The following is a 42,437-nucleotide window of genomic DNA, read 5'->3' as shown; positions in this document are numbered from 1 at the left end:
CCGCACACACGAGATCAATGAACTCAGTGCGAGTATTCGGCGGAAACAACTTGACCATAAAACGCTCCAATCACTAGAGCGTTGCTACGACCATATGACTTTGCCGCGGCCAATCCCCCCGATAAAGCCGTAACCGAGGTACACGAGCCACAATTGGTGGCTGAAAATGCCCACAGATCCGATCATGAACCCGCCAGACCAGAACAATGCCGCCACGAACATTGCCTTGCGCGGACCGTTCGTGTCGACCCAGGTGCCCATGAAGGCGGCCGACAATCCGAGCATAACTATGGCGATGGAGAAAATCACGCCGATTTGGGTCAGGCTGGCGTCAAAATGCTCCACTAAAGCGGTCTTGTATACGCTGGATGCATACACTTGGCCAATGCATAGGTGCACAGCGAGGGCCGCTGGCGGGATCAACCACCGGTTGAATCCAGGACGAGCAATGGTACGTTCTCGATCGAGCCAGCTCATTGATAACTTCCTTGTTATAGTTGCGACGTTGCGACGTTGCGACGTTGGGGCAGCCGGGGCTGCCTGGTGCGGCTGGGTGACGTGGCGCGGCGTGATGCTGCGGACGTAAGAAGGCCGCCAGCGACAGGGCAGTCACCGCGGCCTTCCCCAGGACTACATCGGTGCTCTCGCTGTCTTACTTACCGCCACTGCCGGGGCTCGACTCACCGCCGGCCGTGTAGGAGGCAGCACCAACGCCAGCAAGTTGACCGCCGTTGACGATGAGATATTCCTCCCGAATAGGTCGATCGGCGAACCAGTCTTCGAGAATCTCCCGGGTACCTGCGGCGTAGCGAGCCTGAGCGGACAGAGTCGACCCGGACACGTGGGGGGTCATGCCGTTGTGCGGCATCGTGCGCCAGGGGTGGTCGGCCGCTGGCGGCTGCGGATACCAGACGTCGCCGGCATATCCAGCGAGTTGCCCGGACTCCAACGCGCGAACGATCGCGTCACGGTCGGTGATCTCGGCTCGGGCCGTGTTCACGATGTAGGAGCCTCGTTTCATTGACGAGATCAGGGCATCGTTGAAGAGGTGATACGTCTCCGGATGCAGCGGTGCATGGATCGATACAACGTCGACGGCCCTCACGAGCGAGGCCGCATCCGGGTGGAAGGTCAGCCCAAGTTCGCGCTCGATTTCGGGGGACAGCCTGTTCTTGTCGGTGTAGTGCAGGCGAACATCAAAGGGTGCGAGTCGGCGCAGAACGGCACGACCGATGCGGCCGGCCGCGATGACACCGACGTTCATTCCTTCGAGGTCATAGGCGCGCTCGACGCTGTCGGATATGTTCCAGCCACCATTGACGACCCACTCGTGCGAGGGAAGGTAGTTGCGAACGAGAGCGAGGACTTGCATGACAGCGTGCTCGGCGACACTGATGCTGTTGCTATAGGTCTCCTCGACCACGGTGATACCGTGGCTGATTGCTGCGTCGAGATCAACGTGATCCGAACCGATGCCGGCCGTGATCGCGAGCTTCAATTTTGGCGCCTTCGCGATCCTTTCTGCGGTCAAATAGGCGGGCCAGAATGGTTGGGAAATCACGATGTCAGCGCTCACGAGCTCGCGTTCGAATACCGAATTCGGACCGTCCTTGTCCGAGGTGACCACCAATTCGTGTCCGGCAGCTTCCAGGAACCTGCGCAGACCGAGTTCGCCGGAAACCGATCCCAGGAGTGCACCGGGGGTGAAGTCGATGGCGGAAGGGCTCGGCAGTGTCTGACCATCTGGGTAGCCATCAAGTACAGGGATGCTGTCGCGTGCGTACTGCGGCGGGTACCCGGTGACGGAATCTGGGTAGAGGACGAGAAGAATCTTGGCCATGTGGACTCTTTCTGTGACGCCGGTTTGGCAGGTGCCCGCCCGGCTGATGCGCTGTACCCAGTGTCTGCCTCACTTTGCTGGCCTGTCCAAGACCAGAAATCGACCGGCCGATAACTGGCGGCTATCGAAGCGTCGGCGCCGTCGGCGCGGTCGTAGCGGAAAAGCCAGCTGAGAGCTCCTGGTTGAAGAGCTCGCCCAGCCTCTGGTCGAACAATTCGCCGAGCGAGAGTTTGGCGGCGACTGCCGCGAAGGCACGGGCAATAACCGAACCGGGCGAGGCCGCACTGATCGCCACGACAACGCGAGCCGTTGCGACGGGATCGACCAGCGGTACGATCCGTGTCCGCGCCGGAGGGGTGATGGTTTGCACCCAGGTGTGCGGGACAATGCTGGCCCACCGGCCTGTCCTCATATGGGCGTGGAGGGACGCGATCGAGTCCGTCTCTACCTGAGGCACCAGCTGCACATGGTTCCGTTCGAACGCTGCGTCGATCACTTGTCTACTGCGCATTTTCGTCGTTAACACGGCAAGTGGTAATCGGGATGCCTGCACCCACGACATGGAGGTGGAAATGTCCGGTATGAGCATTTCAGAGGCAATCAGCACGTAGCGCTCCTCGTAGAGGGGCACGACATCGAGCCCCGGGTCGTCGCTAGCGTCGACGTACGTCACGCCAGCATCCAACTCGAAGTCATGCAATCGGTGTGCGATTTCGGTTGACGACAGGCCCGACTTGATCTGTACCTTGACCAGCGGATGCGCGGCACAGAACGCCGCAACCGGTAGCGCGACCGTTGTCGATGCGCTGGGCACGACGCCAAGACGCAGTACACCGGTCACGCCGGATTTGAGAGCGTGAACCTCCGCCTTGAGCGCGTCACGCTCCGCCACAATCCGTTTGGCCCACATCACCAACAGTTCGCCCTCCGGGGTCAACCCCTCAAAAGCATGACCACGGTTGATCAGTGAGACATTGAGCTCCTGCTCCAGCTTGCTGATTCCCGCGGAAAGGGCGGGCTGGGAAACGTGACAGGCCGCAGCGGCGTGCGCGAAGTGTCGTTCCCGTGCGACAGCGACAAAATATTCCAGTTGGCGAAAAAGCACGCGTTCTCCTTTGATTCGAGGGTAATGACCCAACCGCCTGCTCGACTCTAGTTGCTGCCAGACAGTGGACCGGCGCGTTGACTTGCCAGCCGAGCTGAATTAGGACATGCTTATGTCATGTTAATAGCTCACCGCCGCGGAAGCGCGGGCACAGAAGGGTCGCACCCTGGAGCGAATGGTCTGGAGGAACGCACCTGGGACCGCGTGCGGCAGATGCTCGCGGAGGATGGCCCACTGTCCGCAGCCGATCTGGCCGCGCGCTTGGGACTTACGCCCGCTGCCGTGCGCCGTCACCTCGACCAGCTGGCCGAGGAAGGGGCCGTCGAAGAACACGTGCCCGCTACATCAGGTGGCCGCGGCCGGCCGGCCCGCGCCTATGTCCTCTCCGTGTCCGGTCATGCCGGTCTGGGGGCTGACTACGTTGATGTGGCGACCTCGGCGTTACGCTTTCTCGCCGAACGCGCCGGAGCGGATGCCGTTGGCGAGTTTGCCCGTGAACGCAGCGCACGACTCGAGCGGGGGTATGCCGCACAACTGCCCTCGACCGGCGGAGATGTCCGCGCCCGTGCAGAGGCACTGGCGTCGGTACTGAACGACGAAGGTTTCGCGGCGTCGATCCGGCCGGTCGGAGCTGACCTGCCAGCGAATGGTGTGCAGCTGTGTCAGGGGCACTGCCCTGTTCTGCATGTCGCGGCCGAGTTTCCGGAGTTCTGCGACGCCGAGACCGAGGCATTCTCTCGGCTGCTCGGAGTTCCGGTTCAACGACGCACGACTCTGGCGGGGGGCGCGCACAGCTGCGCGACGTTCATCCCCCTTGACGCTCTGGCCACGACGACCACCTCCGACACGAACAATCGCAACGATGGGACAAATGCATGAGTACCAGTGCAGGACTAATCACGGGAGTGCGTCCGATCACCGGCTCCGAGGCCATCAGTTCTGACGTCGGCGCGAACGCGGCATTCAGTATCGAGGAGTCGGCCGCCATCCGTAGCGACTTCCCGATTCTCTCGCGTCTCGTGCGCGGCGGAAAACCATTGGTGTACCTCGACTCCGGGGCCACGTCACACAAACCGCGCCAGGTACTCGATGCCGAACGCACCTTCTATGAGCAGCACAACTCCGCGGTTCACCGTGGTGCTCATCAGCTGGCCGAGGAAGCCACCGAAGCATTTGAATCGGCGCGCGCGACCGTTGCACGGTTCATCGGCGCACAAACTAAGGAGGTGGTGTTCACCAAGAACGCCACCGAAGCCCTAAATCTCGTGGCGTATTCGTTCAGCAACGCGGCCGCTACCGGGGCCATGGGCGGCGTCGAAGCGGATGTTGCGGCGCGCTTCAAGCTCGGCGTGGGCGACGAGATCGTGATCACCGAGATGGAGCATCATGCCAATCTCATTCCCTGGCAGGAACTTGCCCGGCGCAGCGGCGCTACCCTGCGGTGGATCGGTGTCACCGATGACGGTCGCTTAAACCTGAACGACCTGGAGACGGTCATCACCGACCGTACCAAGGTGGTCGCCTTCACGCATGTGTCCAATGTTTTGGGTACCATCAATCCGGTTTCGGCCATTGTGGCTCGGGCCCGGAAGGTCGGGGCTCTGACCGTGCTCGACGCCAGCCAGTCGGTGCCGCACCTGGGGATCGACGTCGTCGATCTCGACGTCGACTTTCTGGCCTTCAGTGGCCACAAGATGTTCGGCCCCCTCGGGGTCGGCGTGCTCTGGGGCCGCTCTGGCCTCCTGGAAGCCATGCCCCCCTTTCTCACCGGAGGCTCGATGATCCACACCGTGCACATGGAGGGCTCAACCTACGCCGCACCGCCGCAACGTTTCGAGGCGGGTGTCCCGGTGGCCGCGCAGGCCGTCGGCCTGGCTGCGGCCTGTGATTACCTGACCCGGTTGGGGATGCCGCGGGTGAGCGCCCATGAGCAGGCCCTCACCGAAGTCCTGCTGGCCGGCCTGGCCCAACGCCCGTGGATCCGTGTCATCGGACCGGCCGATGGTGCGGACCGTACCGGTGTGGTGTCTTTCGTGGTCGACGGCGTGCACGCGCACGACGTTGGCCAAATCCTCGACGATGCCGGAGTCGCGGTGCGAGTCGGCCACCACTGCGCCTGGCCATTGCACCAGCGTCTGGACGTGGCCGCGACCACGCGAGTGACCTTCGCGGCCTACAACACGGCGGCCGAGATCACCGTGTTGCTCAACGCTCTCGACCAGGTCCCCGCGGTGTTCGGGGTGGAGACACTGTGACCTACGTCATCGCCTTGCCCTGCGTGGACGTCAAGGACAGGGCGTGTATTGATGAATGCCCGGTCGATTGCATTTATGAGGGTGACCGGGCGCTCTACATCCACCCCGATGAGTGCATCGACTGCGGAGCCTGTGAGCCAGTCTGCCCGGTCGAGGCGATCTTCTACGAAGATGACGTGCCGGAGCAGTGGGCCGACTACTACAAGGCCAACGTTGAGTTCTTCGACGACATCGGCTCCCCGGGTGGAGCGGCCAAGGTCGGCCCATACGCCAAGGATCACCCGCTGATCGCGGCACTTCCCTCACAGCGTCGCTGACCGAAACGATCGGGCTGCTCGCAGCCAACAACAACTGACATGGAGACGAAATGAGTGCACCCACAACCTCGACTGGTATCTCTGACGAGGTCCGCGAATTAGCGAACCAGGAATATCAGTATGGATTTGTGACCGATCTGGAAACTGACGTCGCACCCCGCGGGCTGAACGAAGACATCATCCGGCTGATTTCGAGCAAGAAAAATGAGCCGGATTGGCTGTTGGAATGGCGGCTCCGTGCCTACCGGCACTGGACCACGCTCACGGCACCGACCTGGCAGCACGTCACCTATGGGCCGGTCGACTACCAGGACATCATTTACTACGCCGCTCCCAAGCCGAAAAAACGCGTGGAGAGCATGGACGAGGTCGACCCGGAGCTGCGGGAGATGTTTGACAAGCTCGGCATTTCGCTCGGTGAGCAGGAGCGTCTCAGTGGCGTGGCGGTCGACGCGATCGTCGATTCGGTCTCGGTTGCGACGACGTTCAAAGACAAGTTGGCCGAGGTTGGAGTGATCTTCTGCTCCTTCTCGGAAGCCGTTCAGGAGCATCCGGATCTGGTGCGTCAGTACCTCGGCTCCGTGGTTCCGTACAACGACAACTTCTTCGCCTGCCTGAACGCGGCGGTGTTCACCGACGGTTCGTTCTGTTACATCCCCAAGGGCGTGCGCTGCCCGATGGAGCTGTCCACCTACTTCCGCATCAACGCCGCCGACACCGGCCAGTTCGAGCGAACCCTGATCATTGCCGAAGAGGGCGCTTATGTCAGCTACCTCGAGGGCTGCACGGCGCCTGTTCGTGATACGAACCAGCTGCACGCCGCCGTGGTTGAGCTGGTGGCACTGGACGATGCCCAGATCAAGTACTCGACGGTGCAGAACTGGTATCCCGGAGATGCCGACGGCAAGGGCGGCGTGTACAACTTCGTCACCAAACGGGGCATGGCTTCCGGCCGCAACGCAAAGATTTCCTGGACCCAGGTGGAAACCGGCTCCTCGATCACCTGGAAGTACCCCGGTGTGGTTCTTAAGGGTGACAACTCGGTCGGCGAGTTCTACTCGGTGGCATTGACGGCCAGACGTCAGCAAGCGGATACCGGCAGCAAGATGGTGCACATCGGCAAGAACACCAAGAGCACCATCATCTCGAAGGCTATTTCAGCCGGTCACGGGCAGAACACCTACCGCGGTCTGGTGGACATGCGACATTCGGCCGTCGGAGCCCGCAACTTCACCCAGTGCGATTCGCTGTTGATCGGCAAAGACAGCGGTGCCCACACGCTTCCATACATCGAGGTGAAGAACCAGACCGGGCAGGTTGAGCACGAGGCATCGACCTCCAAAATCGGCGAGGAACAACTCCTGTACTGCCGGCAGAGGGGTATCCCGGAAGAAGAGGCGGTGTCGATGATTGTGAACGGTTTCTGCCGTGAAGTCTTCAAGATGCTGCCCATGGAATTCGCCGTTGAGGCGCAAAAACTGTTAACCGTAAGCCTGGAAGGAAGCGTTGGCTAATGCTGAAAATCGAAGAACTGCACGCCAGTATCGAGGACAAAGAAATATTGCGAGGGGTGAACCTGCAACTGAAGCCGGGTGAGGTGCACGCGATCATGGGCCCGAACGGTTCGGGAAAAAGCACCTTGGCCAGTGTATTGATCGGCCGCGAGGGGTACCAGGTCTCTGGCAGCGTCACGTATGAGGGTCAGGACCTGCTGACCTTGTCACCGGAAGAGCGCGCTGCCGCCGGTGTATTCCTGGCCTTCCAACATCCGGTTGAGATTCCCGGCGTCGGAAACATGTACTTCATGCGCACCGCCTTGAACTCCCTGCGCCGCCAGCGTGGAGAAGAAGAACTGGATCCGGTGGACTTTCTGGCGCTGGCTCAGGAGAAGATGAAGCTCGTTGAGATGGACCAGACCTTCATGAATCGCTCGGTCAACGAAGGATTCTCCGGCGGTGAAAAGAAACGCAACGAGATCCTGCAAATGGCGATCCTGGAACCCAAACTCGCGATTTTGGATGAGACCGACTCCGGTTTGGACATCGACGCTCTGAGGGTGGTCGCCAGCGGGGTGAACGCACTCCGGAGCGAAGGCCGCAGCATGCTCGTCATCACGCACCACCAGCGCCTTTTGGACTACATCGTGCCCGACCAGGTGCACGTGATGACCGCCGGCCGGATCGTGCGTTCCGGGGGCAAGGACCTGGCCGTCGAGCTCGAAGCGCATGGCTACACCGGTACGCAGGAAGCTGACGCAGATCGATTGAGCACGGCCGGGATATTGCGATGACCGTTCTGAGCGCGGCCAGCGGAGTGCTCGCTGGCTTCGAACCTCGGCTCGGCGCGCGTGATCCCGCCTGGCTCGCCGAGGCGCGGGTAGCCGCCCTCCAGTGGGTGGGTGAGCACGGCTTCCCGACCCACAAGGATGAGGACTGGAAATACACCGGGTTGGCCCCGATCCTCGCCGTACCGTTCGATGCCGCCACCGTGGCATCCGGCAGCCGGGTGACGGCAGAAATGATCGACGAGGCAGCGGTCGATCTCGGTGGTCCACGGTTGGTCTTCGTCAACGGCCATTTCTCGTCCGAATTCTCGCGAGTGACCGGGGTGCCGGCCGGTGCAGTCGTCACGACCCTGGCCGCGGTGCTGGCAGCCGGGCCTGATCGCCTCGAACCCTTTTTTGCGCATGCACCGGGAGTGCGTCACGCCTTCGCAGCGTTCAATGACGCTCTGGCCGAGGATGGCGCATTCATTCATCTTCCCAGCGGCACCATCGTGGACGAGCCGATTCAGCTGGTCTACTTCTCCGACACCGGTGGAGTCCCGCTGATATCCAGTCCACGTTCGGTGATAATCGCCGATTCTGACTCTCGTGCCACGATCGTCGAGACCTACGCCGGGATCGATTCCGACGTGTATTGCACCAACGCCGTCACCGAACTCCTCCTCGCCGAAGACGCCCACATTGAGCACTACAAGGTGCAAAACGAGCCGACGAGTGCTTTCCATGTGGCGCTGCTGTCCGTGCGGCAAGGGCGGGGCAGCCGATTCTCTTCCCGTTCCATCATGCTCGGCGCCAGCATCGCCCGGCACGAGGTGCGAGTTCAACTGGATGGCGTCGGCGCCGAGGTCAGCCTCGACGGCGTCTACCTGCCCCAGGGCGATCAACTCCACGACAACACGATCTTCGTCGATCACGCCGCGACCGACTGCACCAGCCACCAGCTGTATAAGGGAGTGTTGGACGGCCGGGCACACGGTGTGTTCAACGGTCACATTATGGTTCGTCATGGCGCTGACGGTACCGATGCGAACCAGAAGAACAAGAACTTACTGCTCTCCGACCGCGCCGAAGTCGACACCAGGCCCCGGCTGGAAATCTATACCGATGATGTGAAGTGCACGCACGGTGCTGCGGTGGGCCAAATGGATGAGGAGGCTCTGCTCTATCTTCAGACGCGTGCCATCCCGCTGGAAGCGGCCAGGGGCCTGCTCATCTACGCGTTTGTACACGAAATGGTGGACCGGATTGAGTTGGATCTACTGCGCGCCCAGTTGGAACGCGTGGTCGCCACCCGGTTCGGGAGTGACGCCACTGTGGTCGCTCCATGACGGCCGGCCCAGGGATCGCTTCGTTCAGTGCGGGAATCGAGGGTCTTTACCAGGAAATGGTCATCGACCATGGCCGCCGGCCACGGAATTTTCGTACAATCGACCGCGCGACGTGCTCGATCGAGGCCGTTAACCCGCTATGCGGCGATCAGTTAACTCTCGCCATTCAACTCACCGACGGCGTCATCGCCGACGTTGCCTTCACGGGGAGCGGATGCACCATTTCCCAGGCATCCGCTTCGCTGATGACCATGGCCGTCAAGGGTATGGCAGAGGAGGAAGCCCTGACGCTGTTCGCTCGCGTGCACACCATGCTCACCAGCGAATCCGAGGGGGAAGCGGCATTGGCCGAGGTGGGCAAGCTCGCGGTGCTCTCTGGCGTATGGGAGTACCCGACCCGGGTCAAGTGCGCCTCCCTGGCCTGGCAGGCGTTGCGCAGCGCGCTGGAAGGTGACGACCGCGCCGATGGCAGCCGTGTCGTCGGAACGGAGAAGTAGCCGATGGACTCAGGCCAATACAAGATCGTTGAACTCGAACACAGCTGCCAGGCGACGGTAATCCCGGGCGGGCAGCCGATGCTGCTTCAGGCCGGCGAGCAGGTTGTCATAACGCAAACCCTCGGTGCGAGCGTCACCGTCCAAACCTCAATGGGCTACCTCGTTCGGATCAGTGCCGAAGACTCGGCCGCGCTCGGCCTGAGCCGGCTGGTCGCCGAAACCGTGACCATGAATGACGGTCCGTTCGACCTGGACCAGGTGCTCGATGCGCTCAAGAACGTGTTCGACCCGGAAATCCCGATCAATGTTGTCGATCTGGGGCTGATCTACCTGTGCGAGGCGGAGCCGCTGCCCGATGGCACCCACCGGGTCGAAGTCAACATGTCAATGACCGCTCCGGGCTGCGGCATGGGCGATGTGCTCAAAGAGGATGCCCGCACCGCAATTCAGGCGGTTCCGGGCGTCGGCGAGATCGATATCGAACTGGTCTGGGACCCACCGTGGGGCCAGGACCGGATGTCGGAAGCAGCTCGGCTCCAACTCGGAATGTACTAACCAGGCACGACAATATCGGGCAGTTGATGGCGCCCAATGGAGACAGATGAATTCAACGCAGGGAATGCTCGCTCCGCAGATCTCCGTCGGGAACGCGCCGGTCGCGTTCAACGAATTTCTGAACCGGCCCGGCGCTGTCGGTGCCGACCAGGCGGTCGATGCCGGAGTGGCTGCCCACTATGGGGACCCCCTCGACGAGCAGCGCGCACTGGCTGCAGGAACCGCGATCGTGGACCTCTCACACCGGGCTGTGATTACCATCAGCGGTCCCGATCGCCTCAGCTGGATAAATTCATTGACCAGCCAGAGTGTCGCCGGTTTGGCGCCGGGCGAATCCTCGGAGACCCTTCTACTCAATATGACCGGGCGGATCGACTATGCCGTGCGCCTGTTTGATGACGGAACCGATCTGTGGCTGCTGATGGAGCGAAACGAAGTAGCAGGGCTGCTCACATGGTTGGGCAGCATGCAATTCGCGCTGCGGGTAGAACTGATGGATCGTTCCATCGAATTCGCGACCATCGGAACCCTCGGCCAGCCGACGCTTCCGGTTACGGCCCCTCATGGGCTTCCCGTGGTCTGGCGGGACCGGTGGATGAGCGTTGGCCCGGGTGGATTTCAGTACGCGAAGGCTACCAGGCATCCGGCGGCGGGCTGGACCTACAGCGAGGTATTGGTGCCGCGAAGCGCCCTGGCAGGGATCGTCGCCTCCGATATTCCTGTCGCTGGACTTGACGCCCTCGAGGCCTTGCGCATAGCAGCCTGGCGGCCACATTTTTCCTCGGAGGTTGACGAAAAGACGATTCCCCATGAACTTGATTGGTTGCGCACAGCCGTGCACCTGAACAAGGGCGGTTATCGCGGCCAGCAGACGGTGGCCAAGGTGCACAACATCGGGCATCCCCCGCGCCGGCTCGTGATGCTCTACCCGGAAGATGCGCACAGTGCTGATAAACACAGTGTGCGGCCCGCGCGCGGCGACGAAGTTGTGGCACCGAACAAAGACGGTGCGGACCAGATCGTCGGGCGGGTGACTTCGGTTGCCCGGCATTTCGAATTGGGTACGGTCGCGCTCGCGGTCATCAAACGCGGCACCGATCCAACGGCCGAACTTTTGGTGCGAACGGCCGGCTGCGATATTCCGGCCAGGCAGGTCGTGATCGTCCCGCCGGACGCGGGCGCCGCAGCCACCGTAACCGTTTCTCGGCTGCCGCGCCGGGGGTAACGAACCTGAAGATGGTGCAGCCGAGTTCGGGCGGGAGTGATCTAGCCCTGGGGGAAGAGGAGGGGGAGTTGCAGCGTCAGCCAGGGGCTGAACGCCCACGGGGTGATGCGTACCGCCGTCACGAGGTCGTCGCGCGGCACCCACCGCCATTCCATTACTTCGTCGGCACGTGGCACGACCGTCGAGTGCGTGATCGCCGTGAAGACCGGGCATATTTCGTTCTCCACGATTCCGGAGGCGTCGATCGCCCGGTAGCGAAAATCGGGCAGCACCAGGGTGAGTTCGGTCAGGGCGATACCGAGTTCATGGCCCGCTCGGCGCCTGGCCGCATCAGCCAGGGTTTCGCTCGGTGCGGGGTGACCACAGAAGGAGTTGGTCCACACGCCGGGCCAGGCCTTTTTGGTCAGCGCCCGCCGGGTGACCAGGATACGCCCGTTCTCATCGAAGACGTGGCACGAAAAAGCCAGGTGCAGGGCGGTGTTATCGTCGTGCACGAGTGCCTTGTCGGCCGTGCCGATCGGTGTTCCATCGTCGGCCACCAGCACCACGGTCTCGATCTCAAGAATGTCGAGGTCTTTGGTCAAGCTGTTCTGCCCCACGTTTGTCCATCCTCTCAAGGTCTGTCCTTCAAATCTACGCCAGTGACGCGCGTAAAATTGGGGTTGATCGTTCAGTGTCGAATTGAAATGGAAAGTCTGTGGCCAAAGTTCCGCCCGCAACCCGCACCGCCCGATTGGATGCCCTGCCGTTTACCTGGGAGCATCGACGCCTTCTGGTCGGGTCCGGCCTGGGCTGGGCGTTGGACGCCATGGATGTGGGGCTCATCTCCTTCGTGCTGGCCCAATTGGCGGTGCAGTGGAACACGAACGGCATGGAATTGTCCTGGATCGCTTCCGCCGGTTTCGTCGGCATGGCCGTTGGCGCTGTTCTCGGTGGACTCTTGGCCGATCGCATCGGACGCCGCCAGGTATTTGCGCTGACCCTCCTCGTTTACGGCGTGGCGACGGGGGCATCCGCTCTTTCCGGATCGGTGGCCGTGCTGATCGCCTGGCGCTTCGTTGTGGGGCTCGGTCTCGGCGCTGAGCTTCCGGTCGCCTCGACCCTCGTTAGCGAGTTTGCGCCGCCGCGAATTCGCGGTCGGATCATCGTGTTGCTGGAATCGTTCTGGGCGATTGGCTGGACCCTCGCGGCAGTGATCGGATATCTCGTGGTGCCGTCGTCGGAGAACGGATGGCGCTGGGCCCTGGCCGTCGGCGCGGCCCCGGCCCTCTACGCCATGTTCGTGCGGTTGCGGCTTCCGGAATCGGTCCGTTTTCTTGAATCGCGTGGGAGGTTTGTACAGGCAGAGTCGACCGTTCGCCGCTTCGAACTCTCGGCCGGAGTCACGGTCCCACCCCCAGCATTGGACCCGGCCGATCGGGCCGGAGCCGAACGAAAGGTTTCCGCAGGAGGCTTCACCGCGCTGTGGTCGCCGGGACTGCGTGGCCGCACGGCCGCCCTCTGGTTGGTCTGGTTCTGCGTCAATTTTTCCTATTACGGTGCCTTCATCTGGTTGCCTACCGTGCTGGTCGCCTCAGGCTTCTCACTCGTGCGTTCCTTCGCGTATACGCTGATCATCACCGTGGCGCAGCTTCCGGGCTATGCCGCTTCGGCGTATCTAATCGAACGGTGGGGCCGACGTAGCACCCTCGCTGTGTTCCTGGTCGGTTCGGCCAGTTCGGCTGCTCTGTTTGGCCTCGCAACGAATGCCAGCCAGGTGATTGCAGCGGGCATGCTGCTCTCGTTCTTCAACCTGGGAGCGTGGGGTGCGCTCTACGCGGTGACGCCGGAGGTCTATCCCACTCGCATTCGGGCCACTGGCTCCGGGTGGGCGGCAGGCAGTGGTCGCATTGCCGCGATCGTCGCACCGCTGGCGGTGCCCCTCCTGCGCGATACCGGCGGAACCGGGCTGCTCTTCGCGGTTTTCGCGGGGTTCTTCGTGGTCGCCGCGCTCGGCACCATAGGACTCCCGGAGAAACGGGGCCTGGCTTTGGATGATTGATATCTTTCGGCCAGTGATGGTTCTGGTGTTGTGCGTGTTTCGGTTTGTCCTCCTGCCGTGCAGCATCAGAGTGAATCCCGTTTGGGGGGTGGTGATGGGGGTAGCGGTCGCCAGAGCGATGGGAACAAACTAAGCCCAACGGTCCCGTAAAATGTTGCAAACTTCAGATTCGGCGGGGCAGGGCCGGACGAAGGAGTTCATTCCATGAGAATAACGTGCCCGTATTGCCATTCTGAGGCCAGACTGAGACCGAATCCGGCTCCAGCTAACGGGGTCACTTCACCCCGATACGAACTCGAGTGCAGCGGTTGTAACGCCACTTCAGTCCGGCCCAACCCGGAACGGCGGCAACCTCGCTGCTCAGCGGACGGGACCTTTATCCCGGAATCGCTGGCTCGTGCTTCGGCGGGATAATTTACTTCAGGCCCAGGCGCCACACGGGGCATTCTCTCTGGTCAGGACTCGCGCCGTGCCTTCCATGAGCGTTGGCCTGCCGTGGATCTGTGGCCTAATCCCAATGCTGTGCACTTAGTATCAAAATTTTAACTTTCTGGCATGGCATGGCGCGAATTGGATGGGTAACTCCGGTAGGTCCGGAGCGGTTGAGTGATCATGTTTCTTTGGGCGTGTTGACGCGGGTCTTCCCGCCCGATGTGGTTGATGCCGTGATCGAGCGGACGGGTGCTTTCTAGCAGCGGAATCGGCTGTTGCCGTCCCGACTGATGGTCTACTACGTGATGGCCTTGGCCCTGTTTTCCGCTCGCTCGTATGAGGAAGTCATGCGGTCGTTGTTGGCTGGGATGGAATGGGTCACGGGGCGATTTCGCGAATGGACTTTGCCGTCCAGAGCAGCGATTTTTCAAGCACGGACTCGGTTGGGCTCGACGATGATGGTCGAGTTGTTCGCCCAGGTCGCTAAACCCTTCGGAGTTTCGGGCGGTGGCGGATTTTCCCGAAAGTGGCCGTTAGTTAGTGTCGACGGGACGACCCTGGATTTGGCGGATGTCCCAGCTATTGAGCGTGCCTATGGCCGTCCGGGGACAAAGACGGAATTCAAGAGCGCATTCCCGCAGACACGGGTGCTGGGCCTGGTCGAAGGCGGCACCCATGCGGTAATTTCTGCGGTGGTCTCCGGGTATCACACCGCTGAACATGACCTGTATCCGGCGCTGCTGGCAGATCTGAAAAAGGACATGCTGCTGTCGGCCGACCGCGGGTTCTATTCGTACTCGGCCTGGAAGGACAGCGTCGCCACGGGCGCTGACCTGCTTTGGCTGATGAAAGCCAACAACCTGCTGCCCGTGCTGAAGGAACTCGCGGACGGGTCCTACCTCTCGACCCTGTACCCCAGCAGCAAGGACCGGCGCAACAACACCGCGGGGATCCCGGTGCGTGTCATCGAATATGACGTCACCACCGGCGAGGATGTCAGCACGTTTCGCCTGATCACCAACATATTGGACCCGGTGGCCGCCGATGCGGACGACCTGGCCAGCGCCTACGCCAAGCGGTGGGAAATCGAGTCCTGTTTCGACGAACTCAAAACCCACCAACTCGGACCCGGACTCGTTCTGCGATCCAAAACACCCGACGGGGTACTGCAGGAAATCTATGGATTCCTGTGCGTGCACTACGCGATCAGATCCCTCATTGGCACCGTTGCTCAACACTTCGAGGAAGACCCGTTGCGCTTCTCCTTCACAGGCACCCTCCGGGCCGCGCGGCGATCCCTTGCCGCGCGCCCGGCTTTTTCCCCCTCAGCGATTGGCTGGAGCCTTCACCAACTTCTGCCAGGAAATCATCCACGAGCTCCTGCCCTTACGACGTCACCGCGTCGTCCCACGTGCCGTCAAACGCAAAATGTCCAAATGGCCAGTCAGGAAAATACTCAAACCAAGAACTTAAGTGAACAGCATTGGGCCTAAATCCCCCGATTGATGAATCTTGGCCGGCGCGCACGCTCCGGCCACCCGCCTCAGGTCGCGGTTTCGTTCGCCTCAACTGAGGCGCAGCGACTCGCGTTGCGGCACGACGGAAAAACCCAGCGCCTCGGCATGGGGTTTTTCCGTCGTGCCGTTCGGTGTCGGTTAGACGAACAAGTTCGCGCGCTCGAGGTCTTCGGCGAAATCCACCTCGACGGCGTAGAAGTCGGAGATGTTCACCGGCTCCACCAGCATGCGGTTCTGCTCGATCGCAAGCTCAATGCCGCGCTCGAAGTAGTCCTGGTCGGCTACCTTGCTCAGTTGGCGGATCAGCGTCGCCTTGTCGGCACTCGACACGTAGTTGATGCCGACGGCTTCGCCGAGTCCGCCCTTGACGGTCTTGGACAACTCCTTGATATAGCCCTCGGCGCTCGTCGTGTACTTGACCTCTTCATCGGACACCTTGTCGGTGTTCACGGTGACGAAGGACTGGTCGCGGGCCATCATGGCGGCCGCGCGGTCGAGAATGGCCGGGTCGAAGACGACATCACCGTTCATCCAGAGCACGCCGCCCGACTTCGACGCCTGCAGGGCACGCAGCAGGCTTTTCGACGTGTTGGTCTGGTCGTATTCTTCGTTGTAAACGAAGGATGCCTGTGGGAACGCTTCGATGATGTGCTCGAGCTTGTAGCCGACGACGATGGTGACCTTGGCGGCATTGCCGAAGGCGTGGGCGATGTTGTCGAACTGCTGCTGCATGATGGTGCGGCCATCGTTAAGTTCGGTGAGCGGCTTCGGCAGAGAGCGTCCGAGGCGGCTGCCCATGCCGGCGGCCAGAATAACGACCTGCGTCTTGACCGACTGCGTCTTACCTGCCTGTGTCGTCACGATTATCTCCTCAAGAATGGTTGGGGCTACGCCTGAAACCCCACTCGCTTGCGAAGAGTTTGCTTAGGATTCACCTACATGTTCACGTAAAGACACACCGTTATGTCAACCTCACCATAACCCGTCGGGTCGTTCCGCGGGCAGAAACGGCGCAGCACGTGTCCATTTCGTGACCCGGCATGGAGCGTACTCACAGGTTGAAATGGCTGTCAAGCGGCCTTCCGCGCCCTCAGGTCGGTGGTCCTTGGTAGGTTAGCTGAGTGACTTTTGTGCCGCTTAACTCCGAACCTGACGACGAATCTGTCACTTCCGCTGAATCGAAAGCGCCTAACGCCGTGGAACAAAAGATCGTGGAACTCAACGCCGCGGGTCCGGCGGCAATTGAGTCAGCTCTCGTTGAACCAGCCACGCTGGAACCTCCCGTTCTGAAGCCCGCTGCGCGTAAACCTGCCGTGCGTAAACCTGCTGCGCGTAAACCAGCTGTACGCAAGCCAGCCGCTGGGGCATCGGCTGCGGCCACGGCTAAGAAATCGACCGCGCCTGAACCGAACGCATCAACCTCCTCTGACACAACGGCCACACCGGCCAAGCCGGCCGCACGCAAGCCGGCTGCACGCAAACCGACCGTGCGCAAGCCGGCGGTTCGAAAGGCATCCATCCCCGCGTCAACGACCGCTCCGGCACCATCCGCGGCCACGACGTCGTCGCTCGCCAACAGAGCGACCGACGAAACGACTCGTCCCTATGCGACGCGTGATGCGCTCCAGGACCGGCTCCGCACCGCTGCGCCCACAGACCCGGCCGCGCCGGATCCCCAGACCGAGGTTCTAGCCGAGCTGGAGCCACAGACCGAGGTTCCGGCCGAGCTAGAGCTACCTACCGAGGTTCCAGCCGAGCTAGAGCCACAGACCGAGGCTCAATCCGAGATTCAAACGGCGCCCCAGTCAGCGCCCAAAACGGCACCCAGAACGGCCCCGAAGGCCGGACCGAAGGCGAGCCTGAAGGCACAACCGAAGTCCGTGCTCGCATCCGTGGCCAAGCCGGCCCCGATTGTGATCGAGGCCCGTGGCCTGATCAAACGCTTCGGACAGACCATCGCGGTTTCCGACCTCAACCTGACTGTTCGTGCCGGGTCATTCTATGGCATCGTCGGACCGAACGGTGCCGGCAAGACCACGACACTGTCCATGATCACCGGGCTGCTTCGGCCGGCAGCCGGAACCGTCACCGTGCACGGAATCGACGTCTGGAAGCGACCCAACGACGCCAAGCGCGTCATCGGGGTGCTGCCCGATCGGCTTCGGCTGTTCGATCGGCTGACCGGGGCGCAGCTGCTTTATTACGCTGGCACGCTCCGCGGGCTCGACAACGACACTGTGCGTACCCGGTCGGCGGATTTGGCCGCGGCGTTCGGCCTCGAGGACGCACTCAACCGGCTGGTCGCCGACTACTCCGCCGGCATGACCAAGAAGATCGCCCTGGCCTGTGCCATGATCCATTCCCCCCGCGTACTCGTGCTCGATGAACCCTTCGAGTCGGTCGACCCGGTTTCCGCGGTCAACGTCACCGAAATTCTGCAGAAGTATGTTGCTGCCGGCGGCACCGTCGTGCTGTCCAGCCACGGTATGGATCTGATTCAGCGGGTCTGCGATCACGTCGCGATCATCGTGCAGGGGCGGGTCCTGGCTGCCGGCACCGTTGACGAGGTGCGTGGTCAGAAGACGCTCGAAGACCGGTTCGTTGAACTCGCCGGTGGGCGCAAGGTGGCGGAGGGCATGGAATGGTTGCACAATTTTTCGGATTGAAACTCCGGCTGCTCGCTAACCTATTTCGCCGGAGTCCCTGGCAGGTCGTCGGCCTGCTCGTCGGCCTGCTCTACGGGCTCGGCGTTGCCATCACTTTTCTCGTCGCCCTGATCTCCCTGCGATTCGTCGGTGACCCGGTTCTGATTCGTGATTCGCTCATCGTGGCCGGATCGGTGGTGGTGCTGGGCTTTCTGCTCATCCCGATCGTCGCCGGAATCGACGACAGCATGGACCCACGCAAGTTCGCCTTCCTGGGCATTCCGAATCGTTCCCTGTCGCTGGGCCTGGCAGGGTCGGCTCTCATCGGTGTTCCGGCCGTCACGCTGAGCATTGTTCTGCTCGGCACAGTGTTTACCTGGTCGCGTGGCGTGGGCCAGACGCTGCTCGCGCTCGTCTCAGCCGGACTCATCCTGGCCACCTGCATTCTGTTGTCGCGAGTGAGCGCATCCCTTGCAGCATTTCTGCTCTCCACCCGGCGTTCGCGAGAATTCACCGGCCTCATCGGAGTCGTCGTGCTGGTCATGATTTCCCCGGTGGTCGTGGTGCTGATCAGCACGGACTGGGCCCGGCACGGCCGTACCCTGCTCGGCACGCTCGCCTCAATTCTGGGCTGGACGCCGCTCGGTGCAGCCTGGGCAGTGCCCGGGGACGCCTCCACCGGTGCCTGGGGCCCGGCCATTCTCAAGCTCGTGATCGCTGCAGCGTCGGTCTACACCCTGTGGTTGATCTGGCAGCTGGTCGTGGCGCGTATGCTCGTGTCGCCTGGTCGCGAAGCGGCAGCGAAGCAGTATTCTGGGCTGGGCTGGTTCGACCGCATGCCGCACAACGCCGTCGGCGCCATCGCGGCGCGCACCTTCACTTACTGGGCCCGTGACTCGCGCTACTGGGTATCGCTCATCATGATCCCGATCGTTCCGATTATCGCGGTCCTGCCACTCATTATCGCCGGTGTGCCCTTGCACTACCTCGCCTTGGTCCCGGTTCCGCTCATGTGCGTCTTCCTCGGCTGGACTATGCACAACGACGTCGCCTACGACAGCACGGCCATCTGGCTGCACGTTGCCTCCGGTACGCGCGGGGTAGCCGACCGCATCGGTCGGCTCGTTCCCGCATTGGTCATGGCCATCCCCGTTATCGGCATGGGGTCGGCCATCAGTATCTGGTTCTACGGAGACTGGACGGTGCTGCCATCCATGCTGGGAGTGAGCACCTGCATCCTTCTGGCCGGTCTGGGTTTTTCGAGCTACACCTCGACGAGGTTTCCGTACCCGGTCACGAAACCCGGCGACAGCCCGTTTGCGCAGCCGCAGGCCTCCGACACGGCAGCGGCTCTGGTGCAATCGTTGACCTTCACCGGCTCGATCGTTCTCGCGCTGCCCGCGCTCCTGTTCGCGTACCTGGGAATTACCGAGGATCCGGTCTGGCATCTGCGTAGCCTGGGAGCTGGAATCGGGCTCGGTCTGCTCGCCGTGATCGTCGGAATCTGGCTCGGCTCGCGCACCTTCGAACGACGTGGACCCGAGATGCTCGCCTCCGCGCAGCGCGCCTGATCACCACCTACCTGATCACCCCGTGCCAGCCCAGCCGGCCCGAGATTGCTTAGACTGGTGCCATGACTGAATTTCGCGCGAGCATTGCAGAACCCGGCCAGCCCGGCGGCGGAACGTCCACCCTCGACCGTGAGCTTGAAGAACTCATCAAGCAGGAGCAGCTTGAACCGGGCGACCACGAACGGTTTTCGCACTACGTCCCGAAAGACAAAATCATGGAGTCGGCCATTTCCGGCAAGCCGGTCAAGGCGCTGTGCGGCAAGAAGTGGTTGCCGGGGCGCGACCCGGAGAAGTTTCCGGTCTGCCCGACCTGCAAGGCCATCTACGAAAAGATGAAGGCCAAGTAGCAGGTAGTCCGGCCGCAGCTAGCGGTACGAGGTCGGAATAACAGCCTCGCCGCGCCCGAGCCGAAACGCTTCAATCGGCAATTCCTGCATAACGGATGCATTATGCGCGCGAGCGCGCAGGGTCCCGGCAGATCCCAGGTAGCGATTGTCGACAGTGCCGCCTTCGATGAGGGGCACGAGGAGTGTTCGTTCCAGTCCGCTGCGGGAATCGAACTGGGCAGCGGGCCCATGGTCGAGCACGACGATTTCTTCCTGCGCGATACCGGCGCCATCCACTCGGCGCAGTGCGCTCTTGCGTCCACCGATGGAGAGTTTCGCGGTTGAGGTCTTGGCAACGGAAATCCAGTCATCGCCGTGTCCCTTGTGTGCGACGAGCTTGTAGACCAGGCCGGCGGCCGGCTCGCCAGAACCGGTGACCACCGAGGTACCGACGCCAAAGGCGTCGACCGGGCTGGCCGACAAGGCAGCGATGGCGAACTCGTCGAGATCGCTCGTGACCGTGATCTTCGTGTTGACCGCGCCGAGCGCGTCAAGCTGGGCGCGCGCGGCGGCCACGACGGTGGGTAGATCCCCGGAGTCGATGCGGATTGAACCGAGGTCGGGGCCAGCGACCTTGACCGCCCGGGCGATGCCGGCGGGCACGTCGTAGGTGTCCACGAGCAGCGTCGTAGCCGCACCGAAGGCATCCACTTGCGCCTGGAATGCTTCTTCTTCGCTGTCGTGCAGCAAAATAAATGAGTGCGCGGCGGTGCCCATCGTTGGCAGGCCCCACTGGCGGCCGGCTTCGAGGTTGCTGGTCGAGGCGAAGCCGGCGATGAATGCGGCGCGGGCGGCAGCGACCGCCGAATGCTCATTGGTGCGGCGTGAGCCCATTTCGGCGATCGGGCGGCCGAGGCTGACCGAGACCATGCGCGCGGCCGCGCTCGCGACCGCGATGTCGTAGTTGAGCACGCTCAAAATGAGTGTCTCCAGAATGACGCCCTCGGCGAAGGTGCTTTCCACCAGCAGAAGCGGCGACCCGGGAAAGTAGGCTTCCCCTTCCTGATAGCCCCAGATGTTGCCGCTGAAGGAGTAATTGGCGAGATAGTCGAGGGTGGGCGTGCGCACGACCCCGTTCTGCTCCAGCCAGGTCAGTTCTTCGGTTTCGAAGCGAAACTGCCGAATCAGGTCCAGCAGTCGGCCGGTGCCGGCGACGATGCCATAGCGGCGGCCCGCCGGCAGGCGCCGGGCGAAGGCCTCGAACATGCACTCGCGATCGGCGGTCCCACTTTGGATTGCGGCGTCGACCATCGTGAGTTCGTAGCGGTCGGTTCGCAGTGCCGGTGAGTGCAGTGCCGGCGTGCGGGCGGCCGGGTCGCCATCTGCGGGAACGGGGAAAGTGGGGGACGGGGTCACCCGGCACAGCTTATCCGCTCGGTCGGGCTAGGCTTGATCTTCGTGACGGATGCGCCGATTGGTATTTTCGATTCCGGAGTGGGCGGCCTGACCGTCGCCCGGGCGATCAAGGACCAGTTACCGAACGAATCCATCCTTTATATCGGCGATACGGCGCACTCGCCCTACGGCTCGAAGAAGATCGCCGATGTGCGCGGTTTCGCACTCGACGTGCTCGATGACCTCGTCGCCCAGGACGTGAAACTGCTCGTCATTGCCTGCAACACGGCGTCGGCGGCCATGCTGCGCGATGCCCGCGAACGCTACAGCGTTCCGGTGATTGAAGTCATCCAGCCCGCAGTTCGGCGTGCGGTCGTGACCACGCGTAACCAGCGGGTCGGGGTGATCGGAACGGTCGGCACCGTCAACTCCCGCGCCTACAACGATGCCTTTGCTGCGGCGCCCCAAATCTCCCTGTTCAGCCAGGCTTGTCCCCGTTTTGTGGAGTTCGTCGAGGCCGGTGTCACGACCGGCGCCGAGCTGCTCGCCGTCGCCGAGGAATACCTCGCACCGCTGCGCGCGGCCGAGGTCGACACCCTGGTGCTCGGCTGTACCCACTATCCGTTCCTGCGCGGCGCGATCTCATATGTCATGGGGGAGGGCGTGACTCTGGTCTCCAGCGACACCGAAACCGCCAACGACGTCTACCGGGTGCTGGTCAGCCAGGGGCTCGAACGTGGCCGCAAGAGTCCGCCGACCTATCGCTACGAGGCCACCGGTGACAGCGCCGAGGATTTTCTGGCCCTCGCTCATCGCCTGATCGGCCCCGAAATCAACCGGGTCGAACTGATCGAAACCGGCGCGATCAATCTGAGCGCACTCGCATCGCCACCCTTTTCCGTCTTGAACCCGAACCACTAGGAGTACACCGTGACCGAAACCCTGCGCGCCGACGGGCGCACCAACGACGAACTGCGCCAGATCACGATCGAGCGCGGCTGGAGCGACCAGGCCGAAGGATCGGCACTGATCTCCTACGGGCGCACCAAGGTGCTCTGCACGGCATCGTTCACCAATGGCGTTCCGCGCTGGATGAGCGGCAAGGGCAAGGGCTGGGTCACTGCCGAATACTCGATGCTGCCCCGCTCGACCAACAGCCGCATGGACCGCGAATCGGTTAAGGGCAAGATCGGCGGCCGCACCCACGAGATCAGCCGCTTGATCGGCCGCAGCCTGCGCGCTGTCGTCGATATGAAGGCGCTGGGCGAGAACACCCTGGTGCTCGACTGTGACGTGCTGCAGGCCGACGGCGGCACCCGCACCGCGGCCATCACGGGCGCCTACGTGGCCCTCGCTGACGCGCTTGAGTGGGGTCGCAGCAAGAAGTTCATCTCGCAGAAGGCGCAGCCGCTCATCGACAGCGTCTCGGCCGTGTCAGTTGGCATCATCGGCGGTGTCCCCATGCTCGATCTGGCCTACACCGAAGACGTGCGAGCCGACACCGACATGAACGTGGTCGTGACCGGTCGGGGCAAATTCGTCGAGGTGCAGGGCACCGCCGAGGCGGCACCGTTTGACCGCAGTGAACTGGACACGTTGCTCGATCTGGCGCTGAAGGGCGCCGTCACCCTGACCGAGTTTCAGACCAGCGCGCTGGGGAACTGACACGTGCAGATCGTTCTCGCCACGCACAACGCCCACAAGGTTGAAGAGCTGCGGCGCATCCTGGCCCCACAGCTTCCGGGCGTTGAGGTGCTCGCCTACGACGGCCCCGAGCCGGTCGAAGACGGCGTCAGTTTCACCGAGAACGCCCTGATCAAGGCCCGTGCTGCCGCGGCGCACACCGGGCTGCCGGCCATTGCCGACGATTCCGGCATCTGTGTCGACATTCTCGGCGGAGCGCCCGGCATCTTTTCTGCGCGCTGGTCTGGCCCGGCCAAAGATGCTGGCGAGAATCTGCGCCTGTTGCTCTGGCAGCTCAGCGACGTTCCCGAGCAGCACCGCGACGCGCACTTCACCTGCGTGGCAGCCCTCGCGCTGCCCGACGGCACCGAACGTGCCGTGACCGGCGAATGGCCGGGGCAGCTTCTGTTCGAACCGGCCGGCGAGAATGGATTCGGGTACGACCCGATCTTTCTGCCGGAGGGCTATGCCATCTCGGCCGCCGAACTCTCGGGGCACGTGAAAAACCAGGTTAGCCATCGGGCGATCGCCTTCGAGGGTCTCGTTCCGGTACTGCGCGAGGTGCTCGGCAGCTGATTCACTGCCAACTCGCCGGGCGGCTGGCGAGCAGCCCACCACGGCCCTAACCTTGTGCCATGGGCCACGATCACGCGCACGGCACCGGATCGAATCGGAGGCGTTTGTCGATCGCCATCGGCATCGTGGGTTCCGTTCTGGTGCTCGAGGTACTGGGAGCCTGGCTGACCGGCTCGCTCGCCCTGTTGGCCGACGCCGGGCACATGCTCTCCGACCTGTTCGGGCTCATCGTCGCGTTGACCGCCACCCTGGTCGCGGCAAGGCCAGCCACGGACCGGGCCACCTTCGGCTTTCAGCGCGCTGAGGTATTCGGCGCGCTCATCAATGGTCTGATCCTGCTCGTGGTGGCCGGTATCGTCTCCGTCGCGGCGGTGCTGCGGCTGGTGCGCCCGAGCGACACGGAGGTGCTCGGCACTCCGATGCTCGTCGTTGCGATCATCGGTCTCGCCGCGAACGTGGCGGCTATGGTGCTGCTGCGTCCGGCCGCCGCCGGGTCGATCAACATGCGTGGCGCCTACCTCGAGGTGCTCGGTGACGCTCTCGGGTCGGTAGCTGTGATCGTCGCGGCCATCGTCATCCTCTTGACCGGTTTTGCGGGGGCGGATGCTGTCGCTTCGCTGGTCATCGCCGGAATGATCGTGCCGCGCGCTTACTTCTTGCTGCGGGACGTCGTGCGGGTGTTCAGTCAGTCAACACCGGCCGACACGGACGTGTCCGAGATTCGGCGCCACCTGCTCGGTACCACTGGTGTCGTCGCCGTGCACGACGTGCACGTTTGGGCCATTACGAGCGGCGCGCACGTGTTCACCGCCCACGTCGTCGTCGAACCGACGGTGCTCGCTGCCGGCACGGGCACCCTGCTCGACGAGCTGTCGGGGTGCCTGGCGAAGCATTTCGACGTCGCCCACTCCACCTTTCAGCTGGAACCGTCCGAGCACGCCGAGCACGAAGACCAGCAGCACCGCTGAGCTGATCAGAACCAGTTGATCAGAAGCAGCTGATCAGACCTCGTGCCGGCCGGAGTGGTTCGTCTTGAACGTGTCGGGGTCGAGCAGGTGGCTGCCGGTGGCTTCGCTGGGCCGATCGCGCAGGCGACGGGCCTTCACGACCGACTGCACGTAGTGGTACACCGTCGGGATCAGGGTGATCACGACGGCACCGATTAGGATCAGGTCGATGTAGGCCGTCACGAAGTCAGCGACCGGCGGAATGTAGCCGAGAAAATAGCCTGCAAGGGTCAGCCCGGTTCCCCAGAGCAGGGCACCGATCAGGTTGTACAGGGTGTACTTGCGGTAGTCCATGTGGCCGACACCGGCGGCGACCGGGGCAAAGGTACGCACGATCGGCACAAACCGGGCCACGATGACGGCGACGCCGCCGAAACGCACGAAGAATGCATTGGTGCGGTCGACGTTTTTAATGCTGAACAGGCCGGATTCCTTGCGTTCGAAGACGCGCGGGCCGAACTTATGACCGATGAGGTAGCCGACCTCGCCGCCGAGAAATGCCGCAAAGCCAATGGCCAGTGCGACCCACCAGATGTCGATCTGAATCACGCCGGCTGCGGGGAACGCGAGTAGGCCGGTGATGATCAACAGCGTGTCCCCGGGGAGGAGAAATCCGACGAGCAATCCGGTCTCGGCGAAGACGATGGCACAGACGACGAGCAGCGCCCACGGACCGGCCGATTCGATGATCTGGGTCGGGTCGAGCCAGGGAATCAGTGCGGTGGGATTCATGCAGGGAACTCCAGTTGGCGGCGGGCATTTATCGGGTGAGTGCAGCGGATAACGAGCCCAGAGTATCGCGCAATCGTGGGAAATTGCCCGGCCGCTCCGCCCCGGCATTAGGGGGAGGTGACGCCCGATGACCGTGTGCGGGAGAGGGGACTTGAACCCCCACGCTCGAAAGCACAGGAACCTAAATCCTGCGTGTCTGCCAATTCCACCACTCCCGCCGGTGTGCTCCTAGTCTAGACGGCCAGTTGCGCGGCAGGATCTCGCTGGCCGTCGTGATGACCAAGCAACGCCGCGGCATACGATTCCATCTGGGCACGCAGGGCGCCCACCAGTGCCGCCACGGCGGGCAGCCGCAGCGATTCGGTGCGCAATACCATCCAGTACGGCAGTCGCTCCTGAAAACTTTGCGGCAGCACCCGTACCAGATCAGCGTGCTGATCGGCCATGAAACACGGCAGGAAGCCGATTCCAGCGCCGGCCCTGGTGCCCTCGACATGCACGAAGACGTTCGTCGAGCTGAGCGACTCCCGCATCTGCGGTACCAGCCGCCTGGGCGCGTCGAGATCGTCGACCTGCAGCATCGAATCCACAAAATAGACGAGCGGATGCTGCGTCAGCTCCTCCACCGTCGTCGGAGTGCCGTGTTCGGCCAGGTACGGCCGGGAGGCGTACATACCGAGGTGGTAATAGCCGAGCAGGATCGATTCGGCCCGGTGCACCTGCGGCTCACCGACCACGACCTCGATATCCAGGCCGGAGCGGTGCTGCAGGGCGCGACGTGTCACGGTGACGATTTCAACTCGCAGCAGCGGATGCCGTCGCTGTAGCGCTGCCACGGCCGGGGCGGCGATGTAGGCGCTAAACCCGTCGGTGGCCGACATGCGCACCACTCCGGACAGCTGCGGGGAATCTGTCGCGGAGCTGCGCAGCAGGGTGAGCGCCGATTCGACGCCTTCGGCCGCAGTCAGGGCTCGGTGTCCGAGCTCGGTCAACTCCCAGCCGCCGACAGCGCGGGCCAACAGACGACCGTCGAGCGCCTTCTCCAGAGCGGCGATCCGCCGGGACACCGTGGTGTGGTTGAGGCCCAGGCCCTCGGCGGCGGTCGTGAAACGCCCGGTGCGGGCAACGGCCAGAAAGATCAGCAGATCATCGGGGTGTGGGTCGGTACCAGCCGGTTCAAAGGTCATATCTGCAATTATGCACACGCGCTCTGTCATTTTGACTCTTGTTGCCCGGCCGTCCTGCGGGAATACTCAGTCAGGTCGTGCTTCAGCCAGGCGGCCGAAATCTTCCGCGCACTTCTCACCGCACAGCACGTGTCATTGACGACACAAAGGAGACAGACAATGAGTGTCAATCAACGCGTTGGGGCTGCCGATTCCGGTAAGACCACGCCAACCGCCGGCAGCGAAACTGAAAAGTCCGGCCTCAAGAAGATCGTCGCCGCGTCGATGGTGGGCACGGTCGTGGAATGGTATGAGTTCTTTCTCTATGCCACGGCCGCGAGCCTGGTCTTCGGCACGGTCTTCTTCCCGAACGCCGGCAGTGAGCTGGACGGCATTATCGCCGCCTTCCTCACCTACGCCGTCGGGTTCATTGCGCGGCCTTTGGGCGGCATCGTGTTCGGCCAGATCGGTGACAAACTCGGTCGCAAGCACACCCTGCAGGTGACGATCATCATGGTTGGTGCCGCCACCTTCCTCATGGGCTGCCTGCCCGGCTTCGACACCATCGGCTACTGGGCCCCCGCGCTGCTCGTGGCCCTCCGCTTCATCCAGGGCTTCGCCGTCGGTGGCGAGTGGGGCGGCGCCGTTCTGCTCGTCGCCGAGCACAGCCCGAACGCGTCGCGTGGCTTCTGGTCAAGCTGGCCGCAGGCCGCCGTTCCGGTGGGCAACCTGCTCGCCACCCTCGTGCTGCTGACCATGACCTGGCTCCTTCCGCCCGAGCAGTTCCTCAGCTGGGGCTGGCGTGTGGCGTTCTGGCTCTCCGCGATCATCGTCGTGATCGGCTACTACATTCGCACCCACGTCAGCGAAGCCCCGATCTTTCTTGAGGCCCGTGCCCAGGTTGAGGCCGAGAAGGCCGTCAACTATGGCGTGCTCGAGGTCGTGAAGAAGTACCCCAAGGGAATCCTCGGAGCCATGGGTCTGCGCTTCGCCGAAAACATCCTGTACTACATCATCGTGAGTTTCTCGATCGTCTATTTGAAGACGGTGCACGAGTACGACACGGGCCAGCTGCTGATCGCCCTGCTGATCGCCCACGTCGTGCACTTCATCGTGATTCCGCAGGTCGGCCGCCTTTCGGACCGCCTCGGCCGTAAGCCCGTCTACCTCGCCGGTGCCGTGCTAGGTGCCAGCTGGGCATTCTTCGCCTTCCCCATGTTCGACACGCTGAACCCGGTGCTCATCATTCTCGCCGTCACGGTCGGGCTCTGCTTCCACGCCCTGATGTATGCCGGTCAGCCCGCGATCATGAGCGAAATGTTCCCGACTCGGATGCGCTACTCCGGGGTATCACTCGGCTACCAGGTCACGTCGATTCTGGCCGGGTCGATGGCGCCGATCATTGCCGCCGCGCTGCTGCAGCAGTACAACACGTGGGTTCCCGTCGCGATCTACATCATGATCGCCTGCGCGATCACCGTGGTCGCCGTCGTCACCCTGAAGGAGACCAAGGGGGCATCGCTGCGCGAGGTCGACGCGGTCGATGCCCGCAAGCATGGGCTCGAGCCCGCCTCCTCCGGCAACTGACCGGCTCAACTCATTCGATCGTCTGAGGTGGGGCGCCGTGGGTGCCCCGCCTCAGACCGACCCACCCTGCAGCGATCGCGCAACCAAAAGGAACCAAATGACTGATCTCACCGACGCCGTCAGCGCCAACACCTTCCTTGCCAGCAGCGTCTCCGTTCGAACCCTGAGCCAGCCCCTCGCCGGTCGTCGCGCCTTCGTCACCGGCGGGGCGAGCGGAATCGGCGCGGCCGTCGTTCGAACGCTCGCCGCTCGGGGCGCGCACGTCGTCGTCGCCGACATCGACACAGCGGAGGCGACCGCCCTGGCCGAGGAGGTCGGTGGATCAATCTGGACCGTCAACCTGATGGCCACCGAGGCCCTCACCGATAACGCTCTTGCCACTGCTCTCGACGGCGTCGACATTCTGGTCAATAACGCGGGAATTCAGCGGATCAATCCGATCCAGGACTTCAATCCGGCCGATTTTCACAACATTCTCACGCTTATGCTGGAGGCCCCGTTCCTGTTGATTCGGGCCGTACTGCCGCAGATGTACGCGGCGAACTTTGGGCGCATCATCAACGTGTCCTCGGTGCACGGCATTCGTGCCTCGCCGTTCAAGAGTGCCTATGTCTCGGCCAAGCACGGGCTTGAAGGCCTGTCCAAGGTGACCGCCCTCGAGGGCGGGGCGCACGGAGTGACGAGCAACTGCGTGGCCCCCGGTTACGTGCGCACCCCCCTGGTCGAGAAGCAGATCACCGACCAGGCTCTGGTGCACGGTATTCCGGAGGCCGAGGTGCTCAGCAAGATCATGCTCACCGAGAGCGCGATCAAACGACTGGTTGAACCAGCCGAGGTCGGGTCGCTCGTGGCCTGGCTCGCCTCCGACGATGCTGCCATGGTCACCGGGTCGAGCTACACGATGGACGGCGGCTGGTCAGCGCGCTGACGCTGGGTCGATCGCTGATAATCGCAACGGATGCCCGGCATCCGTTGCGACCATTTTTGGGGCTCGGGGCACCTAAAAACAAGCCCTGTGGATAACTTATACGCAGAACGGCAAATGAGGCCATTATACGGGGATGACCGAAGCCGTTCGTATCATCACAGAGCAAGTGCGATCGCGGGTGCGCCGCGAGGGCGTCGACCTGGCGGCCAATAACGCGCTGGTCGAGCAGTACGTGCGCGACGAACTGCGCCGGTACAGCGAGCGGGCGCTCAGCGGGCTCGCGCCGATGATCGCCGACGAGCACCAGGCCGCCCGCGAGGTTGTGGCCGCGCTGACCGGTTTCGGCGTCTTGCAGCCGTTTCTGGATGATCCGGAGATCGAAGAGATTTGGATCAATGGGCCGGCCCGGGTATTCGTCGCCCGCGACGGGGTCCCAGAGCTGACCACGCTGCTGCTCGGCGAGCAGGACGTGCGCGACCTCGTTGAGCGGATGCTGCAGGCGTCCGGTCGCCGAGTCGACCTCTTGTCGCCGTTCGTCGACGCCTCGCTACCGGACGGTTCCCGACTTCACGTCGTGATCCCAGATATAACGCGAAAATATTGGGCGGTGAACATCCGCAAGTTCACCCGGCGTATTCGCGATCTGAACCAGCTCGTCGGGCTCGGCTCACTCACCCAGCAGGCCGCCGATTTTCTGCGGATCTGCGTGCTCGGCGGCCAGAATATTCTGGTCTCCGGCGCCACCCAGACCGGCAAGACCACGATGCTGAACGCCTTGCTCTCGTCGACGCGGCCGGGTGAGCGCATCGTGACCGTCGAGGAGACCTTCGAACTCGATCTGTCGGCACGAGACGTCGTCGCGATGCAGTGCCGGCAGCCCAGCCTCGAGGGCACCGGCGAAATCACCCTGCGCCGCCTGATCAAGGAATCCCTGCGCATGCGGCCCGACCGGCTAGTGGTCGGTGAGGTGCGCGAGGCTGAAAGCCTCGACCTGCTGATCGCCCTTAATAGCGGGCTCCCCGGAATGTGCTCGATTCATGCCAACAGTGCCAGGGACGCGCTGGCCAAGCTCTCCACCCTGCCGCTGCTGGCCGGCCGCAACATCGACTCGTCGTTCGTGCTGCCGACGGTGGCCGGCTGCATCGACATCGTGGTGCACTGCGAGATTGATCGGCACGGCCGTCGCCGGGTCACCGAGATCATTGCGCCGAGCGGCCAACTGGCCGGCTCGACGATCGAGGCGAGCCCCCTGTTTCTGTCCCCGCACGGGCACCTCGAGCCGACCGGCTCGCATCCCACCAAGCTCGCCAAATTTCGTGCCGCCGGCGTCGACCCGGCACTGGTGTTGCGGCAGGGTGCCGCATGACTCTCGTGCTGGGGTGCCTGCTCGGGAGTGGGCTCGTGCTGCTGCTGGCGCCGTTTCTCTGGCCGGCCGGCGCTGTATCCGCGGGAGGCCGGGCGGGCGCCGGGGAGCGGATGCGGGTGCGCCTGGTTCAGGGCGGGCTGCGGTCAGTGCCGGTGTCGGCGTTCCTGGCGGTGTCGACGATCGTGGGTGTGGCATCCGCTGCCCTGATGCAGGGCCTGTTCGCCGTACAGGCCCTGAGCGCCGTCGCCGGACTGGTCGGAGTGCTGCTGCCGTGGCTGATCGTCTCGTGGCGGGCCGCGGCCCGGCGCCGGGCCAATCGCACGGTCTGGCCCGATGTCGTCGACCATCTCGTGTCGGCACTGCGTTCCGGGCTGGCCCTGCCCGACAGCGTGAGTAGCCTCGCTCAGGCCGGACCGGTGGCCACCCGCACGGCGTTTGCCCAGTTCGAGCGGGAGTACCGGGCCACCGGCAATTTCAGCTACTGCGTCGACGAACTCAAACGCTCCCTCGCCGATCCGGTCGCCGATCGCATCCTGGAAACCCTGCGCATGGCCCGGGAAGTGGGTGGAAGCGACCTCACCGTGGTGCTGCGCAGCCTCGCAGCCTGGCTACGGCAGGATGCCGCGGTACGGCTCGAAGTTGAGGCGCGGCAGTCCTGGGTCGTCAATGCGGCTCGACTGGGGGTGGCCGCACCGTGGATTATCCTGGTGCTGCTCGCGTCCCGCCCGGAGGCTGCCGTCGCCTACAACTCGCCGGCTGGCGTCGCCGTGATCGCGAGCGGCCTGGCCCTGTCAATCGTGGCCTACCGGGTCATGCTCGCGCTCGGCCGGCTGCCGGAGGAACGCCGATGGTTCGCGTAGCCGGCGGGTGCAGGCCATGAGCGCGAGCCTGGGCTGGGCCGTCCTCTGCGGCAGCGGTCTCGGTGTGGGGCTGTGGTCGCTCGTGAGCCTGACGCCGCGGCTGACCCGGCCCCGTCTGATCGATCGGGTCGTGCCGTACATTCTCGACGTCTCCGCCGAAGCCCGCAGCATCGTCGCCCGAAAAACCGTCAACCCGATTCCTGTGCTGGGCAGCCTGTTTGCGCCGCTGTTCGGGGCGCTCACCCGCGGGTTGTCGAACCTGCTCGGCGGCAGCGAGTTCATCGCGCGCCGGCTCCACCAGTCAGGCTCGGCGAAGACCGCGCTGGAGTTTCGCTCGGTGCAACTGGTCTGGGCGCTTCTCGCCTTTGCCGCCGGCACGGTGATCACCATCGTCACCCTGCCGGAACTGCCGTGGCCGGCGCGCGTGGTAGTGCCGTTCGTGGCGGGAATCGGTGGCGCCGTGTTGCGGGACTGGCTCCTGCAACGGGCCGCCACCGCCCGGTTGGCCCGCATGCGCAGCGAGTTGCCGACCATTCTCGAATTTCTCACCCTCTCGCTGTCGGCGGGGGAAGGCATCCTGGATTCGATCCGGCGGGTGTCCCGCACGAGTTCGGGGGAGCTGTCGCGAGAATTCGCGGGGGTGATCACCGAGGTGCACGCGGGGGTACCGCTCGGGGTGGCGCTCTTGGCGCTGTCGCGGAGCATCCAGTTGCCGGAGGTGACCCGATTTGTCGATCAGGTCACCGGTGCTCTCGACCGGGGCTCGCCGATCGCCGAGGTGTTGCGCGCGCAGGCCCAGGATTCCCGCGACCAGACGAAACGCTCGCTACTCGAGATGGCCGGCAAGAAGGAAGTTGCCATGCTCGTGCCGCTGGTTTTTCTGATTTTGCCGATGACCGTTCTATTCGCTGTATTTCCCGGCCTGGTTGTTCTGCAGTCCGGCTTCTAAACGCACTGCCCGGTACCGTTCCGCTCACCAGAAAAGAGAATGCCATGTCCCGAATCATGCTTCGCCTCAAGGGTCTGCTCCGCGACGAGACGGGTGACGTGCCCGGTTGGGTGCTGATCACGCTCATGACGGCCGGTTTGGTTTTGATCATCTGGGGGCTCGCCGGTCCGGCCCTCAGCGGGGTCTTCCAGCAGGCCATGGATCGCGTCAGCAGTTTCTGACCGACCCATGCATAAGCGGATGCGGCGGCTCGCCTGGTTGCGCCTTCACGAGTTGCGCGACGAGGCGGGTAGCGCCGTGGCCGAGTTTGTCATGGTGGTGTCGTTGCTGACCTTTCTCACGCTCATGGTCATGCAGCTGGCGCTCGCGCTGCACATTCGCAACACTGTGCTCGATGCCGCGGCCGAGGGCGCCCGCTATGCCACACTCGCCGATAGCAGCCTGCCCGCCGGAGCTGCGCGAACGCGCGATCTGATCACGACCGCCATCGGATTGACCTATGCCACCGATGTGGTCGCTCGCTACGGCACCCGTGCCGACTACCCGAGCGTCGAAGTGCGGGTGGTGGCGCCGCTGCCACTGATGGGCCTGCTCGGTGCCCCGCGCGGACTGGAGGTGGTCGCGCATGCCGCGGTCGAAACGCTGGAGTAGTCGCTCCGGGGCGCCTGGAAGTGAGGCCGGTTCGGCCTCGCTGGAATTCATCACGGCGGGAATGATCCTGCTGGTTCCGCTGGTCTACCTCGTGCTCGCCCTGTCGTCGTTGCAGGGCGGTGCGCTCGCCGTGGAGGGAGCCGCGCGGCAGGCAGCCAGGGTCTACGTGCAGGCGCCGGACCAGGCCACGGCGACCGAGCGCGCTCGGCGCGCCGTGGCCTTCGCGCTCGAAGACTACGGACTGGATGCCGGAGATGCCGAGGTGCAGATCGAGTGCTCCGGTGGGCCGAGCCGATGCCTCACCCGCCAGGCTCTCGTGACGGTCACCGTGCGCATCGGCATCGCCCTGCCGCTCGTGCCCGACCTGCTCGCGCTCGAGCAGAGCGCGAGCGTGCCGATGACCGCGGCATCGACGCAGATCGTGTCCCGATTTGGCGGCCTCGAATGAGCGGGCGCCTGCCGCACGCCGGGGCCGAAGACGGGTCGACCCTGCTGCTCATCATCTTCTACGGCTTCCTCGCCCTGAGCCTCGTGCTCGTGGCACTCTCAGCGACGTCGCTTTACCTCGAGCACAAGCGGCTGCTGAGCCTCGCCGACGGGGCGGCGCTCGCCGGGTCCGAGGCCTTCACCCTCGGCGAGGTGCAGGTCGGCATGGTGGGCCCCCGGCCGCAGCTGCGCTCCGATGACGTGTCGGCCGCGGTGGACGAGTACCTGCGCCTCGTTCCCCATCCCTCGTTCGAGGCGCTCGGCGTGACGAGCGCGGCATCCGCTGATGGGCAGAGCGCGTCGGTGACCCTGCGGTCGTGGTGGCGCCCACCCGTGCTCACCCTCGTGGTTCCCGACGGGGTGCCGCTTGAGGTGACGGTGGTGTCCCGGGCTGTGTTCCACTAGCAGCATCCCCTTCCGCGAGAGCGGGATAATTGCTGCCTCAGCACCCGTGAAGCAACACATTTCCCGCTCTCGAGGGAGATGGCCGGGGTAGGCGGGGAGCGCCCACAAAGGCGCACTAGCTTTTTCAGGATGGAAGCGTACTATGCACGGACACGTAGCGGACACGTAGCGGACACGTAGCCGACACGGAGGCCTCTTACCCGTAGGAGGCATCACATTTTTACGCAGTCGAAACTCGTTCCAGCCCCGGTCCCCGGTTGGTAGTGCTGGCGACCTCGGGTCGTCGTTCAACCGGGCTGGTCGCCACCGGTTGACGTGGCCCAGCATGGCGGCTGGGAATTACCGAGAACGGCTGTTAATTCATGGATGCATTACTAGACCGACACGAAGTCGATGAGCACAGTGTGGAGCAGCTCGACTTCGAGTCTCTTCTCCCCTGCGAGGGAGTGCATCACTACCGCGGATTGAGCGGTCACGATCCGGCCGAATCGGGTGGCTTCATGGTGATCTCGCCGTGCTGTGGGCCCAAGGTCATCCAATGCTCCTCCCGGGTCGACGCGATGCGCGTGTCCGGAGTGCTCTACTGCGGTGCCTGCCAGCACGAACATTTGACCAGCGAATACACCTTCGTTCCGCTGCAGCCCTAGGCCGCGGTCGTCCGCGCATGCTCAGAGCGGATGCCGCGCGCGGTACCCTCGCTAGGTGCCCTGACGGCGCCGACAGGAGTAGTGTGCGTACCAAGCGGGGGCAGTGGAAGGGTGCGGGAGCTCAACTCGCCACCGAAGTCAGCATCAATTTCGGTTCGTCGCTGGCCGGACTGCTCATTCCCCTCGTCGGCTCGCCGGTCGTCGTTGCGGCCCGACAAATCGTCATGGTCATCGTCGTGCTGCCGCTGGCGCGGCCCAGGCTCAAGAACCTGACCTGGAGCCGCATCTGGCCGCCGCTTGCCCTCGGCGTCGTGCTCGCCGTGATGAATCTCAGCTTCTACCAGGCCGTGAGCATGCTCGGGCTGGGCGTTGCGGCGACCATTGAATTTCTCGGCCCGTTCGCTCTCGCCCTCGTTACCAGCCGCCGCATCCTGGACTTCGTGTGCGCCGCGGCCGCCGCCGGGGGTGTGTTTCTGTTGACCTGGTCGGACGGCACGCTCGACCTGCTCGGCATTGCGCTCGCCCTGACCGCAGCGGCTTCCTGGTTTTGCTACATCCTGCTGACCCGCAGGGTGGCGACCGAATTTGCCGGCCTTGAGGGTATCTCCATTGCCAGCCTGGTCAGCCTCGTGATCGTGGTGCCGTTCGCCGTGCTCACCCTCGACCTGTCGGCGTTCACCTGGGGCGTTGTCGGGTTGCTCCTGCTCGTCGGAGTGGTTTCCTCGGCCTTCCCGTACACACTCGACACGTACATTCTGCGGCGGATCAGCCCTCGGCTGTACGCGATCATCACAAGCTTCGGCCCGGTGATCGCGGCCGGGTTCGGCGCGCTCGTGCTCGGCGAGACCTTCACGCTGCTGCAGCAGATCGCGATCGTCGTGGTCTGCGTGGCCGCCGGGGCTGCGATCGCGACCCAGCGCGACCAGCCGAAGTCCGACCTCGAGCTGACCGCGGTCGCGATTCCCTGACGCGGCGACCCCGCGCGGGCGGCCGTACGAGGCTGGCCCGGGCATCCGCTTATCGAGCGGCGTCGAGGCCCTGTTTATTCGACGCGCAGGCCGAGGTGGGCGGCGAGAAGCGGCGCCAGCATGCCGAGCTGGGCATCGTCGATCGTGGCACCGCGCAGGCCCTCGAGGCCGTGGACGGCCGAGAAGTCACTCGAGCGCAGGTCGACGTCCTTGAGCTTGGCGCCGCCGACATCGAGGGTGCCGATGCGGCAGTTCTGCAGTTCGAGGCGCTGCACGGTGGCGCTGCCGAGGTCGAGCTCGTCGATAATGCAGTTGCTCAGCAGCACATCGGTCAGGGTCGCGTTGCGCAGATTTACGAAATCGAGCTTCGACCCGTCGATGTGCACCGAGCGCAGCGTCGCCTCGTAGGCCTCGACCGAGCCGAGTCGGGCGTGGTTGAGCTGCACGTCACGCCAGTTCGAGCGCGGCGCGCTGAACACCGGGGCATGCAGATCAGTGGCGAGACATTCCGAGAAGGATGCTCCGCGCAGCTTGGTCTCATGCAGCGAGACTCCCGCAAATTCACACTCCCCGAAGGTGATACCGGTCAGGTCGCGGCCGTCGAGGTTCACGCCGGTGTAGCGCTCGGCCTCGCGACCGTCGCCGGAGCAAAGCTGCGCCCCGTCGTCGTCGGCGAGGTCGGGCAGCGTGATGCGGTCGATCGACGCCTTGCGGGTGGCTGCTTTCGCCACCTTTATTCGATGGGTTCGAGCACGAAAACCGGAATCTTCCGCTCGGTCTTGACCTGGTAGGCGGCGTAGTCGGGGAACGCTGCCACGGCGCGCTCCCACCAGACGGCCTTTTCGTCGCCGGTGATCTCGCGGGCGCGCATGTCCCACTTCTCGGGCCCGTCTTGCAGCTCCACCTCGGGGTGCGCGATGACGTTGGCGTACCAGACCGGGTTTTTGGGGCTGCCACCGAGCGAGGCGACAGCGGCATAGTGGCCGTCGTGTTCGACGCGCATGAGCGGTGCCTTGCGCAACTTGCCGCTCTTGAGGCCGACGGTGGTGAGTACGATCACGGGCATGTCACGCAGAGTCGTGCCCTCGGTTCCGCCGGACTTCTCGTACAGGTCGACCTGGTCGCGCACCCACTGGGCGGTGCTTGGCTCGTATTCTCCGATGAGGGGCATATTTGGCCCAACGCGCGAGCCGCCGAGAACATTCCACCCGGTCAGGTTCGCCCTGTCAGAGCAGGCGGCCGGGGCGATGCGGGGCGTAGCGCGGAATGTAGCGGCGCAGCAGCACCGCGCCGCAGAGGCCAATTGCCCCCATGACGCCGCTGGCGACCGAGAGCGAGACCAGGGCGGTGATGCCGGCGACCGCCAGGGGAGCTGCGGCACTGCCGAAGTCGGCAGTGAACCGCCAGGCGCCCAGGAACGGTGCGGGATTCGGCCGCGGAGCGAGGTCGGCGCCGAGCGTCATCAGCAGGCCGCTGCCGACCCCGTTGGCGAGCGAGAGGAACATGGCCACGCCGATGAACCACCCCACGTTGCTCGGCAGGTCGTGGGTGAACGCGAGTGCCAGGTGGCCGGCACCGAGGCCGATCATCGAGGGCAGCGCGCTCCAGATGCGGCCGAACCGGTCCATGATCTGGCCGCTGACATAGAACAGGGCGAAGTCGATGCCGCCGGCGATGCCGATGATCAACGCCGTGTCGGGGGCGCTGATGCCGATACTGACCGCCCAGAGTGGCAGCATCACCGTGCGGCTGGCCCGCATCGCACCGATCAGACCGGCGCCCGTACCGAGCCGCAAAAGCACTCCGCGGTGACTCCAAATGGTCTGGAACAATCCCTGCACCGGCACGGCCGGTCGCGCCGTTCCGGTGCTGCTGATCGCGCCGGTGCTCGTGTCGGTGGCGTCGAATATGGTCGTATCAGCGGAGGGAGTGGCAAAGGTTTTCGACGGGTCTGGCAACAACAGCAGCGTCGCTGATGCGGCGACGCAGCAGATGATGAACACCCAAAACACGGCCTGCGTACCACCGGTGAGGTGAATCAGGCCGGCCGAGAGAAAGGGGCCGACAAACCAGCCGGCTCGAAACACGCCGCCGAGGGTCGACAGCGCGCGGGCCCGGTAGACCAGCGGCACATAGTTGGTCATGAAGGCATGCCGGGCGAGCGCAAAAATGGCTGTGGCGAGGCCCACCAGAAAAATGCCGAGACCGAGCACGAGTGGGTTGGGAGCGACAATGCAGACGATCACTGCACCGATGGTGAGAGCGGATGCCCAGATCATCGCGTTCCGTTCCCCGATGCGCGAGACGATCCAGCCGCTGGGAATATCGCCGACCAGCTCACCGAGCATGACCATCGCTGCAATCACACCGGCAATGGCCAGGGAGGCACCGAGGTCAGTCGCAACCAGGGGAATCAGCGGGATAATCGCGCCCTCGCCGATCGAGAACAGCAGGGTCGGTAGGAACGCGACCAGGGCGACCGAGCGCAGGCTGAAGGGGCGCTCGTGGTTGCTCATCGGTTCGATGCTACTCGCAGTGCAATCCCGACCGTGCTATCCCGACCCGTGCTGCTCAGACCCGTACGATCCCGCCCCTGTAATCCGGCACGTGCGATCCCGACCGTGTTTTCCGGAGTGCTGTTCGAGTGGTGCGCCCACCAGCTCGGCAGCACCGCGCCTTCGCCCGGTAGGCTGAACAGAACATGATTGACTTGGATTTCTCAGTACAGATCGCCGCGCTGCGGACCACGTTTGGCGACATCCGCTCGGTGATCGACATTGATCGACTGCGCGCGGAGATTGACGACCTCAGCGGCGAGGCCGGTATGCCCGACTTGTGGGACGACACCGAGCACGCCCAGAAGGTGACGAGCGACCTCAGCCACCGGCAGTCGCAACTGGCCCGCATCGAAAGCATCGAAGTCCGCCTCGATGACCTCGAGGTGCTCGTGGAGATGGCCAATGACGGCCAGGGTGACCAGGAACTGGCCGACGAGGCCGGCGTCGAACTCGTCAGCCTGCAGAAGCTGCTCGGCGAGCTCGAAGTGCAGACCCTGCTCAACGGCGAATTCGACGAACGCAACGCCGTCATCACCATTCGCGCCGGCGCCGGGGGAGTGGATGCCGCCGACTTCGCCGAAATGTTGCTGCGCATGTACCTGCGCTACGCCGAACAGCACGACTACCGCACGACCGTGCTCGACATCAGCTACGCCGAAGAAGCCGGCATCAAGAGCGCGACCTTCGAGGTCGATGCCGCCTACGCCTTCGGCACGCTCAGCGTCGAGGCCGGAACCCACCGCCTGGTACGGATGAGCCCGTTCAACTCGGCCGGCAAGCGCCAGACCTCATTCGCCGCGGTCGAGGTGGTGCCTTTGATCGAACAGACCGAGTCTATAGAGGTGCCCGACGGCGATATTCGAGTGGATGTCTTCCGCTCGAGCGGCCCTGGCGGCCAGTCGGTCAACACCACCGACTCCGCCGTGCGCATCACCCACCTGCCCACCGGCACCGTGGTGAGCTGCCAAAACGAGAAGAGCCAGATTCAGAACCGGGCCGCCGCCATGCGCGTGCTGCAGTCCCGGCTGCTGGTACTCGAGCGCGAGAAAGAGGCCGCGACCAAGAAAGAGCTCGCCGGCAACATCACCGCGAGCTGGGGCGACCAGATGCGCAGCTACGTGCTCGCGCCCTACCAAATGGTCAAGGACCTGCGCACCGAGTACGAGGTGAACAACCCCAGCAACGTCTTCGATGGTGACCTGGACGGTTTCATTTCGGCCGGCATCCGCTGGCGCAAGAAAGCCCCCGAAGACTAAACGGATGCTGAGCCTTCCCCCTCTCGGGTATGTCGCAGTAGGGAAAACGCCAGCGGGTGCCTAGGCTCTAAGAGCTATGATCCGCTTTGATCACATAACCAAGAAGTATCCCGGCACCTCTCGGCCGGCCCTGAACTCGATCGACGTCGAGATTTTGCGAGGCGAATTCGTCTTTCTGGTCGGCGCCTCCGGATCGGGCAAATCGAGCTGTCTGCGGCTCGTGCTCAAGGAGGAGAAGCCGACCAGCGGCAGCATCCACGTGCTCGGGCAAGACCTGCGCTCGATCTCCAACCGCAAGGTGCCCTACTTTCGCCGCAACATGGGCGTGGTCTTTCAGGACTTTCGGCTGTTGCCGAACAAGACGGTCTTCGACAATGTCGCGTTCAGCCTGCAGGTCATCGGCAAGAGCCGTGGCTTCATTCAGGAAGCCGTGCCCGACACCCTGAAGATGGTCGGCCTGGCCGAGAAGGCCCAGCGCCTGCCGCACGAACTCTCCGGTGGTGAGCAGCAGCGCGTGGCCATTGCCCGCGCCATCGTGAACAAGCCCCAGATTCTGCTGGCCGATGAGCCCACCGGAAACCTCGACCCCACCACGAGCGCCGAAATCATGGCACTGCTCGCGAGCATCAACGCGGGCGGCACCACCGTGATCATGGCCACCCACGAGGCCGGCATCGTGGACAAGATGCAGCGCCGCGTGATCGAACTGGTCAACGGCGAGATCGTGCGGGATGAACGCCAGGGCGGCTACGCCACCGCGTCCATCCCGACCATCGTGCCGTCGTCTGAAGCGGATGCCGCAGCGAGCGACCCCGTGCCGGTCGCGTCGGCCGCCGTCGCAGCGCGGGCCGCGGCTCAACCCTCGTTGACGCATCCGTCGGCGCCGGTTCCCGAAACCTCCGTGTCCCTGCACCAGGCGGCGGCAGCTGCGGTTGCAGCGGCGGCCGCGTCGGTTGTTCCGACACCGTTTGAGTCGGCTCCTGCGGCCGAATCTCCTGCTGCAGAGGAGGCCGGTCCCGCCGTGGCCACGCCATCGATGGCGCGCCCGGTTCTTCCGGTCGCCCCGAACGACGCCCCCGAACAGCTCACCCTCGCCGAGAAACTCGGCCTGCGGGCGCCGGGCGAGAAACCCGACCAAACCGGCGAACAGAACGTGGGGCCCAACCGATGAGGCTCGGACTGGTGCTCTCCGAGGCCGCGAACGGTCTGCGACGCAACGCATCCATGGTCGTCTCCGTGGTACTCGTGACTTTCATCTCGCTGACCTTCGTCGGCGCGGCCGTACTGATGCAGATGCAGATCGGCCAGATGAAGAACTTCTGGTACGACAAGGCGCAGGTCGGTATCTACATGTGCTCCGACATCTCGCCGGGCGAAACCTGCACCGGCGGCGACGCCTCGGCAGAGCAGATCGCAGCCGTCGAGGCCCAGCTCGAATCGCCGACCCTGGCGCCGTTCGTCGACACCTACTATTTCGAGACGCACGAGCAGGCCTTCGAGAACTTCAAGAAGCAGTTCGCCGGCAACCCGGTGGCCGATTACGTGACCGCGGATCAGTTGAACCAGACCTTCTGGGTCAACCTCCAGGACCCGTCCCAGTCCGCCGTGCTGGTCGAGAGCTTGTCCGGGGTGGCCGGCGTAGAAAACGTCGCTGACCAGCGCAAATACCTGGACCAGATTTTCTCGGTACTCAACGTCGCGAGCTACACCGCCATCGGCATTGCCGGGTTGATGCTGATCGCAGCGGCGCTGCTGATCGCCACGACCATCCGTTTGTCGGCGTTCTCGAGACGCCGCGAACTCGGCATTATGCGACTGGTCGGCGCGAGCAACCGGTTCATTCAAACGCCGTTCATTCTCGAGGGCGTCTTCGCGGCGCTGCTCGGCTCGCTGCTCGCCGGCGGCGCGATTGTGGCGCTGGTGTACTTCTTCGTGCAGGGCTATCTCGGGGCCAGACTCACCGGCTTTGCCCTGGTCGGTATGGATGATGCGCTCGTTGTGGTGCCCATCCTGCTGGTGGTCGGCGCGGTGCTCGCCGCGTTCTCGGCCAACTTCGCGATCACCCGCTACCTCAAGGTCTAAGCGTCAAGCGGATGCCCGCGCGCAACGACCAGGCGCGGGGCCGGTAGACTGGTGGGCTGTCTGACGGATCTTTCGGCGGCATCCACTTGACGAATAAGAATTGAGGTGAGCACATGCCCAGGGAACGTGGCGAAAAGGTCGTGGCGACCAACCGCAAGGCCCGACATGACTACCTCATTAGTGACACCTACGAGGCCGGAATGGTCCTGAGCGGCACCGAGGTCAAGTCGCTGCGCGCGGGCCGGGCCACCTTGGTTGACGGCTACGCCTTCATCGAGGGCGGCGAGGCCTGGCTGGATGCGGTGCACATTCCGGAGTATTCCGGCGGCTCGTGGACCAATCACCCGCCGCGCCGCAAGCGCAAACTCCTGCTGCACAAGAAGGAGATCATTAAAATCAGCCACAAGACCAAGGAGGGCGGTTACACGCTCATTCCGCTGCGGATTTACTTCGCGGATGGTCGGGCCAAGGTTGAGATCGCCGTCGCCAAGGGTAAGAAAGAGTACGACAAGCGTCAGACTCTGCGGGAACGCACCGACAAGCGCGAATCGGACCGCGCGATGTCGGCGCAGCGCCACCTCGGCGACTAGGCAACTTCTGTAGTAGTATGGAGGGCTGCACCGAAACTGGTGCAGATTGGTAACTCAACAGCGTGTGACACGAACCCATCGCATGAGCTTTCATTTGGAAAGCGTGTGATGTGTAGGGGGATGATCGGTTTCGACATTGTTTGCGCAATTGTGAGAAGCGGGTCGAGGATGCAGGGTTATCTCGTAAACGATCTCTGCAAAACAATAAGTGCCAATTCAAAGCGCACTGACTTCGCTCTCGCTGCCTAAGCGAAAGCACTAAAGAAGTCCGCCAGACCGGGAATGCTCTCTACCCGGATCCTGACGCCATTTAGAGAGATTGCTTCTACATTGAGCCACGGGGTGTAGAGGGACTTAAACGAAGGCTGGGCCTGTCGGAGTAGATGCCAGTGGCAAATTCCGGGGCCGAGAAAGCGATTTCACTGGATACACCCGTAGAAGGCATATGACCACAGCAGTGGACCGGGGTTCAATTCCCCGCATCTCCACCACCGGTTCTGTCACACGCTGTTACCGATCCTGAGGCCGCCCATTGGGCGGCCTCATTTGGTTTAAGCGGATGCTATGGTCAGCGCAGGCGCAGGCCGACCGACGGGCGGATGGGTTC

At 63.7% G+C, this 42,437-nt stretch carries 43 protein-coding genes, 1 tRNA gene, 1 other RNA gene and 2 pseudogenes (1 of these 47 running past the window's edge); 34 read left to right on the top strand and 13 right to left on the bottom strand.

The window, feature by feature from the left end; translation table 11 throughout:
* Nucleotides 1-102: 102 nt before the first annotated feature.
* The 3 genes and pseudogenes from E3O11_RS04965 to E3O11_RS04955 all read right to left on the bottom strand — a co-directional run.
* Nucleotides 103-477, bottom strand: a pseudogene (locus E3O11_RS04965) (MFS transporter); the annotation flags it as partial.
* A gap of 175 nt (nt 478-652) precedes the next feature.
* Complete coding sequence (locus E3O11_RS04960; protein WP_092449403.1) at nt 653-1,840, bottom strand: NAD-dependent formate dehydrogenase; 1,188 nt, start codon at nt 1,838-1,840, stop codon at nt 653-655.
* A gap of 121 nt (nt 1,841-1,961) precedes the next feature.
* On the bottom strand, nt 1,962-2,945 hold the full coding sequence (locus E3O11_RS04955; protein WP_092449401.1) for a LysR family transcriptional regulator: 984 nt from the start codon (nt 2,943-2,945) through the stop codon (nt 1,962-1,964).
* 117 nt (nt 2,946-3,062) lie between these two features.
* Between E3O11_RS04955 and E3O11_RS04950 the strand changes: the two genes are divergently transcribed.
* The 9 genes from E3O11_RS04950 to ygfZ all read left to right on the top strand — a co-directional run bounded on the left by E3O11_RS04950 (nt 3,063) and on the right by ygfZ (nt 11,406).
* Complete coding sequence (locus E3O11_RS04950; protein ID WP_092449399.1) at nt 3,063-3,824, top strand: helix-turn-helix transcriptional regulator; 762 nt, start codon at nt 3,063-3,065, stop codon at nt 3,822-3,824.
* Entirely contained in the window at nt 3,821-5,200 is a 1,380-nt protein-coding gene (locus E3O11_RS04945; protein WP_092449398.1) for a SufS family cysteine desulfurase, read from the top strand. The genes E3O11_RS04950 and E3O11_RS04945 overlap by 4 nt, the downstream gene beginning before the upstream one ends.
* Nucleotides 5,197-5,517, top strand: coding sequence for a ferredoxin (gene fdxA, locus E3O11_RS04940; RefSeq protein WP_092341486.1), 321 nt, complete (start codon nt 5,197-5,199; stop codon nt 5,515-5,517). Before E3O11_RS04945 ends, fdxA begins: the two co-directional genes overlap by 4 nt.
* Nucleotides 5,518-5,567: 50 nt before the next feature.
* The gene (gene sufB / locus E3O11_RS04935) at nt 5,568-7,031 is read left to right on the top strand and encodes a Fe-S cluster assembly protein SufB (protein ID WP_092449396.1); all 1,464 of its coding nucleotides are present in this window, start codon (nt 5,568-5,570) and stop codon (nt 7,029-7,031) included.
* Entirely contained in the window at nt 7,031-7,807 is a 777-nt protein-coding gene (sufC, locus tag E3O11_RS04930) for a Fe-S cluster assembly ATPase SufC (protein WP_092449394.1), read from the top strand. The genes sufB and sufC overlap by 1 nt, the downstream gene beginning before the upstream one ends.
* Nucleotides 7,804-9,129: a Fe-S cluster assembly protein SufD gene (gene sufD / locus E3O11_RS04925; RefSeq protein ID WP_198415548.1), complete on the top strand. Its 1,326-nt coding sequence runs from the start codon at nt 7,804-7,806 to the stop codon at nt 9,127-9,129. Before sufC ends, sufD begins: the two co-directional genes overlap by 4 nt.
* On the top strand, nt 9,126-9,626 hold the full coding sequence (gene sufU / locus E3O11_RS04920; protein WP_092449392.1) for a Fe-S cluster assembly sulfur transfer protein SufU: 501 nt from the start codon (nt 9,126-9,128) through the stop codon (nt 9,624-9,626). Before sufD ends, sufU begins: the two co-directional genes overlap by 4 nt.
* Before the next feature lie 3 nt (nt 9,627-9,629).
* Complete coding sequence (sufT, locus tag E3O11_RS04915) at nt 9,630-10,181, top strand: putative Fe-S cluster assembly protein SufT (RefSeq protein WP_092449390.1); 552 nt, start codon at nt 9,630-9,632, stop codon at nt 10,179-10,181.
* Between the two features lie 64 nt (nt 10,182-10,245).
* Nucleotides 10,246-11,406, top strand: coding sequence for a CAF17-like 4Fe-4S cluster assembly/insertion protein YgfZ (gene ygfZ / locus E3O11_RS04910; protein WP_092449389.1), 1,161 nt, complete (start codon nt 10,246-10,248; stop codon nt 11,404-11,406).
* A 41-nt stretch (nt 11,407-11,447) separates the two neighbouring features.
* On the opposite strand, the gene idi is transcribed toward ygfZ, so the two are convergent.
* Nucleotides 11,448-12,005: an isopentenyl-diphosphate Delta-isomerase gene (gene idi, locus E3O11_RS04905; protein ID WP_233195327.1), complete on the bottom strand. Its 558-nt coding sequence runs from the start codon at nt 12,003-12,005 to the stop codon at nt 11,448-11,450.
* Nucleotides 12,006-12,103: 98 nt separating this feature from the next.
* Here idi and E3O11_RS04900 point away from each other — a divergent pair, with 98 nt between their 5' ends.
* On the top strand, nt 12,104-13,447 hold the full coding sequence (locus E3O11_RS04900) for an MFS transporter (RefSeq protein WP_241994643.1): 1,344 nt from the start codon (nt 12,104-12,106) through the stop codon (nt 13,445-13,447).
* Nucleotides 13,448-14,007: 560 nt separating this feature from the next.
* Nucleotides 14,008-15,204 (top strand): annotated as a pseudogene (locus E3O11_RS04895) (IS4 family transposase); the annotation flags it as partial.
* A 330-nt stretch (nt 15,205-15,534) separates the two neighbouring features.
* Here the strand turns inward: E3O11_RS04895 and E3O11_RS04890 are convergent.
* On the bottom strand, nt 15,535-16,257 hold the full coding sequence (locus tag E3O11_RS04890) for a phosphocholine cytidylyltransferase family protein (protein WP_255411851.1): 723 nt from the start codon (nt 16,255-16,257) through the stop codon (nt 15,535-15,537).
* Nucleotides 16,258-17,093: 836 nt separating this feature from the next.
* On the opposite strand from E3O11_RS04890, the gene E3O11_RS04885 reads away from it, so the two are divergent.
* From E3O11_RS04885 to E3O11_RS04875, 3 genes are all read left to right on the top strand, one after another.
* Entirely contained in the window at nt 17,094-18,062 is a 969-nt protein-coding gene (locus E3O11_RS04885; protein WP_166787489.1) for an ATP-binding cassette domain-containing protein, read from the top strand.
* Nucleotides 18,038-19,612: a hypothetical protein gene (locus E3O11_RS04880; RefSeq protein ID WP_092449387.1), complete on the top strand. Its 1,575-nt coding sequence runs from the start codon at nt 18,038-18,040 to the stop codon at nt 19,610-19,612. The genes E3O11_RS04885 and E3O11_RS04880 overlap by 25 nt, the downstream gene beginning before the upstream one ends.
* A 62-nt stretch (nt 19,613-19,674) precedes the next feature.
* Nucleotides 19,675-19,959 (top strand): DUF3039 domain-containing protein, encoded by a 285-nt coding sequence (locus E3O11_RS04875; RefSeq protein ID WP_092449385.1) that lies wholly within the window; start codon nt 19,675-19,677, stop codon nt 19,957-19,959.
* An 18-nt stretch (nt 19,960-19,977) separates the two neighbouring features.
* On the opposite strand, the gene E3O11_RS04870 is transcribed toward E3O11_RS04875, so the two are convergent.
* A complete protein-coding gene (locus tag E3O11_RS04870; protein ID WP_233195346.1) occupies nt 19,978-21,249 on the bottom strand; it encodes a nicotinate phosphoribosyltransferase in 1,272 nt (423 codons plus the stop codon).
* A 147-nt stretch (nt 21,250-21,396) separates the two neighbouring features.
* Between E3O11_RS04870 and murI the strand changes: the two genes are divergently transcribed.
* From murI to E3O11_RS04850, 4 genes are read left to right on the top strand one after another with little or no spacing between them, the layout of a single operon-like run.
* The gene (gene murI, locus E3O11_RS04865) at nt 21,397-22,254 is read left to right on the top strand and encodes a glutamate racemase (RefSeq protein WP_092449383.1); all 858 of its coding nucleotides are present in this window, start codon (nt 21,397-21,399) and stop codon (nt 22,252-22,254) included.
* Nucleotides 22,255-22,263: 9 nt separating this feature from the next.
* Entirely contained in the window at nt 22,264-22,998 is a 735-nt protein-coding gene (gene rph, locus E3O11_RS04860; protein WP_092449381.1) for a ribonuclease PH, read from the top strand.
* Between the two features lie 3 nt (nt 22,999-23,001).
* Nucleotides 23,002-23,592: an RdgB/HAM1 family non-canonical purine NTP pyrophosphatase gene (gene rdgB / locus E3O11_RS04855; protein ID WP_092449379.1), complete on the top strand. Its 591-nt coding sequence runs from the start codon at nt 23,002-23,004 to the stop codon at nt 23,590-23,592.
* Nucleotides 23,593-23,651: 59 nt separating this feature from the next.
* Complete coding sequence (locus E3O11_RS04850) at nt 23,652-24,560, top strand: cation diffusion facilitator family transporter (RefSeq protein ID WP_092449377.1); 909 nt, start codon at nt 23,652-23,654, stop codon at nt 24,558-24,560.
* A gap of 33 nt (nt 24,561-24,593) precedes the next feature.
* On the opposite strand, the gene E3O11_RS04845 is transcribed toward E3O11_RS04850, so the two are convergent.
* From E3O11_RS04845 to E3O11_RS04835, 3 genes are all read right to left on the bottom strand, one after another.
* Nucleotides 24,594-25,331: a DedA family protein gene (locus E3O11_RS04845; RefSeq protein WP_092449375.1), complete on the bottom strand. Its 738-nt coding sequence runs from the start codon at nt 25,329-25,331 to the stop codon at nt 24,594-24,596.
* A gap of 136 nt (nt 25,332-25,467) precedes the next feature.
* Nucleotides 25,468-25,549 (bottom strand) — tRNA-Leu (locus tag E3O11_RS04840).
* Between the two features lie 15 nt (nt 25,550-25,564).
* Nucleotides 25,565-26,518 (bottom strand): LysR family transcriptional regulator, encoded by a 954-nt coding sequence (locus E3O11_RS04835; RefSeq protein WP_198415547.1) that lies wholly within the window; start codon nt 26,516-26,518, stop codon nt 25,565-25,567.
* A gap of 159 nt (nt 26,519-26,677) precedes the next feature.
* Between E3O11_RS04835 and E3O11_RS04830 the strand changes: the two genes are divergently transcribed.
* The 11 genes from E3O11_RS04830 (at nt 26,678) to E3O11_RS04785 (ending at nt 35,344) form a co-directional block, all read left to right on the top strand.
* On the top strand, nt 26,678-28,084 hold the full coding sequence (locus E3O11_RS04830; protein ID WP_092449371.1) for an MFS transporter: 1,407 nt from the start codon (nt 26,678-26,680) through the stop codon (nt 28,082-28,084).
* A 163-nt stretch (nt 28,085-28,247) separates the two neighbouring features.
* Complete coding sequence (locus E3O11_RS04825; protein WP_092449456.1) at nt 28,248-29,012, top strand: 3-hydroxybutyrate dehydrogenase; 765 nt, start codon at nt 28,248-28,250, stop codon at nt 29,010-29,012.
* Between the two features lie 133 nt (nt 29,013-29,145).
* Nucleotides 29,146-30,378, top strand: a complete 1,233-nt coding sequence (locus E3O11_RS04820) for a TadA family conjugal transfer-associated ATPase (RefSeq protein ID WP_092449369.1) — start codon at nt 29,146-29,148, stop codon at nt 30,376-30,378.
* A complete protein-coding gene (locus E3O11_RS04815) occupies nt 30,375-31,238 on the top strand; it encodes a type II secretion system F family protein (RefSeq protein WP_092449367.1) in 864 nt (287 codons plus the stop codon). Before E3O11_RS04820 ends, E3O11_RS04815 begins: the two co-directional genes overlap by 4 nt.
* A 16-nt stretch (nt 31,239-31,254) precedes the next feature.
* Complete coding sequence (locus E3O11_RS04810; RefSeq protein WP_092449454.1) at nt 31,255-32,187, top strand: type II secretion system F family protein; 933 nt, start codon at nt 31,255-31,257, stop codon at nt 32,185-32,187.
* 44 nt (nt 32,188-32,231) lie between these two features.
* The gene (locus E3O11_RS17525; protein ID WP_166787485.1) at nt 32,232-32,408 is read left to right on the top strand and encodes a hypothetical protein; all 177 of its coding nucleotides are present in this window, start codon (nt 32,232-32,234) and stop codon (nt 32,406-32,408) included.
* A 7-nt stretch (nt 32,409-32,415) separates the two neighbouring features.
* Entirely contained in the window at nt 32,416-32,838 is a 423-nt protein-coding gene (locus E3O11_RS04805) for a TadE/TadG family type IV pilus assembly protein (RefSeq protein WP_241994642.1), read from the top strand.
* Nucleotides 32,813-33,286, top strand: coding sequence for a hypothetical protein (locus E3O11_RS04800; RefSeq protein ID WP_092449365.1), 474 nt, complete (start codon nt 32,813-32,815; stop codon nt 33,284-33,286). The genes E3O11_RS04805 and E3O11_RS04800 overlap by 26 nt, the downstream gene beginning before the upstream one ends.
* A complete protein-coding gene (locus tag E3O11_RS04795) occupies nt 33,283-33,729 on the top strand; it encodes a pilus assembly protein TadG-related protein (RefSeq protein ID WP_092449363.1) in 447 nt (148 codons plus the stop codon). The genes E3O11_RS04800 and E3O11_RS04795 overlap by 4 nt, the downstream gene beginning before the upstream one ends.
* A gap of 362 nt (nt 33,730-34,091) precedes the next feature.
* Entirely contained in the window at nt 34,092-34,376 is a 285-nt protein-coding gene (locus E3O11_RS04790) for a hypothetical protein (RefSeq protein ID WP_104132650.1), read from the top strand.
* Nucleotides 34,377-34,459: 83 nt separating this feature from the next.
* Nucleotides 34,460-35,344: an EamA family transporter gene (locus E3O11_RS04785; RefSeq protein WP_241979031.1), complete on the top strand. Its 885-nt coding sequence runs from the start codon at nt 34,460-34,462 to the stop codon at nt 35,342-35,344.
* 74 nt (nt 35,345-35,418) lie between these two features.
* Here E3O11_RS04785 and E3O11_RS04780 read toward each other — a convergent pair whose 3' ends face one another.
* From E3O11_RS04780 to E3O11_RS04770, 3 genes are read right to left on the bottom strand one after another with little or no spacing between them, the layout of a single operon-like run.
* Complete coding sequence (locus tag E3O11_RS04780) at nt 35,419-36,075, bottom strand: pentapeptide repeat-containing protein (protein ID WP_092449357.1); 657 nt, start codon at nt 36,073-36,075, stop codon at nt 35,419-35,421.
* 2 nt (nt 36,076-36,077) lie between these two features.
* A complete protein-coding gene (locus E3O11_RS04775; RefSeq protein WP_092449355.1) occupies nt 36,078-36,515 on the bottom strand; it encodes a nitroreductase family deazaflavin-dependent oxidoreductase in 438 nt (145 codons plus the stop codon).
* A gap of 55 nt (nt 36,516-36,570) precedes the next feature.
* Nucleotides 36,571-37,860, bottom strand: coding sequence for an MFS transporter (locus tag E3O11_RS04770; protein WP_092449353.1), 1,290 nt, complete (start codon nt 37,858-37,860; stop codon nt 36,571-36,573).
* 185 nt (nt 37,861-38,045) lie between these two features.
* Between E3O11_RS04770 and prfB the strand changes: the two genes are divergently transcribed.
* From prfB to ssrA, 5 genes are all read left to right on the top strand, one after another.
* Complete coding sequence (gene prfB, locus E3O11_RS04765) at nt 38,046-39,158, top strand: peptide chain release factor 2 (protein WP_092449351.1); 1,113 nt, start codon at nt 38,046-38,048, stop codon at nt 39,156-39,158.
* Nucleotides 39,159-39,234: 76 nt separating this feature from the next.
* Nucleotides 39,235-40,329 (top strand): cell division ATP-binding protein FtsE, encoded by a 1,095-nt coding sequence (gene ftsE, locus E3O11_RS04760; RefSeq protein ID WP_092449349.1) that lies wholly within the window; start codon nt 39,235-39,237, stop codon nt 40,327-40,329.
* Nucleotides 40,326-41,240, top strand: coding sequence for a permease-like cell division protein FtsX (ftsX, locus tag E3O11_RS04755; protein WP_092449347.1), 915 nt, complete (start codon nt 40,326-40,328; stop codon nt 41,238-41,240). The genes ftsE and ftsX overlap by 4 nt, the downstream gene beginning before the upstream one ends.
* Nucleotides 41,241-41,353: 113 nt before the next feature.
* The gene (gene smpB / locus E3O11_RS04750; protein WP_092449344.1) at nt 41,354-41,830 is read left to right on the top strand and encodes an SsrA-binding protein SmpB; all 477 of its coding nucleotides are present in this window, start codon (nt 41,354-41,356) and stop codon (nt 41,828-41,830) included.
* 116 nt (nt 41,831-41,946) lie between these two features.
* Nucleotides 41,947-42,321: a transfer-messenger RNA gene (gene ssrA, locus E3O11_RS04745) on the top strand.
* A gap of 77 nt (nt 42,322-42,398) precedes the next feature.
* Here the strand turns inward: ssrA and E3O11_RS04740 are convergent.
* Nucleotides 42,399-42,437, bottom strand: partial view of a PIG-L deacetylase family protein gene (locus E3O11_RS04740; protein ID WP_092449342.1) — the 3' end only. It continues 693 nt past the right edge of the window; the window shows 39 of its 732 coding nt (coding positions 694-732); its start codon lies beyond the right edge, outside the window — the gene reads right to left on this strand; its stop codon occupies nt 42,399-42,401.

The sequence above is a fragment of the Cryobacterium levicorallinum genome, assembly GCF_004402405.1.
Taxonomy (GTDB): domain Bacteria; phylum Actinomycetota; class Actinomycetes; order Actinomycetales; family Microbacteriaceae; genus Cryobacterium; species Cryobacterium levicorallinum.
This window is presented reverse-complemented; position numbering and strand designations above follow the sequence as displayed.

What these genes read in the sequence shown, in the direction of transcription:
- E3O11_RS04810 (WP_092449454.1), top strand. Translation starts at nt 31,255, where the DNA reads ATGAGCGCGAGCCTGGGCTGGGCCGTCCTCTGCGGCAGCGGTCTCGGT.
- E3O11_RS04835 (WP_198415547.1), bottom strand. Translation starts at nt 26,518, where the DNA reads ATGACCTTTGAACCGGCTGGTACCGACCCACACCCCGATGATCTGCTG.
- ygfZ (WP_092449389.1), top strand. Translation starts at nt 10,246, where the DNA reads ATGCTCGCTCCGCAGATCTCCGTCGGGAACGCGCCGGTCGCGTTCAAC.
- E3O11_RS04870 (WP_233195346.1), bottom strand. Translation starts at nt 21,249, where the DNA reads ATGGTCGACGCCGCAATCCAAAGTGGGACCGCCGATCGCGAGTGCATG.
- E3O11_RS04845 (WP_092449375.1), bottom strand. Translation starts at nt 25,331, where the DNA reads ATGAATCCCACCGCACTGATTCCCTGGCTCGACCCGACCCAGATCATC.
- ftsE (WP_092449349.1), top strand. Translation starts at nt 39,235, where the DNA reads ATGATCCGCTTTGATCACATAACCAAGAAGTATCCCGGCACCTCTCGG.
- sufU (WP_092449392.1), top strand. Translation starts at nt 9,126, where the DNA reads ATGACGGCCGGCCCAGGGATCGCTTCGTTCAGTGCGGGAATCGAGGGT.
- E3O11_RS04795 (WP_092449363.1), top strand. Translation starts at nt 33,283, where the DNA reads ATGAGCGGGCGCCTGCCGCACGCCGGGGCCGAAGACGGGTCGACCCTG.
- E3O11_RS04945 (WP_092449398.1), top strand. Translation starts at nt 3,821, where the DNA reads ATGAGTACCAGTGCAGGACTAATCACGGGAGTGCGTCCGATCACCGGC.
- E3O11_RS17525 (WP_166787485.1), top strand. Translation starts at nt 32,232, where the DNA reads ATGTCCCGAATCATGCTTCGCCTCAAGGGTCTGCTCCGCGACGAGACG.
- E3O11_RS04830 (WP_092449371.1), top strand. Translation starts at nt 26,678, where the DNA reads ATGAGTGTCAATCAACGCGTTGGGGCTGCCGATTCCGGTAAGACCACG.
- smpB (WP_092449344.1), top strand. Translation starts at nt 41,354, where the DNA reads ATGCCCAGGGAACGTGGCGAAAAGGTCGTGGCGACCAACCGCAAGGCC.
- E3O11_RS04960 (WP_092449403.1), bottom strand. Translation starts at nt 1,840, where the DNA reads ATGGCCAAGATTCTTCTCGTCCTCTACCCAGATTCCGTCACCGGGTAC.
- E3O11_RS04950 (WP_092449399.1), top strand. Translation starts at nt 3,063, where the DNA reads ATGTTAATAGCTCACCGCCGCGGAAGCGCGGGCACAGAAGGGTCGCAC.
- sufD (WP_198415548.1), top strand. Translation starts at nt 7,804, where the DNA reads ATGACCGTTCTGAGCGCGGCCAGCGGAGTGCTCGCTGGCTTCGAACCT.
- E3O11_RS04805 (WP_241994642.1), top strand. Translation starts at nt 32,416, where the DNA reads ATGCATAAGCGGATGCGGCGGCTCGCCTGGTTGCGCCTTCACGAGTTG.
- prfB (WP_092449351.1), top strand. Translation starts at nt 38,046, where the DNA reads ATGATTGACTTGGATTTCTCAGTACAGATCGCCGCGCTGCGGACCACG.
- E3O11_RS04790 (WP_104132650.1), top strand. Translation starts at nt 34,092, where the DNA reads ATGGATGCATTACTAGACCGACACGAAGTCGATGAGCACAGTGTGGAG.
- E3O11_RS04850 (WP_092449377.1), top strand. Translation starts at nt 23,652, where the DNA reads ATGGGCCACGATCACGCGCACGGCACCGGATCGAATCGGAGGCGTTTG.
- E3O11_RS04875 (WP_092449385.1), top strand. Translation starts at nt 19,675, where the DNA reads ATGACTGAATTTCGCGCGAGCATTGCAGAACCCGGCCAGCCCGGCGGC.
- sufT (WP_092449390.1), top strand. Translation starts at nt 9,630, where the DNA reads ATGGACTCAGGCCAATACAAGATCGTTGAACTCGAACACAGCTGCCAG.
- E3O11_RS04800 (WP_092449365.1), top strand. Translation starts at nt 32,813, where the DNA reads ATGCCGCGGTCGAAACGCTGGAGTAGTCGCTCCGGGGCGCCTGGAAGT.
- E3O11_RS04775 (WP_092449355.1), bottom strand. Translation starts at nt 36,515, where the DNA reads ATGCCCCTCATCGGAGAATACGAGCCAAGCACCGCCCAGTGGGTGCGC.
- E3O11_RS04820 (WP_092449369.1), top strand. Translation starts at nt 29,146, where the DNA reads ATGACCGAAGCCGTTCGTATCATCACAGAGCAAGTGCGATCGCGGGTG.
- sufB (WP_092449396.1), top strand. Translation starts at nt 5,568, where the DNA reads ATGAGTGCACCCACAACCTCGACTGGTATCTCTGACGAGGTCCGCGAA.
- E3O11_RS04770 (WP_092449353.1), bottom strand. Translation starts at nt 37,860, where the DNA reads ATGAGCAACCACGAGCGCCCCTTCAGCCTGCGCTCGGTCGCCCTGGTC.
- E3O11_RS04815 (WP_092449367.1), top strand. Translation starts at nt 30,375, where the DNA reads ATGACTCTCGTGCTGGGGTGCCTGCTCGGGAGTGGGCTCGTGCTGCTG.
- sufC (WP_092449394.1), top strand. Translation starts at nt 7,031, where the DNA reads ATGCTGAAAATCGAAGAACTGCACGCCAGTATCGAGGACAAAGAAATA.
- E3O11_RS04880 (WP_092449387.1), top strand. Translation starts at nt 18,038, where the DNA reads ATGGTTGCACAATTTTTCGGATTGAAACTCCGGCTGCTCGCTAACCTA.
- ftsX (WP_092449347.1), top strand. Translation starts at nt 40,326, where the DNA reads ATGAGGCTCGGACTGGTGCTCTCCGAGGCCGCGAACGGTCTGCGACGC.